45 protein-coding genes, 1 tRNA gene and 1 pseudogene are annotated in these 45,972 nt (G+C 66.5%); 28 read left to right on the forward strand and 19 right to left on the reverse strand.

The genetic code is table 11. The annotated features are described in order from the left end of the window. Positions 1-49 precede the first annotated feature (49 nt). Genes Q0627_RS20030 through Q0627_RS20045 form a run of 4 tightly spaced genes read left to right on the forward strand, consistent with a single transcriptional unit; the run spans position 50 to position 2,325 of the window. The gene (locus Q0627_RS20030) at positions 50-418 is read left to right on the forward strand and encodes a YbaB/EbfC family nucleoid-associated protein (protein WP_291020290.1); all 369 of its coding nucleotides are present in this window, start codon (positions 50-52) and stop codon (positions 416-418) included. Between the two features lie 6 nt (positions 419-424). Further along, positions 425-1,036: a recombination mediator RecR gene (gene recR, locus Q0627_RS20035; protein ID WP_291020288.1), complete on the forward strand. Its 612-nt coding sequence runs from the start codon at positions 425-427 to the stop codon at positions 1,034-1,036. Positions 1,037-1,041: 5 nt separating this feature from the next. Further along, on the forward strand, positions 1,042-1,590 hold the full coding sequence (locus Q0627_RS20040) for a uridine kinase (protein WP_291020309.1): 549 nt from the start codon (positions 1,042-1,044) through the stop codon (positions 1,588-1,590). An 18-nt stretch (positions 1,591-1,608) separates the two neighbouring features. Beyond that, entirely contained in the window at positions 1,609-2,325 is a 717-nt protein-coding gene (locus Q0627_RS20045) for a uracil-DNA glycosylase (RefSeq protein ID WP_291020286.1), read from the forward strand. A gap of 59 nt (positions 2,326-2,384) precedes the next feature. Here Q0627_RS20045 and Q0627_RS20050 read toward each other — a convergent pair whose 3' ends face one another. The 3 genes from Q0627_RS20050 to Q0627_RS20060 all read right to left on the reverse strand — a co-directional run bounded on the left by Q0627_RS20050 (position 2,385) and on the right by Q0627_RS20060 (position 5,377). Beyond that, positions 2,385-3,263, reverse strand: a complete 879-nt coding sequence (locus Q0627_RS20050; RefSeq protein ID WP_298812217.1) for an SGNH/GDSL hydrolase family protein — start codon at positions 3,261-3,263, stop codon at positions 2,385-2,387. Between the two features lie 117 nt (positions 3,264-3,380). Continuing rightward, entirely contained in the window at positions 3,381-4,103 is a 723-nt protein-coding gene (locus Q0627_RS20055) for a type 1 glutamine amidotransferase (RefSeq protein WP_291020282.1), read from the reverse strand. Continuing rightward, the gene (locus tag Q0627_RS20060) at positions 4,100-5,377 is read right to left on the reverse strand and encodes a MurT ligase domain-containing protein (protein WP_291020279.1); all 1,278 of its coding nucleotides are present in this window, start codon (positions 5,375-5,377) and stop codon (positions 4,100-4,102) included. Before Q0627_RS20060 ends, Q0627_RS20055 begins: the two co-directional genes overlap by 4 nt. Positions 5,378-5,482: 105 nt before the next feature. On the opposite strand from Q0627_RS20060, the gene Q0627_RS20065 reads away from it, so the two are divergent. Then, the gene (locus tag Q0627_RS20065; protein ID WP_291020278.1) at positions 5,483-6,535 is read left to right on the forward strand and encodes an alpha/beta hydrolase; all 1,053 of its coding nucleotides are present in this window, start codon (positions 5,483-5,485) and stop codon (positions 6,533-6,535) included. A gap of 256 nt (positions 6,536-6,791) precedes the next feature. Here the strand turns inward: Q0627_RS20065 and Q0627_RS20070 are convergent, their stop codons facing one another. Next, entirely contained in the window at positions 6,792-7,787 is a 996-nt protein-coding gene (locus Q0627_RS20070) for an EamA family transporter (protein ID WP_298812222.1), read from the reverse strand. 244 nt (positions 7,788-8,031) lie between these two features. Continuing rightward, a pseudogene (locus tag Q0627_RS20075) lies at positions 8,032-8,334 on the reverse strand (LLM class flavin-dependent oxidoreductase); the annotation flags it as partial. A gap of 211 nt (positions 8,335-8,545) precedes the next feature. Here Q0627_RS20075 and Q0627_RS20080 point away from each other — a divergent pair. The 3 genes from Q0627_RS20080 to Q0627_RS20090 are packed head-to-tail and all read left to right on the forward strand — an operon-like array spanning position 8,546 to position 11,023. After that, positions 8,546-9,262, forward strand: coding sequence for a FadR/GntR family transcriptional regulator (locus Q0627_RS20080; RefSeq protein WP_298812225.1), 717 nt, complete (start codon positions 8,546-8,548; stop codon positions 9,260-9,262). 7 nt (positions 9,263-9,269) lie between these two features. Further along, the gene (locus Q0627_RS20085; protein WP_298812229.1) at positions 9,270-10,121 is read left to right on the forward strand and encodes a sterol desaturase family protein; all 852 of its coding nucleotides are present in this window, start codon (positions 9,270-9,272) and stop codon (positions 10,119-10,121) included. Between the two features lie 20 nt (positions 10,122-10,141). Continuing rightward, positions 10,142-11,023, forward strand: coding sequence for a LysR family transcriptional regulator (locus Q0627_RS20090; RefSeq protein ID WP_298812231.1), 882 nt, complete (start codon positions 10,142-10,144; stop codon positions 11,021-11,023). Positions 11,024-11,226: 203 nt separating this feature from the next. On the opposite strand, the gene leuA is transcribed toward Q0627_RS20090, so the two are convergent. From leuA to Q0627_RS20115, 5 genes are all read right to left on the reverse strand, one after another. Continuing rightward, complete coding sequence (leuA, locus tag Q0627_RS20095) at positions 11,227-13,071, reverse strand: 2-isopropylmalate synthase (protein WP_298812234.1); 1,845 nt, start codon at positions 13,069-13,071, stop codon at positions 11,227-11,229. Positions 13,072-13,234: 163 nt separating this feature from the next. Then, the gene (locus Q0627_RS20100; RefSeq protein ID WP_298812237.1) at positions 13,235-14,689 is read right to left on the reverse strand and encodes an MFS transporter; all 1,455 of its coding nucleotides are present in this window, start codon (positions 14,687-14,689) and stop codon (positions 13,235-13,237) included. Positions 14,690-15,022: 333 nt separating this feature from the next. Continuing rightward, positions 15,023-16,312 carry a hypothetical protein gene (locus Q0627_RS20105; protein ID WP_298812240.1) on the reverse strand — a complete coding sequence of 430 codons (1,290 nt, stop codon included), beginning with the start codon at positions 16,310-16,312 and terminating at the stop codon, positions 15,023-15,025. Between the two features lie 103 nt (positions 16,313-16,415). Further along, positions 16,416-16,988 carry a nitroreductase family protein gene (locus Q0627_RS20110; protein ID WP_298812242.1) on the reverse strand — a complete coding sequence of 191 codons (573 nt, stop codon included), beginning with the start codon at positions 16,986-16,988 and terminating at the stop codon, positions 16,416-16,418. Positions 16,989-17,006: 18 nt separating this feature from the next. Beyond that, positions 17,007-18,545 carry an MFS transporter gene (locus tag Q0627_RS20115; RefSeq protein WP_298812245.1) on the reverse strand — a complete coding sequence of 513 codons (1,539 nt, stop codon included), beginning with the start codon at positions 18,543-18,545 and terminating at the stop codon, positions 17,007-17,009. A 127-nt stretch (positions 18,546-18,672) separates the two neighbouring features. On the opposite strand from Q0627_RS20115, the gene Q0627_RS20120 reads away from it, so the two are divergent. Next, the gene (locus Q0627_RS20120; protein ID WP_291014169.1) at positions 18,673-19,332 is read left to right on the forward strand and encodes a helix-turn-helix domain-containing protein; all 660 of its coding nucleotides are present in this window, start codon (positions 18,673-18,675) and stop codon (positions 19,330-19,332) included. An 89-nt stretch (positions 19,333-19,421) separates the two neighbouring features. Further along, positions 19,422-19,931, forward strand: a complete 510-nt coding sequence (locus Q0627_RS20125) for a hypothetical protein (RefSeq protein WP_291014172.1) — start codon at positions 19,422-19,424, stop codon at positions 19,929-19,931. Between the two features lie 188 nt (positions 19,932-20,119). Here the strand turns inward: Q0627_RS20125 and Q0627_RS20130 are convergent, their stop codons facing one another. Then, entirely contained in the window at positions 20,120-21,373 is a 1,254-nt protein-coding gene (locus tag Q0627_RS20130; protein ID WP_298812250.1) for a hypothetical protein, read from the reverse strand. Positions 21,374-21,476: 103 nt separating this feature from the next. Between Q0627_RS20130 and Q0627_RS20135 the strand changes: the two genes are divergently transcribed. The 10 genes from Q0627_RS20135 (at position 21,477) to Q0627_RS20180 (ending at position 31,741) form a co-directional block, all read left to right on the forward strand. After that, positions 21,477-22,742 carry an aspartate kinase gene (locus Q0627_RS20135; protein WP_291014177.1) on the forward strand — a complete coding sequence of 422 codons (1,266 nt, stop codon included), beginning with the start codon at positions 21,477-21,479 and terminating at the stop codon, positions 22,740-22,742. A 5-nt stretch (positions 22,743-22,747) separates the two neighbouring features. After that, positions 22,748-23,773, forward strand: a complete 1,026-nt coding sequence (locus Q0627_RS20140) for an aspartate-semialdehyde dehydrogenase (protein WP_298812252.1) — start codon at positions 22,748-22,750, stop codon at positions 23,771-23,773. A gap of 235 nt (positions 23,774-24,008) precedes the next feature. Continuing rightward, complete coding sequence (locus Q0627_RS20145; protein ID WP_298812275.1) at positions 24,009-25,226, forward strand: lipase family protein; 1,218 nt, start codon at positions 24,009-24,011, stop codon at positions 25,224-25,226. Between the two features lie 49 nt (positions 25,227-25,275). Next, positions 25,276-25,941: a hypothetical protein gene (locus Q0627_RS20150; RefSeq protein WP_291014183.1), complete on the forward strand. Its 666-nt coding sequence runs from the start codon at positions 25,276-25,278 to the stop codon at positions 25,939-25,941. Positions 25,942-26,046: 105 nt separating this feature from the next. Continuing rightward, positions 26,047-26,475 carry an organic hydroperoxide resistance protein gene (locus tag Q0627_RS20155; protein WP_291014184.1) on the forward strand — a complete coding sequence of 143 codons (429 nt, stop codon included), beginning with the start codon at positions 26,047-26,049 and terminating at the stop codon, positions 26,473-26,475. A gap of 115 nt (positions 26,476-26,590) precedes the next feature. Beyond that, the gene (locus tag Q0627_RS20160) at positions 26,591-27,040 is read left to right on the forward strand and encodes a hypothetical protein (protein ID WP_291014186.1); all 450 of its coding nucleotides are present in this window, start codon (positions 26,591-26,593) and stop codon (positions 27,038-27,040) included. Between the two features lie 101 nt (positions 27,041-27,141). Beyond that, positions 27,142-28,512, forward strand: coding sequence for a DUF2252 domain-containing protein (locus Q0627_RS20165; RefSeq protein WP_298812277.1), 1,371 nt, complete (start codon positions 27,142-27,144; stop codon positions 28,510-28,512). A gap of 17 nt (positions 28,513-28,529) precedes the next feature. Then, positions 28,530-29,900: a dipeptidase gene (locus Q0627_RS20170; RefSeq protein ID WP_298812258.1), complete on the forward strand. Its 1,371-nt coding sequence runs from the start codon at positions 28,530-28,532 to the stop codon at positions 29,898-29,900. A gap of 117 nt (positions 29,901-30,017) precedes the next feature. Next, positions 30,018-30,091: transfer RNA gene (locus tag Q0627_RS20175), tRNA-Pro, on the forward strand. 183 nt (positions 30,092-30,274) lie between these two features. After that, on the forward strand, positions 30,275-31,741 hold the full coding sequence (locus tag Q0627_RS20180; RefSeq protein WP_298812262.1) for an NAD(P)/FAD-dependent oxidoreductase: 1,467 nt from the start codon (positions 30,275-30,277) through the stop codon (positions 31,739-31,741). Between the two features lie 59 nt (positions 31,742-31,800). Here the strand turns inward: Q0627_RS20180 and Q0627_RS20185 are convergent, their stop codons facing one another. Together Q0627_RS20185 and Q0627_RS20190 are read right to left on the reverse strand one after the other, a co-directional pair. Continuing rightward, positions 31,801-32,481 (reverse strand): VIT1/CCC1 transporter family protein, encoded by a 681-nt coding sequence (locus tag Q0627_RS20185; RefSeq protein ID WP_291014194.1) that lies wholly within the window; start codon positions 32,479-32,481, stop codon positions 31,801-31,803. Positions 32,482-32,578: 97 nt separating this feature from the next. Continuing rightward, complete coding sequence (locus Q0627_RS20190; RefSeq protein WP_291014197.1) at positions 32,579-33,241, reverse strand: TetR/AcrR family transcriptional regulator; 663 nt, start codon at positions 33,239-33,241, stop codon at positions 32,579-32,581. Positions 33,242-33,332: 91 nt separating this feature from the next. Here Q0627_RS20190 and Q0627_RS20195 point away from each other — a divergent pair, with 91 nt between their 5' ends. Further along, positions 33,333-34,334 (forward strand): hypothetical protein, encoded by a 1,002-nt coding sequence (locus Q0627_RS20195; protein ID WP_298812267.1) that lies wholly within the window; start codon positions 33,333-33,335, stop codon positions 34,332-34,334. 243 nt (positions 34,335-34,577) lie between these two features. Here Q0627_RS20195 and Q0627_RS20200 read toward each other — a convergent pair whose 3' ends face one another. After that, positions 34,578-35,576, reverse strand: a complete 999-nt coding sequence (locus Q0627_RS20200) for a metallophosphoesterase (protein ID WP_291014201.1) — start codon at positions 35,574-35,576, stop codon at positions 34,578-34,580. 59 nt (positions 35,577-35,635) lie between these two features. Then, positions 35,636-38,119 carry a transglycosylase domain-containing protein gene (locus tag Q0627_RS20205; protein WP_291014203.1) on the reverse strand — a complete coding sequence of 828 codons (2,484 nt, stop codon included), beginning with the start codon at positions 38,117-38,119 and terminating at the stop codon, positions 35,636-35,638. A gap of 295 nt (positions 38,120-38,414) precedes the next feature. Between Q0627_RS20205 and Q0627_RS20210 the strand changes: the two genes are divergently transcribed. Next, positions 38,415-38,717, forward strand: coding sequence for a WhiB family transcriptional regulator (locus tag Q0627_RS20210; protein ID WP_291014205.1), 303 nt, complete (start codon positions 38,415-38,417; stop codon positions 38,715-38,717). Positions 38,718-38,799: 82 nt separating this feature from the next. Here the strand turns inward: Q0627_RS20210 and Q0627_RS20215 are convergent, their stop codons facing one another. Both Q0627_RS20215 and Q0627_RS20220 read right to left on the reverse strand, forming a co-directional pair. Next, positions 38,800-39,894 (reverse strand): ArsA family ATPase, encoded by a 1,095-nt coding sequence (locus Q0627_RS20215; RefSeq protein ID WP_291014208.1) that lies wholly within the window; start codon positions 39,892-39,894, stop codon positions 38,800-38,802. Next, positions 39,895-40,926: an ArsA-related P-loop ATPase gene (locus tag Q0627_RS20220; RefSeq protein ID WP_291014211.1), complete on the reverse strand. Its 1,032-nt coding sequence runs from the start codon at positions 40,924-40,926 to the stop codon at positions 39,895-39,897. 44 nt (positions 40,927-40,970) lie between these two features. On the opposite strand from Q0627_RS20220, the gene Q0627_RS20225 reads away from it, so the two are divergent. The 5 genes from Q0627_RS20225 (at position 40,971) to Q0627_RS20245 (ending at position 43,691) form a co-directional block, all read left to right on the forward strand. Continuing rightward, positions 40,971-41,135 (forward strand): DUF4177 domain-containing protein, encoded by a 165-nt coding sequence (locus Q0627_RS20225; RefSeq protein WP_291014213.1) that lies wholly within the window; start codon positions 40,971-40,973, stop codon positions 41,133-41,135. A gap of 6 nt (positions 41,136-41,141) precedes the next feature. Further along, on the forward strand, positions 41,142-41,609 hold the full coding sequence (locus Q0627_RS20230) for a RidA family protein (RefSeq protein ID WP_291014216.1): 468 nt from the start codon (positions 41,142-41,144) through the stop codon (positions 41,607-41,609). Between the two features lie 95 nt (positions 41,610-41,704). Beyond that, a complete protein-coding gene (locus Q0627_RS20235) occupies positions 41,705-42,487 on the forward strand; it encodes an SDR family NAD(P)-dependent oxidoreductase (RefSeq protein ID WP_291014219.1) in 783 nt (260 codons plus the stop codon). Between the two features lie 119 nt (positions 42,488-42,606). Further along, positions 42,607-42,867 carry a hypothetical protein gene (locus tag Q0627_RS20240; RefSeq protein WP_291014222.1) on the forward strand — a complete coding sequence of 87 codons (261 nt, stop codon included), beginning with the start codon at positions 42,607-42,609 and terminating at the stop codon, positions 42,865-42,867. Between the two features lie 11 nt (positions 42,868-42,878). Further along, entirely contained in the window at positions 42,879-43,691 is an 813-nt protein-coding gene (locus Q0627_RS20245) for an MBL fold metallo-hydrolase (RefSeq protein ID WP_291014223.1), read from the forward strand. Positions 43,692-43,740: 49 nt separating this feature from the next. On the opposite strand, the gene Q0627_RS20250 is transcribed toward Q0627_RS20245, so the two are convergent. Both Q0627_RS20250 and Q0627_RS20255 read right to left on the reverse strand, forming a co-directional pair. After that, entirely contained in the window at positions 43,741-44,415 is a 675-nt protein-coding gene (locus Q0627_RS20250; protein ID WP_005185087.1) for a Crp/Fnr family transcriptional regulator, read from the reverse strand. Between the two features lie 198 nt (positions 44,416-44,613). Further along, the gene (locus Q0627_RS20255) at positions 44,614-44,892 is read right to left on the reverse strand and encodes a hypothetical protein (protein WP_291014225.1); all 279 of its coding nucleotides are present in this window, start codon (positions 44,890-44,892) and stop codon (positions 44,614-44,616) included. Between the two features lie 306 nt (positions 44,893-45,198). On the opposite strand from Q0627_RS20255, the gene nth reads away from it, so the two are divergent. Then, positions 45,199-45,900 carry an endonuclease III gene (nth, locus tag Q0627_RS20260; RefSeq protein ID WP_291014237.1) on the forward strand — a complete coding sequence of 234 codons (702 nt, stop codon included), beginning with the start codon at positions 45,199-45,201 and terminating at the stop codon, positions 45,898-45,900. The last annotated feature ends 72 nt before the right edge of the window (positions 45,901-45,972 follow it).

A 45,972-nucleotide genomic window follows, 5' to 3' on the forward strand; every position in this document is an offset into this window, starting at 1 on the left:
CGCATGTCGGGCGGCTGCTGGCGGGGGTGCCTCGTCTACCCTGGTCGGTGTGAGTGAACCTTTCGATCCCAGCGCGATCTTCGGCGGCGGTGCAGGTGGCGACAACCCGATGGCCGGGCTGCTCGCGCAGGCCCAGCAGATGCAGGCGCAGCTGCTGGCCGCCCAGAACGAGATCGCCGCGACCCAGATCACCGGTACCGCCGGAAACGGGCTGGTCACGGTGACCGGTACCGGCACCGGTGAGATCACCGCCGTCACCATCGACCCCAAGGTCGTCGACCCCGACGATGTCGACACCCTGCAGGACCTGGTCCTCGGCGCGCTCGACGACCTCGCCGCCAAACGCGATCAACTCGCCCAGGAGGCGATGGGTCCCCTGGCCGGCGGACTCGGCGGCGGATTCCCCGGACTGGGCTGAGCGCCGGTGTATGAGGGCCCGATTCAGGACCTGATCGACGAACTGGCCAAACAACCCGGCCTCGGACCCAAAGGTGCCCAGCGCATCGCTTTTCATCTCCTGGCCGGGGAGAACGCCGACATCGACCGCCTCATCGGCGCCCTGGCCCGGGTCCGCGACGACGTCACCTTCTGCGACTACTGCGGCAACGTGTCGGCCGAGAAGCTGTGCCGCATCTGCGCCGATTCCCGGCGCGATGCCACCAAGATCTGCGTCGTCGAAGAGCCCAAAGACGTGCACGCCATCGAACGCACCAAAGAGTTCCACGGTCGGTACCACGTGCTCGGCGGGGCGCTCGACCCGCTGTCGGGGATCGGGCCCGATCAGCTGCGTATCCGGGAACTGCTGCGCCGCCTGGCCAACCAGCCCGACGGCGTCGACGTCACCGAGGTGATCGTCGCCACCGACCCCAACACCGAAGGCGAAGCCACCGCCACCTATCTGCTGCGGATGCTCAAGGATTTCCCAGGGCTGTCGGTCACCCGTCTCGCCTCGGGTCTGCCGATGGGCGGCGACCTCGAATTCGCCGACGAACTCACGCTGGGCCGGGCATTGTCGGGCAGAAGAATCCTGGTGTGATCGGAATGGTTCTGGCACCGGACGTGGAGCGGCATCTCGACGAGTTGGCCGCCGAACTGTCCTCCGGCGTTGTCGCCATCGACGGACCGTCGGGTGCCGGTAAATCGATGATCGCCGATGCGTTGATGTCCAAGCTCGCCGACCGCGGCACGGGTGCGGTGCTGATCCGCACCGACGACTTCGCCACCTGGGACAATCCGGTGGCGTGGTGGCACGAGCTGGAGGACGACATTCTGCGGCCGTTCTTCCGGTGTCGCGACTACGTGTACCGGCCACGGGTGTGGCACGACGGGGTGCCGACGATAGGCCGGCCGGTGTGGGTGCGGTGGCAACCGCTGCTGATCATCGAGGGGGTGTCGTCGGCACGCACGTCGATAGCGGCCCGGCTGACGCGCGCCCTGTGGGTCGACGGCGGCACCGACGAACAGCGGCTGGCGCGCGCCATCGCTCGCGACGGGGAAGTCGAGCGGGAGCATCTGACGCGGTGGCAGCAATTCGAGCGCGGCTGGTTCGGCGTCGACCGGACCCGCGATCGGTGCCGGATCCTGGATTGACCGGCGTACCTTGATCGTGTGCGCTACCGGACGCTGGACCAGCTCGACGACGCGCTGGTGAAATGCCGCGCGTGTGCGCGGTTGGTGCGCTGGCGCGAACAGGTGGCTCGGGACAAGCGTGCCGCGTTCGCCGACCAAGAGTATTGGGGCAGACCGGTACCCGGGTTCGGCCCGGATGATGCGGCGATGCTGATCGTCGGGCTTGCACCCGCCGCGCACGGAGCCAACCGGACGGGCCGGATGTTCACGGGCGACCAGAGCGGGGACGTGCTGTTCCGCGGCCTTTACGAGGTGGGGTTGGCCAGTCAGCCCACCGCGACGTCGGCCGACGACGGGATGGAGTTGTTCGGGGTGCGGATGGTGGCGCCGGTACATTGCGCGCCGCCGCAGAACAAGCCGACGACCACCGAACGTGACAACTGCGCCAAGTGGTTTCGCGCCGAACTTGAATTACTGTTTCCCACAGCGCGATCCGTCGTCGTGCTGGGTGGTTTCGGCTGGCAGGTGGCGTTGCGGGAGCTAGGAGAGTTCGGCTGGGAAGTGCCCAGGCCGAGGCCGAAATTCGGTCACGGAGTACAGGTTTGCCTGCACCGCGGCGACGAGACGATCACGTTGTTCGGCTGCTATCACGTCAGCCAGCACAATACGTTCACCGGTCGCCTCACGCCCGCCATGCTGGGCGAGGTCCTGGCCGCAGCGGCCGACCACGCCGGGATCGACCGGCGCACACCCTGAGAGGGCGAATCCACCCCGCCGGGATGCGGGGTGGATTCACGGGAACAGGTCGGCTTGGTTCAGTTTTCGAGCGTCTTGAGGACGGTGGCGGCCATCGTCCGCTGACCGGCCGCGTTCGGGTGCAGCGGGGTCAGCGACTGGGTGTCGGTGGGCAATACACCCACCATCTGTGATTGGCTGCCGGAGCAGGCCTCGTGCTTCTTCGTGGGGGTCTCGATATCGACGTACTCGGCGCCGTTCGCCTCGGCCCGCACCTTCATCACCCGGTTGAGTTGGCTGATCTTGTCCTGAATGTAGGTCGCATCCGGTCCGCCCATCGGCTGCCTGCCGGGACAGCCGCCCGGACGGATCCCGTACGGATAGCCGACCAGCAGGATGCGGGCCTTCGGGGAGCGTTCGCGGACACCGGCGATCACCTTGTCGTACTTCGGGCCGAACGCGTTGATGGTGGCGCCGACCTTGTCCCTGCCGCCCGGACGTGGAGCGCACTGGCGGCTGGTCGCGGTGGCGGCCGGATTGATGCAGCTCGCGGTGAGCTCGACCAGGTGGATGTCGTTGCCACCGATCCCGACGGTCACCAGCTCGGTGTTCTTGCGCAGGGCGGCGAACTGCGGAGGAGCGGGTGACGGGAACCCCTGTCTGCCGGTGAAGTCGGCGACCTTCGCACCGCCGCACGTCACGTCCGTGAAGTTCTTGATGCGCAGCTTCTTGGCGACGAGGCTCGGATAGTTGATCGCCGACGTCCCGCACTCGCCCTTACCCGACATCGGCAGGATGGCTGTGCCCGCCGCGTACGAATCACCAAGCGCCACATAGTTGGTGATGGTCTTGGCGGGACGGCCGCCTTTGGCCGGCTCGCCCGGCAACACCCGCCGGACAGCGCCCGCCGCAACTGCGAAACGCCGTCCCCACATCTGAATACCTACAGTCGCACGCACTCGAGCCCCTCCCTCGTCTCGGCCGCACAGATGGTTACCGGCCGGTAACTGAGATTGCCAACATATATGATGTTTTGTCAACCGACTGGGTGCTAACCGCGGCGGGCAGTCACACGCCTAACCGCGGCGGGCGGCGGCGAGGCGTTCGGTGCGCAGGCGGTCGACCTGGGGGAGGTCGAGGGGGGTGAGGGTCTCGACGCCGAGGGCCTGTTTGAGCAGGTGGTCGGCGAGGTGGGGGTTGCGGGCCAGGGCGGGACCGTGCATGTAGGTGCCGAGAACCGAACCCTGCACGACGCCTTCGGTGCCGTCGCCCACCCCGTTGCCGACGCCGTGCCGGACCCGGCCGAGCGGCTTCGCGTCGGAGCCGAGAGTGGTTCCGCCTCGGTGGTTCTCGAATCCGCTGAGCGGATCGGTGAGGCCGTCGAGGACCGGATCGGTGACGAGTTCGCCGATGCTGCGCGTCTCCTGCGGAGCGGTGGTGAGGTCGAACAGTGAAATCCCTTCCACCCGTTCGCCTGCCGACGTCTCGTACCAGTGGCCGAGGACCTGGATGGCGGCGCAGATCGCCAGCACCGGACGGCCCGCGGCGGCGGCCCGCTGGAGGCCCGGGTAGCGGGTCAGATGCCGGGTCGCCAGGCGTTGTGCGTAGTCTTCGGCGCCGCCGAGGGTGTACACGTCGAGGGAATCGGGCACCTCGTCGTCCAGTGTGATGTGGATGATCTCGGCGTCGATGCCGCGCATCCGGGCCCGTTGACGCAGGATCAGCGCATTGCCGCCGTCGCCGTAGGTGCCCATCACGTCGGGCAGCACCAGGCCGATGCGCAGAGTCGATTCGCTCACTTCCGGCCGCCTTCCGCGCGTTCGAGAGCCACACCCAGATCACGGAATGCGGTGTAATTCGCGAGCACTTCGACCCGGCCCGGTGGACACGAGGCGATGGCTTTCATCGGGTCGTCGATCGTGATGTGCTGCGCGCCCGCGTACAGCAGGCGTACCGACAGATCCGCCGCACGTTCGCCCGCCGCAACGACTTTCATCGTCTCGAACGCCTCGAACCGCACGTCCCACAGCCACGACAGGTCCTCGCCGTCGGGGACCTGGCCGTTGACGGCGATCACCAGACCGTCGGCGTCCTGGTCGATCATCGACAGCGCCTCCTGCCAGCCGGCCGGATTCTTCGCGAGAAGCGTTCGTACCGAATGGTTGCCGACCTGATGGATGCCGTAGCGTCCGGCTACCTCCCCGACGGTACCCACCGCCGCAACGGCTTTCGCGGGATCGGTGCCCATCGCGACGGCTGCGGCGACGGCCTGGGCGGCATTGCCACGGTTCGCTTTGCCCGGCACCGACAGGGTCAGCTCGGCCTCGAAACCATCGGGGCCGTAGATCTTTTCGTCGTCGACCCACCAGTCGGGGGTGGGGCGGCGGAACGATTCGTCGCCGCTCGAATACCAGCCGTCGTCGTCGCCGCGGATGATGGGTTCGCCGGTGCGCGGGCAGCTCACCGAGTCTCCCACCCAGCCCGCGCCCGCGGCCACCCACACCACTCGTGGGGCGTTGAACGCGGTGGAGGTGATCAGCACGTCGTCGCAGTTGGCCACCAGGACGGTATCGGGATGTCGCGAAATGCCTTCGCGCAGACGGCGTTCGATCATGTTGATCTCGCCGACCCGGTCGAGCTGGTCGCGGGAGAGATTGAGCAGCACCAGAACCGCCGGGTCGACGGCGTCGCTGACGTGCGGGACGTGCAGCTCGTCCACCTCGAGCGCGCAGACCGGAGCCGAACGCTGCAGCGACAAGGTGGCGATGATGCCGGCGTCCATGTTGGCGCCGTCGGCCTGCGTGGCCACCTCGCCGAGTTCGGCGAGTGCGGCGGCGACCATCCGGGTGGTCGTGGACTTGCCATTGGTGCCGGTGATCAGCGCGGTGCGTTTCCCGGCGGCGAGCCGGGACATGATCTGCGGGTCGATCTTCTCGGCGATCAGGCCGCCGATCATCGACCCCTTACCGCGTCCGGCGGTACGGGAGGCCCAGCGGGCCGCTCCGGCGGCTGTCAGGGCGATCGTCGTGCGCGCCGGCAGCCGGGCTGAGTTGTGGTGTTCACGCGCGGGCATGGGGAGAGTCTGTCACAGGTACGCGGTTGCCGAACGGGACGGCAGGGGATGTACCAATAGGGGTTGTCATGGTGTGTCGGCGGCCACAGCGGTAGGCTCTGCGCCGTGAGTCGAGCCACCACGCCCGCGCTGTCGCGGGTCGCCAAGGTCAAACGGGCTGTCGTATTACCTCTTGGGAGGCTTCCCGACGCCCTCGTGGCGCGGCTGAGCCGCCGGAGCCCGGTCAACGCGGACGGGGACCGACTCGATCCGCCGATGGCAGCGATCGCGTGGGCGGCCGATCACGTGCCGGGGATGGCATTGGTCAGCGGCACCGTCGCACAGGCTCGTGAACGGATGGAGGAGTCGGCGGGGATGATCGCCGAGACTTTTCCCCCGCTGGCCGTCGTCGAGGATTTTCGTATCAACGATGACCTGTCGGCCACCCGATACCGGGCCGGCGAATCGTCGACGGGCATCGTCCTGTACTTCCACGGCGGCGGGTTCTCGCTGGGCAGCCGCGCCAGCCACGATGCGGTGGCCAGGCGGCTGGCGATCGGAACCGGCGCCGACGTGGTGTCGGTGGAGTACCGGCTGGCCCCGGAGCACACGTTCCCCACGGCCTCCGACGACGCGCTGGACGCGTGGCGACACGTCGTCGACGCCGCCCCGCACTGGGGTGTGCGCGCCGACAAGATCGTGGTCGCCGGCGACAGTGCCGGGGCCAACCTCGCGGCTGTGCTGGCCCTGGATGTGCGCGGCGAGGCCGTGCAGCCCGCCCTGCAACTGCTGATCTACCCGGTGACAGACTGCTCCGAATCGGTCGGCACGGCGTCTCGGCGCGAGTTCGCCGAGGGCTACTACCTGAGCATCGAACGCATCGATTGGTTCACCGACGCCTACGTGCCGAACGTCCCCGACCGTTCGCATCCCCGTGCGTCGCCGCTCTTGGCCGACGATCTGTCGGGTCTGCCGCCCGCCTACGTGCTGGTCGCCGGTTTCGATCCGCTCCGCGACGAGGGCATCGCCTACGCCGACCGCCTCCGCGCCGCCGGTGTCCCGGTCACCCTCGACCGCGCCGGCGGCCTGATCCACGGCTTCGTCAACATGACCGCCCTCTCGGCACAGGCCCGCGCCGCCTCCGACCGCCTCTCCGCCGCCGTCCGCGCCACGCTCTAACCAAACCTTCTTGATCTCTGAGGCCGAAGTGACGAGGGAGTGATCACGCATCTTGATCCCTGAGGCCGAAGCGACGAAGGAGCGATTACGCATCTTGATCGCTGTGGCTGAAGCGATGAGGGAGCGGTCACGCATCTTGATCGCTGTGGCTGAAGCGATGAGGGAGCGGTCACGCATCTTGATCGCTGTGGCTGAAGCGATGAGGGAGCGGTCACGCATCTTGAACCCTGAGGCCGAAGCGACGAAGGAGCGAGGGTCACGAAGGGTCCGGCGAGACGAGCGCATGACGTCGCCACCCCGAAACTCCTGACACCGCAACGCGGTCGGCGGTCGGCCGTGGTGATCTTCCGGTGCCCATCACGCCGAGCGCGCAGCCGGCGATGACGACGGCGGCACCGAGAAGCTCGGCGATGCCGGGGGTTTCGCCGAAGAACAACCACGCCGCGGTGAGGCCGACGACCGGCACCAGCAGCGACATCGGCGCGACACGACTCGCCGGATGTCGCGACATGAGGCTCGCCCACAGCCCCGATCCGGCGACGGTCCCGAGCAACACCGTGTAGGTCAGCCCCGCGATCGCGAGCAGCCCGCTGTGGCTGCCGATGGTGGTGAGCGCATCGAATCCCGCTGTGGGACCGTCGAACACGAGACTCATCGCCAGGAACGGCAACGGTGGGATCACCGACATCCACAGCACCAGACGCAGGGCGTCGCCGGGCTGGGCTGAGCCGGGTTCGCGGTGGGTGGCGGTGAGCCGGTTGCCGATATTGCCGAACGCCCAGCCGAGACCGCCGAGAACCGTGAGGGCGATGGGCCCGACGGCACCCCACCCGAGGTCTGTCTCGGTGGCGCGGGCGAAGCCGATGATCGCGATCCCGATGACTGCCAACAGGATTCCGCACACCTGCCGCCCGGTCATCCGTTCGCCCAGGAACAGCACCCCGAGCACGACGGTGAACGGCGCCGACGTCTGCAACACCAGCGACGCCAGACCCGTCGGCATCCCCAGATGCATCGCCAGGAACAGGAACAGGAACTGGGCGATGCCGAATCCGCAGGCGTACAACAGGAACCAGCGCACCGGAACCCTAGGGAACTTCACGAACAGCAGCACCGGCACGGCCATAACCGCGAACCGCAGCGAGGCGAGGAAGAACGGCGGAAAGTGGTCGAGGCTGTAGCGGATGGCGATGAAATTCAGCCCCCACAGCAGCACGACGGTCAGTGCGATACCGCGGTCACGAGTGGTCATGTATCCATCGTGCGGGCGATGTCAGTTCAGGACAATCGAATAAAGTTGCATCCAATATGTAGTGTTGGTTAACAGTTGAGTAAGGTGCTTGCAGATTTGTTCAGGGCAGAGTCGGTTCTGGTGGCATTCAGTGGAGGCGGCCCGGTACGCACCGGCGCCACTGACTCGGTGGGGGTTTCAGGGACGCCGGGTGAGTTTGCGGGCGAGCCCGGAAAGCGGGATCGCCGGCAAACTCACCTCTGTTTCAGCGCCAGCCGAGGGCCGGGGCGACGTGGGTGAGGATCGACTCGATGACGTGGGCGTTGTAGTCGACGCCCAACTGGTTGGGGACCGTCAGCAGAAGGGTGTCGGCGGCGGCGATCGCCTCGTCCTCGAGGAGTTGTTCGATGAGTTTGTCGGGTTCGTCGGCGTAGCTGCGGCCGAAGCGGGCGGTGGTGTTGTCGATGATGCCGACCTGATCCTGGTCGTTGCCGCGCATGCCGAAGTAGGCGCGGTCGGTGTCGTTGGTGAGGGCGAAGATGCTGCGGCTCACCGAGACTCGTGGTTCACCGACGATGCCTTCGGCTTTCTCCGTTTTATTCCGGACGACTCCCGAAACCGGACGAACCCCGGAACCATGCGTGACGACGATGTCGTCGGCCTGGTTCCGGGGTTCGTCGTGCGGGGTTGAGCCTCAGCGACGAGCTGTGGCCCGCAGTAAACATAGCACTGGTCCAACCAGTTGACCAGAGATACGGGGATGGTCCATGATCATCGGCATGGAGATTCAGCCGATCGAGCGTGCAGCGGTGTCCGACGAGGTGCTCGGGCAGCTTGTCGCTGAGATCCTGTCCGGCCGGCTCGCGCCTGGAGAGCCGCTTCCCGCAGAGCGCGAGCTGGCACTGCGGTTCGGCGTCAACCGGCACGCGATCCGCGAAGCCCTCAAAGGCGTTCGTCAGGCCGGACTCGTGCGCATCTCGCAGGGCGATAAGACCCGCGTGCTCGACTGGCGCGAGAACGCGGGTCTCGACGTCCTCACCGCGCTGGCCACCACCGGCGCCGTACCGTCTGTCGAACTGATGCGCGACGTGTTCGAGATGCGCCGCTCCATCGCCGCCGACGCCGCCCGGCTGTGCGCGCAGCGTGCCGACGACGCGCAGATCGCCGCGGTCCTCGACGCCGCGGCCTCCTATCCCGAACGTGCCGACGACACCTCGCCCGAAGCGATCGTCGCCGCCGACGTCGCCTTCTGGATCGCCGTCATCAACGGATCGGGCAACATCGCCTACCGGTTGGCGATGAACACGATGCTGTCCGGGCTCGAGACCATCGGCATCCCGGCCATGCAGAAGCTCGGGCTGCTCGACGAATACGCCGACCGCGACTCCCATATCCGCCTGGCCCGGCACATCGCCGATCACGACGTCGAGGCCACCACCCGACTCGCCACCACCCTGCTCAGTCGCGTCCTCGACGTGATCGCCACAACGAAGTGAGCCCGACATGTTCGACCTGATTCTTTACGCCATCCCGTTCTTCACGGTGACGCTGTTCCTGGAGATGGCCTCGTTCTACTTCCTTCCCGACGACGACGAACGAGGCTACGAACTACGCGACAGCACAACGAGTCTCGCGATGGGGCTGGGCAATGTCGCGGTCAATGCCGGCTGGAAGCTGGTGGTGCTGTTCGTTTATGCGGCCGTATACGAGCTGAGTCCGCTGAGCCTGCCCGCCGACAATCCGTGGACCTGGGTGGCATTGTTCTTCGCCGACGACTTCATCTACTACTGGTATCACCGCACCCACCACACGATCCGGATCTTCTGGGCCAGCCACGTGGTGCATCACTCCAGCGAGCACTACAACCTGTCGACGGCGCTGCGTCAGCCCTGGACCCCGTTCAGCTCGATGCCGTATTGGATTCCCCTTGCCGCGCTGGGATTCTCACCGTGGATGATCATGCTGCAGCAATCCATCAGCCTGGTGTACCAGTTCTTCATCCACACCGAGCGCGTCGGAAAGCTGTGGAAGCCCATCGAATTCGTGATGAACACCCCCTCGCATCACCGGGTTCACCACGGCTCCAACCAGAATTATCTCGACCGCAACTACGGTGGCATCCTCATCATCTGGGACCGAATCTTCTCCACGTTCGAGGCCGAGGACGAGAAGGTCCGCTTCGGCCTCACCAAGAACATCAACACTTTCAACCCGTTGCGCGTGGCGACCCACGAGTTCACCGCCATCGGCCGTGACGTGTGGCACGCCGAGCGCTGGCGCGACCGCTGGGGCTATGTCGCCAAAGGTCCGGGCTGGCAGCCGGAGCCGGTGAAGGCCGAGCCACAGAAGGTCTGAATCGGCGGTAACGTTTGCGCATGGAAGTGCGCAGGCTGCGGCTGCTGCGGGAGTTCGCCGACCGGGGGTCGGTGGGTGCCGTGGCGGCCGCGCTGCACATGACGCCGTCGGCGGTGTCGCAGCAACTCAAGGTGCTTGCCGATGAGGCGGGCGTTGAACTGCTCGAACCCGACGGCCGCGGGATCCGGCTCACCGACGCCGGGCATGCGCTGGTGCTGCGGGCCGACGACGTCATCGCCGCCGTCGACCGGGCAGCCGAAGAGATGCTGGCGTACCGGTCGGGAAACGCCACCGTCCGGCTCGGCATGTTTCCGTCGGGGTCGACGCTGCTGCTGCCCGAACTGCTGTACCGGGCGGCCGACGCCGGGATCGATGTGCGGGCCAGTCATTTCGACGTGGCCTACGGCGACGCCCCGCCCGGGCTTACCGTCTACGACATCGTCGTCACCCATCGGGACGAACGCACCGCGTCCATCGCCTCGCCACGGGTCGCCGTGACGGAGCTGATGCGGGAACCGCTTGACGTAATCGTCGCGGGCATATCGCCTTTCGCGCGCCGCGCCGCAGTGGACGTGGCCGATCTGGCCGACAGCGACTGGATCAGCGTCGACGGCGGCTTTCCCGTCGACGATGTGCTGCTGTCGATTTCGGCGGTCACCGGTGTCGTGCCGAGGGTCACCCAGCGGATGCTCGACTTCACCACCATCGAGGCGCTGGTGGCGGCCGGGCACGGGATCGCGCTGATGCCCCGCCACGCCGTGCGGCACCCGGGAGTGAAAGCGCTGAGTCTCAAAGGCGTTCGCGCGGCCCGCGTGTACGAGGCACTGACCCGGCCCAACCCGCGCGGGTCCGTCGCCAAGGTCGTCGGGTTACTGCGCGAGGTGGCGGCGGCGGTCAGGTGAGGATTCTCGGGTCGCCGGACCCCTCGTGACCCTCGCTCCTTCGTCGCTTCGGCCTCGGGGATCAAGGGGGTGGCTCGCTCCTTGTCGCTTCGGCCTCGGCGGTCAGGAGCGCTTCTTGATCCCTGAGGAGCCGGAGCGCTAGCGGAGGCGTCTCGAAGGGTCCGGCGACCCAAGGCTCTCAACAGTCTTGAGGATCGAGCCGACTACGGAGCCCAGGTGCGAGGAGCGGTCCCGGCGTCGGCCGGGGCGGCCGCGCGGTGGGCACGGTTCACCGCGGAGACGACGGCGCGCAGGCTGGCGGTGGTGATCGACGGGGCGATACCCACACCCCATACCGTCTCGCCGTTGGCCTCCACCTCGACGTAGCAGACGGCGCTGGCGTCGTCGCCGGAGGTCAGGGCGTGCTCGGCGTAGTCGAGGACTCGGACGTCGAAACCGACTGTGCCGATGGCGTTCACGAACGCGGCGAGCGGGCCGTTGCCCACACCCTCGATCTCGCGTTCGACGCCGTCGACCTTGACGATCGCCGTGATCTGATCCTCACCGCCGTCGACCTCGGATGCGTTGACGCGCTGGCGCATCCGCTCCAGCGGGACGATCGGCATCAGGTATTCCTCGCTGAAGACGTCCCACATCTCCTTGGGACTGACCTCGCCACCCTCACCGTCGGTGAGCTTCTGGATCTCCCGGCTGAACTCGATCTGCAGCCGCCGTGGCAGGTTCATACCGTGGTCGGCCTTCATGATGTAGGCGACGCCGCCCTTGCCGGACTGGCTGTTCACCCGGATCACGGCCTCGTAGTTGCGGCCCACGTCCTTGGGGTCGATCGGCAGGTACGGGACCGCCCAGATGATGTCGTCGACGTCCGAATCCTGTTCGTCGGCATCGATTTTCATCTGATCCAGGCCCTTGTTGATGGCATCCTGGTGGCTGCCGGAGAAGGCCGTGTACACCAGGTCGCCGCCGTAGGGATGGCGCTCGGGGACGTTGAGCTGGTTGCAGTACTCGACGGTGCGGCGGATCTCGTCGATGTCGGAGAAGCTGATCTGCGGGTCGACGCCGCGGCTGAACAGGTTCATGCCCAGGGTCACCAGGCACACATTGCCGGTGCGTTCACCGTTGCCGAACAGGCAGCCCTCGATGCGGTCGGCGCCGGCCTGATAACCCAGTTCGGCGGCGGCGACGGCCGTACCGCGGTCGTTGTGCGGGTGCAGGCTCAGGATGATCGAGTCACGACGGGCCAGGTTGCGGCTCATCCACTCGATCGAATCGGCGTACACATTCGGGGTGGCCATCTCGACCGTCGCCGGCAGGTTGATGATCAGCGGCTTGTCGGGGGTGGGCGCGATGATCTCGGAGACCGCGTCGCAGACCTCCTTGGCGAAGGACAGTTCGGTGCCGGTGTACGACTCCGGGGAGTACTCGTACCGCCAGTTGGTGTCGGGGTACTTCTTCTCCTCCTCCAGCACCAGATGCGCGGCGTCGGTGGCGATCTTGACGATCGCGGGCTTGTCGGCGCGGAACACCACCCGTCGCTGCAACACCGACGTCGAATTGTAGAAGTGCACAATCACATTGGCCGCGCCCTCGCAGGCCTCGAAGGTGCGCTGGATCAGTTCGGTGCGGCACTGGGTGAGCACCTGGATGGTGACGTCGCCCGGGATCGCGTCGTCCTCGATGATCTCGCGGACGAAGTCGAAATCGGTCTGGCTCGCCGACGGGAAACCGACCTCGATCTCCTTGTAGCCCATGCGAACCAGCAGATCGAACATGCGGCGCTTGCGGGCCGGGCTCATCGGGTCGATCAGCGCCTGGTTGCCGTCACGCAGGTCGACCGCGCACCACAGCGGGGCCTTGGTGGTGACCTTGTCGGGCCAGGTACGGTCGGGGACCGATACCTTCTCCACCTCGTCGGCGAACTGAAGATAACGGTGGACGGGCATCGCCGAGGAACGCTGCGGATTCCATGCGGGCTGGTCGGCGGGGATGGGGCCGGAGGGCTCAACGATACGGCTGGCTCCGGAAGTGAAACTGTCTGCTGCGGCCATAATGGGTCATTCTCCAGGTCAAGAAAGAAGGGGGAGTGACCGGCACGTCTGATCCCCGCGGCGGAGAGCCGGTCGAATCAGACCCCGCCGCGGCAACCGAGAAGGAGCGCACGCTGCATGCCGAACACTGTACTCCTGCGGATTCACCCCGCCAAATGGCACCTCAGCCTGCGGAAACAGCGGTGGTGACCTTCGGCATGGTCTGGGCGAGTACGGCACCGGTGCCGACGATCGCCATCATCGTCAGGAAGGCGACGTGGTAACCGGATTGCAGGCCGTGGGACTCGCCGACCGTCGTGTACGCGGTGCCGATCACCGCCGCGCCGACGGCCACAGCCAGCGCCTGCACGGTGTTGAACACGCCCGATGCCGCACCGGCGAGGGCGACCGGAACATCGTTGAGGACAAGCAGTCCCGCCGATCCGACGATCGCTCCGAAGCCGAGTCCGGCGATCACCAGGGCGACCGGGAACCACAGTCCGGGATTCGACGATCCTTCTGCCAGGTACATCGCGGCCATGCCGGTGATGAGGATCGCCGCGCCGATCTGCAGGATGCGGCGGCCCAGCCTCGGCGCGAGAACTGTCGCAGCCAGACCCGCCGATACCGGCACCGCGAGCGAGAACGGGATCCACATGAAGCCGGTGTGCAGCACCGACCAGCCGAGCGCCATCTGTACGTGCAGCGACTGGACCAGGAAGTAGCCGCCGGTGGGGATGGTCAGCGCGGCGAAGGTGATCAAACCCGTTGTGAATGAACGGGTCCGGAACAGGGTGGGCGGAACCATCGGGGTGACACCTGCTTCGGCGGTGGTCACCTGGCGGCGTGCGAAGATCGCCAGGCCGGCGACGCCGATGGTGATCGTCGCGAAACCCCATGCGGGCCAGTTATTGTCGGGTCCTAGGGTGATGGGCAGCATGATCGCGGCCAGCGATGCGCCGAGCAGGCCCGCCGATCCGGCGGTGATCGGGGCGGGATTGTCGTCACGGGTCTCGGGGATGAACGACAGCGCCGCCGCGACCGCGATCGCGGCGAGCGGCACGTTGATCAGGAAGATCGGCCGCCACGACATGCCGAACCAATCGCCGTCGGTGATGACCGCACCCAGGATCGGTCCGGTGACCGCGGCCAGGCCGATCACCGAGGTGAACATGCCCATCGCCTTGCCGCGTTCGTCCGGCCGGTACAGCACCTGGATGTTGGTGAGCACCTGCGGCACCATCAGCGCCGCCGCCGCGCCCTGCAGCACTCGGAACGCGACGAGTTGTCCCGGCCCGGCGGCGAGTCCGCAGGCCAGCGACATCACGCCGAACGCGGCCAGGCCCGCCACGAACAGGAGCCGGCGGCCGTAGCGGTCACCGAGCCGGGCGCTGACGATCAGGCCGACGGCGTAGGCGAGCGGATAGCCGGCCACCACCCACTGCAGCGCCGTCGACGACGCGCCGAGGTCGGTTTCCATCGTCCGCAGGGCGACGTTGACGACGGTGCCGTCCATCAGTTCCATGAAGGCCGCGGATAGTAGGCAGATGAGTGCGATGGTGCGGGCGCGGCCGGAAATTATTGGTGCCGAGACTGTTTCGGACTCCGCCAAGGGTGGGTAGTCGGGTGTGGTGGTCATCGTGCGCTCCTCGTTGTCGGTGTGAGGATCACGCTATGAGCCAATGCGGACAGCTTCGGTCCGCGTGGGATTCGGTCGTTGTTACGAGGTGGTTGGGTCAGGCGTCTACGTCGCCGGACCCTTCGTGACCCTCGCTCCTACGTCGCTTCGGCCTCAGGGATCAAGATGACGGTTGTGTTGGCGTGGTGGGTTTGGTGTTTCGGTCTCGGGGATCAAGGTGATTGGCCGCGTCGGTGCGGTAGTCATCTTGATCCCTGAGGGCTGTCGCGCGAGTCTGCGAGCCGACCGCGTCTCGAAGGGCCCGGTGAGATAAGGCTCCCAACGGGTTTCGAGTCAGGTTGTGGTGTCGGTGTAGCGGCGCAGGCGTTCGGAGAGTGAACAGACCAGGGCGTCGACGGTGGCGTTGGCGGTGGTGGTGTCGGGATAGCGGATGCGCAGGTCGAGGCCGTCGTGGTGGCGGGAGAACCACATCTGCAGGCTGTCGGTGGTGGTGCTGTTCGAGATGTGCCGGGCGCCGGGAAGCGGATCGCCGAGGCGGCGGTAGTCGAGGTAGGACACCATGAAGATGTCGGCGGTGGTCATCGCCGGTTGGCAGCGTCGCAGCACGTGATCGAGCGGGACCGACGCCAGACCGAGCGCTGATTTCAGGGCGCGCTCGGCCCCGCCGACGTCGCCGGCACGCACCCGCACGGGCGCGTTGGTGACCAGCCAGCCGGCCGTCCGGTGCCACGGCGACGACGACCGGCCGCGGGTGTGCACCGGAATCACCGTCGAGAGTGTTTGCGGCCCACCCTGTTCGGCGATCGACGCGGCGAGCTGCGCGAGGATCTTGGCGAACGCGCGCCGGCCCAGTGCCTGCGCGGCGTCGTCATCGAGAAGCTCCACCACCCGCGTGCATTGCGGGGCGCCGCTTGCCGGAATCTCGCCGAGCGGCAGCGGGAAGGTGGGGATGGCGTTCCCGTTGGCGGCGAAGAACCTTCGCCAGGCGGGTAATCGGGGATGCTCGCCCGCCGCGGCGGCCAGCTTCTCGCTGAGGATACCGTCGAGTTCGGAACGATCGAAGAACCGCTGACCGGGGCTGCGCTGGGTGTCGGGGTCCAGGTAGAGCTCCCGGACCCGGCGCAATGCCAGGTCGACGGTCAGTGCGTCGCAGTGTGCGTGGTCGAAGCCGACGACGAGCGTCGCATCGAGGAGTCCGAACAGCACTCCCGGGACGTCGCCGCTGCGGCAGCGTTCTCCCAAAAGTATTGCCAGATCATCGGATCCGACATCACCTCGGGACTCGACGGTCACCTGCACCTGATCGGGGCCGAACACATCGGCATACGGCATGCAGGTTTGTGGATCGAACCGGAAACGGGCCCGCAACGCCTCGTGTTCGGACAGAAACCGCGCCACGGCGTGTGCGGCCCGTCCCGCGTCAACCGGTTGGGGATCGGTGCCGAGGTCGACGGTACCGGCGATCCATACTCCCTGTGATGTCGGATCAGCCAGTCCCAGAAGATGATTGGCCTGGTTGAAGGTGACCGCGAGCTGTCGGCGGGCGGGCTCACCGGTCCAGTGGGTGCACAGTTCGGTGAGCGACCCCGAGAGCATCACCAGATCGATCGTCGTCACGTGCATGGACGCCACCTCCGGCCTTGAAGTCGACTGCGCCGCCGGTCAGCCTATCGCGGACCGTGCTGCGGCATCGTCGGCGCGCGCGTGACCCGCTGTCGTGACAGCCTCACGCGCCGGTGGTGAACGCCTGGCCCCAGGAACCGGCGAAGGAGATCTCGTCGAGCGGAAGTCGTCGGCGCGGCAATGAATCTCGTTCTCGCACTTCGGGGCTGAGTGTTGACGGATCGTCGGCAAGGCGGCCGACCGCCAGAACCACCATCGCACGCTTGTCGTCGGGGATCGCGAACCGTACCCGCGCGCCTTCTGCGTCGAAACCGGCCATCGGGTGCGCGTTGAACCCGAGCGCCACCGCCTGAATGCTCATCTGCGCGACCGCCAGTCCCAGGTCGACGGCGCCGTAGTCGTGCGCCTTGGCGTCGTCGGGATCGTCGGTGGTGCACACCATGACCAGCGCCGATGCCGCCGGCGCCCACGGCTTGTTGCCTCGGGTCAGCAGTTCGGTCATCGCCGTGAACGTGGTGTCGCCGCGTATACCGACGACGAACCGGACCGGCTGCACCTTGCCCCAGGTGGCGGCCCAGCGGCCGGCCTCCAGGATCTCGGTGAGGTCGTCGGCGGAAATGGTGGCTGTGGGGTCGTAGCCGCGGGCGCTCCAGCGGCTTTCGATCAGTTCATGCACCCTGACGACGGTAGGCCATCATGACGCGACGGGCTCCTCGACCGCCGCTCGCGCGCCGGGACGCATCACGAAAGTGAGTACCACTGCGACCGCCGTCAGCATCAGAGCGGCGGTCAGCGCCGACACGTGCATGCCGTCGACGAATGCCTGCTTGGCGGCCGTCGCGAGAGCCTCGCCGGATGAACCCAGCCCGTCCGCGGTGCGCAACGTGTCGCCGAGGGTGTCGCCGAACTCATGGCCACCGGAGCCGGCTCGGAAAGTGAGCGTCGCCAGCGAACCGAGCAGTGCCAGCCCGAGGGCGGTGCCGAGTTCGAAGCAGGTTTCGGAAATGCTGGAGGCCGCACCGGACCGCTCCGGCGGCACCGAACCGACGACGACCTCCGACACCAGACTGAACTGGGTACCGAAGCCGACACCGGCGATGCTGGTGAACACCAGGTAGATCCACAGGGGACTGCCGACGCCGAGCGCGAGGACGCCCGCCATGCCGACTGCGGTGAGCACCACCGAACCGACGAACGCGTTGCGCGTGCCGATCACCGCGGCCACCTTCGCGGCGCCGACGGAGAAGACCGCCACCGCACACGCCATCGGCAGTCCGGCGATCGCGGCCGCCAGCACATCCTTATCCAGCACGGACTGCAGGTAGACGCCGGTCAGATACGACATGCCGCCCAGGGCCATCATGCCGGTGAGGGCGACTGCGACCGACCCGCTGAACATCGGATTGGTGAACAGTGATAGGTCCAGCAGCGGATGCGGGGTGCGCTTCTGGTGCAGCAGGAACGAGACCAGCAGGGCCAGGCCGGTGAGCCCGATCAGTGCGGTGCCGGCGGAGAACCCGTGCGAGGCCATCGTCTTGATCGCGTACATCATCGGCAGGATGCCCGCCATCGACAACACGACGCCCAGGATGTCGAACGGCCCGCTCGCGCCGGCCCGGAACTCGGGGACCAGGCGCGGCCCGACGAGCAGCAGCACGATGGTCACGGGCACGTTGATGAGGAACACCGAGCCCCACCAGAAGTGGTGCATGAGAATGCCGCCGACGACCGGCCCGACGGCGCTGCCGCCGGCGAACACCGCGGTCCAGATGCCGATGGCCAGGCCCCGGTCGCGGACGTGGACGAACATGTTCGCGATCAGCGACAGGCTCGACGGCAGTAGAGTCGCTCCGCCCAGCCCCATCAGGGCCCGGGCCGCGATGAGCACGCCCGCGCTCGGTGCGAACGCGGCCATCGTCGAGGCCACGCCGAACACCACCGCACCGGCGAGGAGGATCTTGCGGCGACCGATGCGATCGCCGACATTGCCCATCGTGATGAGCAGACCGGCCAGCAGGAAGCCGTAGATGTCAAGAATCCACAACTGTTCCGACGCGGACGGGTCGAGTGCGGAGGTGATGGACGGGATGGCGAGGTAGAGGACGGACACATCCATCGACACGAGCATCACCGGCAGCGTGAGCACGGCCAGGCCGAGCCAGGTGCGGCGGTCGGCGCGGGGGGCGGAAGCCGCCGCGATGCGCTGCTCGCTGCTCTGGTGATCGATGGCCATGGTCGGCTGCTTTCTGCTCAGGTGTCGGGAGTTGGTGCGTACGGCGTACGCGTGCAACGGTACGTAGCTGAGTACGCTGTACGCAAGCCAGTTATTCCCCCGTTCGAATGAGGAGGCACGAAGTCCCGTGGCCGCCGAGCACCCCAAGCTCACCGTCGCGGTGATCGTCGACGCCGCGATCGCCGTCGCCGACCGCGACGGGATGGGAGCACTCTCGATGCGGCGCATCGCCGACGAACTCGGCGTCGGCGCGATGTCGCTGTACCGGCACGTCGCAGGGAAAGACACCCTCATCGAGGAGATGACCGTCGAGGTGGGGCGGCGGTTTCCCTATCCGATCGACACCGAACCCGCGCTCGGCTGGCGCGAGCGAGTGGCCGCGGCAACCGCCGTCGACTGGGAGCTGTACCAGCATCACCCGTGGGTGGTTCAGGCCTACACCTCACCCCGCTACGGGTTCAGTATCGAATCGCTGCGCTGCCTGGACTGGCTGGTCGGCGGCTTCATGGACGGGCTCGGCGTCGACGTCGAGGTGGCCACCGGGATGTCGCTGACAGTGTGGAGCTATGTCAACGGCGTCGCACTCGCCGCGCTGCCCGGCTTGACACTTGACGCCGACTACGACGGTCCGGGCGGTCTCGCCGACCTCATCGAGGGCCGGGTCACCGACCCGCCGCCGCACCTGGCCGGTCTCGCCGGCAGTGCCCGGGCCCGCGAACTTACCGATCCCCGCGCCCGCATCGACCGCGGCATCGCCTGGCTCTGCTCCGGATTCGCCGCCGGGTAGTTGCGGTGGGGAGTTCTCCCCATCGGAAACCGTCCGGTGGGGGAGTTCTCCCCATCGCCTGTGCGGATGCTGTGAGTCATCGTGGAGACATGACACAGAACGCAGCCTCCCGCATGATTCGTCGCTCGGCCGCCGTCGCAGCCGGAATCGTTGCCGTGGCCGCTCCCCTGGCCGTTGTCGCCCCCACCGCGTCGGCGATCCCCGGGGAGTGGCCGAAGGTCAATCCCGTCGCCTACAAGGTCGGCGGCAGCTACTATTTCACCTCCCCGTCGCGCGGCTGGAAGTGCGCCATCCGTCTCGACCGGGGTGCCCCGTGGGCGGGTTGTCAGGGCAAGATCCCGGCCCGGGCGCCCAGGGTAACCGGCGGCGGAGTCTCCTCGATCCACCCGAACGGCGTCTCGATGACCACTGCGACGCGCGCCCGGTTCGTCTTCTTCAGCGACACCACCGTGCAGGTGCGCAATCAGCGCGTACTGCCCTACGGCAAGCTCCTGCAGGTCCGCGGCATCACCTGCTCCACCGGCCCCGAGTACGGGGTCAACTGCGCCGGCGGCGGGCACCACTTCACCATCTCGACCGACGACTACTGGATGGGATGAACCGATGACCCAGCACCCTGATGACGAAGGCCGCCGGCATTCCGGCGAGTACCGCGTGCCGCCTGCCGGTATCCGGCGGTGTGTGCCGACCTCATCGCGCAGTGGTTCCGCGCGTTGGCGATTCGCGCCGATCATGTGCCCCAATCGCCCGGCCTGACGTGCGTGCCCGCGAAACCGGGCGTGAGCAACTACATGGCATGTGGATACACAGTGAGCATGTGGGCGCCGAACCACGCACTGCCCGCGACGACCGGTAGCAGCGTGGCCACGATCACCGGCGGTCGCCACCGCGCCATGATCACCGCGAACGGGATCAGCAGCACGAACGCCGGCAGCAGTAGCCGGGCGCGGCTCATCATCAGCCCGCTCGAGGCCATGATCGAGGCCACGACCAGCATCGCGTACAGCAGTACCGGCCACGGCAGCCGCGACCACACCGCCACCGCGATGAGCAGCGGCGTCGACAACATGATCGCGGCCGTCGCCACCGGTGCCACCTCACCGGAATGGGTGAGTGAGTCGTTGACGAACCGTACGGCGGCCACCCCGAAGTCGAAGCGGGTGTCCCAGCCGTCGGTCTGAATGGTGAACCAGCCCAGCGGGTGCCCGGTGCGCGCCCACACCACTCCGAGAAACCCCAGGTAGCCGATGGGGCTCAGCGTGATCGCCGTCAGGATCCGGGCCGACTCGCTCCTGCCTGGCCGCCGGCGCAGCGTCGTCAGGCCGACGACGACGACAGTGGCGATCACCACGACCCCCGTCGGCCTCGTCGCACCGGCCAGCAGCGCGCACACGCCGGCGAGCAGCCAGCGTTCCTCGAGCACTCCGATGAGTGCCCACACCGCGACCGCGCAGAACAGGGCCTCGGTATAGGCCATGTTCAGCACGATCGACATCGGGGTGGCGGCGAACAGCGCGACGGTGATGAGGCCGACCGTGTACGGGTCGGGGTGCGACGCCGGCTCGGGCCGTGGTCCGGGGTCCGGGACGAATCGGGACAGGGAGCCGGGCATGGCAGCTCGCAGGCGGTCCCAGGGCAGGGGCGTTGCCGTCGCCATCCGTTGCGCGCACAGCGCGCCGAGTCTGGCCACCCCCGCCGCGGCGAACACGCACAGGACGACGTTCACCGCGATCGCCGCCCCGTACGTCGTGACCAGCGGAAGTCGTGCCACCACCGACACCAGGTAGGGGTATCCGGGGAAGAACGCGTACGCGGTGTCGGCGGAGTGGACGCCCCACGCGTCGGTGAGATCGACCGGCACGTTGTCGTATCCGTGTTCGGCGATGGCCAGCATCCATTTGCCGTCCCACGCGGCCAGACGATCGCCCAGCGATTTACCGTTCAGCCGTGCCAGGTCCGCGAGCACCAGGATTCCGACGGCCCGGATCGCGAAGAACACGACGACCGGTGTCAGCCACTGTCGGAGGAACCGCTCTGTCACCCGGTCGATGGTAGGCGAGGCCGCGTGATCGCCCCGGCATGGCCGAAACGCGCAACGCCGGTAAGGTTGACGCGGACTACCCGCATGACAGAAGGGAATCGGCGTGGCACTCGTCGTGCAGAAATACGGAGGATCCTCGGTCGCGACGGCCGAGCGGATCCGTCGTGTCGCCGAGCGCATCGTCGAGACGAAGAAGCAGGGCAACGACGTCGTCGTCGTGGTGTCGGCGATGGGCGACACCACCGACGAACTCCTCGACCTGGCCCAGCAGGTCAACCCGGCACCGCCGGCCCGCGAGATGGACATGCTGCTCACCTCGGGTGAACGTATTTCCAACGCGCTCGTCGCGATGGCGATCGCCTCGCTCGGTGCGCAGGCCCAGTCGTTCACCGGCTCACAGGCCGGTGTCATCACCACCAGCAGCCACGGCAAGGCCAAGATCATCGACGTCACGCCCGGCCGCGTCCGCAACGCGCTCGACGAGGGCAAGATCGTGCTGGTCGCGGGCTTTCAGGGCGTCTCGCAGGACACCAAGGACATCACCACCCTCGGCCGCGGCGGTTCGGACACCACCGCCGTCGCGCTCGCCGCGGCGCTGCGGGCCGATGTGTGCGAGATCTACACCGACGTCGACGGCATCTACACCGCCGACCCGCGCATAGTGCCCGACGCCCGTCGCCTGGAGACGGTGTCGTTCGAAGAGATGCTCGAGATGGCGGCCTGTGGTGCCAAGGTGCTGATGCTGCGCTGCGTCGAGTACGCGCGCCGCTACAACGTTCCCGTTCACGTGCGCTCGTCGTACTCGACCAAGCCCGGCACCATCGTGACCGGCTCAATGGAGGACATTCCCGTGGAAGAAGCCATTCTCACCGGCGTCGCACACGACCGCAGCGAGGCCAAGATCACCGTCACCGGCCTCGACGACAAGCCCGGTTCGGCGGCCAAGGTGTTCCGCGCCGTCGCCGACGCCGAGATCAACATCGACATGGTGCTGCAGAACATCTCGAAGGTCGAGACCGGCAAGACCGACATCACCTTCACCCTGCCGCGTGAGCTGGGCCCGCTCGGCGTCGAGAAGTTGACCTCGCTCAAGGACGAGATCGGTTTCACCGAACTGCTCTACGACGACCACATCGGCAAGGTCTCGCTGGTGGGTGCGGGCATGAAGTCGCATCCGGGTGTCACGGCCACGTTCTGCGAGGCCCTGGCCGATGTCGGCATCAACATCGAACTGATCTCCACCTCGGAGATCCGGATCTCGGTGCTGTGCCGGGACACTGAACTCGACGACGCCGTGCGTGCCCTGCACGAGGCGTTCGACCTCGGCGGCGACGAAGAGGCCGTCGTCTACGCCGGAACCGGAAGGTAGATCACATGGCTTTGCGTATTGGTGTCGTCGGTGCGACCGGCCAGGTCGGCGGCGTGATGCGGGCACTGCTGGCCGAGCGTAAGTTCCCGGCCGACGAGGTGCGGTTCTTCGCGTCGGCGCGGTCAGCGGGCAAGAAGCTGCCGTGGGGCGACGGCGAGATCGTCGTCGAGGACGCGTCGACGGCCGACCCGTCGGGTCTGGACATCGCGCTGTTCTCCGCGGGCGCGACGATGTCGCGGGAGCAGGCGCCGCGGTTCGCCGCCGCGGGCGTGACCGTCATCGACAACTCGTCGGCATGGCGCAAGGACCCCGACGTGCCGCTGATCGTGTCCGAGGTGAACGGTGAACTGGCCAAGAACCCGCCCAAGGGCATCATCGCCAACCCCAACTGCACCACGATGGCGGCGATGCCGGTGCTCAAACCGCTGCACGACGCGGCCGGGCTGCAGCGGCTGATCGTGTCGTCGTATCAGGCGGTGTCCGGCAGCGGGCTGGCCGGTGTGGAGGAACTCGCCGGGCAGGTGCGCGCGGTGGCCCCGGAGGCGGAGAAGCTGGTCTACGACGGATCGTCGGTGGCCTTCCCGGACCCGGTCAAGTATGTGGCGCCGATCGCGTTCAACGTCGTCGCTCTCGCCGGTGCGCTGGTTGACGACGGGTCGGGCGAGACCGACGAGGATCAGAAGCTGCGCAACGAGTCGCGCAAGATCCTCGGCCTGCCCGACCTGCTGGTGAGCGGTACCTGCGTGCGGGTTCCGGTGTTCACCGGGCACTCATTGTCGATCAATGCCGAGTTCGCCGAGCCGATCTCGCCGGAGCGGGCGCGGGAGATCCTGGGATCGGCTGCCGGAGTGGAGCTTTCCGACGTACCCACGCCGCTTGATGCGGCGGGTAAGGATGCCTCGCTGGTCGGGCGGATCCGGCAGGACCCGGGCGTGCCCGACGGTCGCGGTCTGGCGTTGTTCGTCGCGGGTGACAATCTGCGAAAGGGCGCCGCGCTCAACACTATTCAGATCGCGGAGTTGCTCGCCTGAGTTCGGGGGTGGTCCGGTGAGGCTTTCGTCTCGCCGGACCCGACGCGTACCTCGCGCCTTCGTCGCTTCGGCCTCAGGGATCGAGAGGGTGATCGCGTCATCTCCATTCGGTGAGGTGCGGGACACTTGACCCGGTTACTGTGGGGTAACCTACCGATCTATGGGAATTCTCAGGGGAGATACGGCAAGCCGTAAGGGTTCGCGGATTCGGGGTGCACGGGCTGCGGCCGTGCTGATGGCAGGGGCGATGACCGCGACGATGGCCTCGGTGGCCGCGCCGGAGGCGTCGGCGGCGGACTTCTACATGCCGCCGGCCAACATCGCAGATACGCCGGGAGCGGTCCTCAAGACGCAGTCGATTCCGCTCGTGATGCAGATTCCGGGGATCAAGAACCAGTGGCCGGGTAACGCGAAGAAGGTGATGTACACCTCTCGCGACATTCACGACAAGCCGGTCGCCGTCACCGGAACAGTCGTCGAGCCCACCGCACCGTGGACCGGCAAGGGTCCGCGTCCGACCGTCGTCGTCGGGTCCGGCACCATCGGCCAGGGTGATCAGTGTGCGCCGTCCAAGCAGATGTCGTTCCCGATGTCGATCGACGTCACCAAACCGTCGATCGCGTTCAACTACACCGCGCCCGAGATGTACATCTTCCTGCTCAACGGTGTCCGGGTGTTCGTCACCGACTACATCGGCCTCGGCACCCCGGGCATCCACACCTACGTCAACCGCGCCGAGACCGGGCACGCGATGCTCGACGGCGCCCGCGCGGCCATCAACGCCAGCGGTGCGTCGAAGGATTCACCGGTCGGTTTCGTCGGCTACTCGCAGGGTGGTGGTGCGGCGGCGTCGGCCGCTGAGCTGGCCCAGACGTACGCACCCGAGCTGAAGGTGAAGGCCACCTACGCCGGCGCCCCGCCTGCCGACCTGCGCAAGGTGCTCGCCGCTGTCGACGGCACCACCATCTCGGCGGCCATCGGCTACACCATCAACGGCATGACCGATCGCTACCCGGCCCTGCGCGAACTGGTGAACAAGGAGGCCAGCCCGAGCGGCCTGGCCAAACTCAAGCAGATCTCCACCCAGTGCATCGGTGACAGCATCCTGAGCACGGCGTTCCAGCGCACCAGCGGCTGGACCAAATCGGGCAAGACGCTCAGCCAGCTCGTCGATATGTACCCGGAGGCGATCGCGGTTCTCGAGGAGAACCGGATCGGCAAGCTCAAGCCCAATGCGCCGGTCTACCTGCAGGGCGGCCTGCACGACGACGTGATCCCGTATGGTCAGGTCAGGGATCTGTACAGAAACTGGACCGCCCAGGGTGCCAAAGTCACCTTCCACACCGACAGCACTCCGCCGATCTTGACCAAGGTGATCGTCAATCACGTGGTGCCGATGCTGGCAACCCTGTTGCCCGGCACCGACTTCGTGCTCGATCATCTCCGGAAGTGACGCGTCTTCGTCTGAGGCGAGAGGGTCCGAACGAGAGGATGGGCCGACGATGACAGAGCGTGGCGACGGGGATTTCCACGATCAGGACATTCCGAGCCAGGCCGAACTCGACGCCGAGGACATGGCCGAACTGGCGAAACGCTCGTCGCACGACCGGGACCGGGCGGGTCTGTATCCGGTGCGCAACACCAATCCGGGACCCGTCCCGGTGCCACTGGCCAAACACGCCGTCGCCTGCTTCTGGGCGGCGGCGTCGGCCGGGGCGATCTGCCTGATCTACGGGTTCCTCAATCTCGGCACCATCCAGGATCTGCTGTACGCACGGCTGCTCGACGGTGTGCGCAACGACCCCGGTAACGCCGCCCCCGAAGACAAGATCTCCGGGATGTCATCGACGTTCCCGCCGGTGATGCTGGTGCTGATCGCAGTGTTCCTCGCGGTGGAGTATCTGCTGCTGGTGAATACCGCCAAACACAACAGCCGCGGCATGCGCAATGTGTACCTGTCGGTGGTCGTGGTGAACATGATGTGCATCCCGATCGGTATCGACCTGCTGTTCGCCTACCAGCGGCTGTCGGTGGTGATAGTCGTGATCGGCTGGGCGCAGCTGGTGCTGCTGGCCTTCTCCGCGCTGTGCACGCTGCGAAAAGAGGTCAACGACTGGTTGCCCGCGCCCAACAAGGTCCGGCCCGGATCGGGCTTCGGTAGACGCTGAGGAGCGGGCTTCGGCCGACGTTGCCGTGCGGACTTCCCGCACGGGGCGTCTGGTCGGGGGCACAATGGGGAACGTCAGTGAAAGACATCACCCCAGGAGAAATCAATGGCAGTCGACGCCGTGTACCACGTTTCATCAACAGCGGCCGGTGGCGGCCGTGACGGCGAGGTCGTCTCGGAGACCGGCAGGATCGATCTCGAACTCCGCCCGCCCGTGGAGATGGGTGGCAGCGGTGAGGGCAGCAACCCTGAAGAACTGTTCTCCGCCGGCTACGCCGCGTGCTACCTCGGTGCGTTGCGTGCGGTCGCGGGTCAGCAGGGAGTGAGCGTCCCCGAGGGCACGACGGTGAAGGTGACCGTCGGTATCGGCAAGGACAGCGAGGGCGGGTTCGGGCTGACCGCCGCCATCGAAACCTACCTGCCCGGGCTGGACGAGGCGCAGGCCCAGGCGCTGGCCGACGGCGCCCATGCCTTCTGCCCGTACTCGAAGGCGACCCGGGGCAACATCGAACACACGGTGACCGCCCGGGTCTGACCCTGGTCCCGGCCCGCCCGAAAATTTCTGGCTACATAGCGGCAGAAATTTTCGAGCGGGCCTTCGTGTGAGCTGACGCACGGCGTCAGGGCGGGTCCGGGTAGCGTGTGACCTCGTGGATACAGGGTGGGCTGGACTGGGATTGATCGCCGCGGCCGTCGCCGTCGTCGCGTACGTGCACTACCGGGACCGGGAGACGGCGAGGCTGGGTACGGGGGCAGAACTCGCGCGGGAACTGCGGTCGCTGTCGGGCGGTGATCCGGTGCGCATCGCGGCCGTCGAGGAGTACGAGACGACGATCTACCAGCGGCTGTTCTACGCCTCGGTGATCGGCCCCCGAGTGCGTGCCGCCGCGTGGGCACTGCTCGGTGCCGCGCTCGCGGCGTTCGGTGCGCTCGTCACCGATCCCGTCGACTCCGCGTTCGCCACCGTGGTGACCATTGCGCTGATCGTCGTGGCCGCGGTGTTCGGGCTGGCCGCTCTGGTGCTGGCGGCGATCGCCGGGTATCAGGCGGCCACCACGCCGCGGGTCTCGTTCGCCGACTCGTACGCCGAGGGGCCCTAGGGCGTCGGCGAATCGGCCTGCCGCGCCGTTGGTGCGGTGCGACAATCGTCCTATGTCCGCCCGACACAGGACCGTTGGGTGATCAGCTCCAGGAGGAAGAAATCAGCGCAGCGACGATAGCTCAACTTGCCGAGGTACCCGGGGCGTCCGGTCGGCGCGATCCGGTGTCGGTGGTGGAGGAACAGGCACTGACCAGGGACCAGGACCTGATCCCGGTCCGGCATGCACGGATGTCGGCCACTCCGTTCACGTTCTACCGGGGCGCGGCGGCGGTGATGACCGCGGATCTCGCGGCCACCCCGGACAGCGGCATTCATACACAGCTGTGCGGTGATGCCCATCTGAGCAATTTCGGGGTGTTCTACACCAGGGAACGCCGGATGATCTTCGACATCAACGACTTCGACGAAACCCACCCCGGACCGTTCGAGTGGGACGTCAAGCGGCTCGCGGCCAGCGTGGTGATCGCGGGCAGGAACAACGGATTCAAGAAGAAGCAAACAGCCAAACACGCCAGGGCGGTGGCCCGGTACTACCGGAACTATCTGCTCGCCAGCGTCGAACTGTCGACGTTGGACTGCTGGTACGCGAGGATCGACGTCGACAACCGGCTGCCGGAACTGCGCAAGAGACTCGACAGCTCGACTGCCGAGAGCACCCAGAAGATGCTGAAGAAGGCGCGGCACCGCGACAGCATGCAGGCCGTCAGCAAACTGTGCTGGGTCGATGATGCGGGCCGCGCGCACATTCGCAGCGATCCGCCGCTGCTGGTGCCGCTGACGGAACTGGCGACCGACCGGATGTTCCCCGGCGGCGGCGTGCGGACGGCGGGCGAAGTCGCCGCCAACGGCAGGGCGCTCATGGGTCTGTACCGGGCGAGCCTGCCCGAACACATCGGTGCGCTCTACGACCAGTTCGACATCGTCGATGTGGCACGCAAGGTCGTCGGCGTGGGCAGCGTCGGCTTGCAGGCATGGGTGATCCTGATGTGGGGCAAGGGCGAGAACGATCCGCTGATGTTGCAGGTCAAGCAGGCCCAGCGGTCGGTGCTCGCGGATTATGTCCCGGGCCACGAGTATGCGGGTCAGGGGTGGCGGGTGATCGAGGGGCAGCAGGTCATGCAGGCCGGCAGCGATCAGTTCCTCGGCGCCATCACCGGCCGTGACATCGACAATCATCTGCACGACTACTACGTGCGGCAGCTGCGCGACGGCAAAGGCTCGGTGGTGGTCGAGGCGCTGGGGCCCAAGGGTATGAAAACCTATGCGGCGCTGTGTGGCCGGACACTCGGCCGCGCTCACGCCCGCACTGCGAGCCGGCACGCGATCGCCGCCTACCTCGACGGCAATGAGGATTTCGACGAGGCCATCACCGAGTTCGCGCTGAGCTACGCAGCCATCAACGACAGTGATCACGCGGCGATGATCGAGGCGATCGCCTCGGGCCGGATCGAAGCGGCCGAACTCGTCTGACGAGCGGAGGAATCCTGATGGGTCCGACGAACAGCGTTCTGCGGGAACAGGTCCGCGATCTCATGCCACGGGCCAGGGCGGATCTGGCCGAGATGGTGGCGTTCCGGTCCGTGTTCGACGCCGAACAGTTTCCGGTCACCGAATGCGACGGCATGGTCGACTGGCTGCTGGCGGCGTTCGGCGAACTCGGATTCGCCGATGCCGCAGCACATGTCACCGCCGACGGCAGCAAGGCCGTCACCGGCAGTATCGCCGGTGCGGACGGTGCTCCGACGGTGCTGCTGTATTTCCACCACGATGTGCAGCCGCCGCTCGGAGAGGATGAATGGGCTTCTCCCGTATGGGAACTCACCGAACGGGATGGTCGCTGGTACGGGCGGGGTGCGGCCGACTGCAAGGGTAATATCGCCGTGCACCTCACCGCACTCCGGGCCCTCGCCGGTGGTGCCCCGATCGCACCCGGGCAACTGCCGGTCACCGTCAAGATCCTCGGTGAGGGTTCGGAGGAACAGGGCGGCGGTGGCATCGAGGACTTCGTGGTGTCCCGGCCCGAGTTCGCCGCGGCCGACGTCATCCTGATCTGCGACTCCGGCAACGTCGCGGCCGGCAGGCCCACGCTCACCACGAGCCTGCGCGGTGTAGCCAATGTCGTTGTGTCCGTGGAGGCTTTGGGTTCGGCGATGCATTCGGGCATGTACGGTGGCGCCGCCCCCGATGCCTTGGCAGCGTTGATCGCGATGCTCGCCACCCTGCGAAACGCGGCCGGCGACACCACGATCGACGGTCTGGACGCCGATCAGAGCTGGTCCGGCGTCGAGTATCCGGAGGAGGCGTTCCGCGCCGACGCACAGGTTCTCGACGGTGTCGAACTCATCGGCTCGGGGTCGGTGGCCGAGATGTTATGGGCCCGCCCGGCGGTCACCGTCCTCGGCATCGACTGCCCGGCCGTCGTCGGGTCGTCGGCGTCGGTGGTGCCCCGCACCCGGGCCCGCATCAACCTGCGCGTGCCGCCCGGTGTCGACGCGATGCGTGCCCAGGACCTGCTCGTCGACCACCTGACCGCGGCCGCACCGTGGGGTGTGCGCGTATCGGTGGAGCGCGAGGCCGTCGGGTCACCGTTCTCCGCGGCCACGGCCGGGCCCGGCCACGACACCCTCGTCGACGCGCTGTCTGCGTCGTACGGGGTGCCGGTGGCCCGGCAGGGGCAGGGTGGTTCGATCCCGCTGTGCAGCGTCCTCGCCGAGACTTTTCCCGACGCCGAGATCATGCTGCTGGGTGTGGAGGAACCGGCGTGCCTGATCCACGCGCCCAACGAGTCGGTGGATCCGTCGGAGATCGAGCACCTGGCGCTGGCCGAGGCCATATTCCTCACCGAGTACCGCGCCTGATAGCCGGAGAACCCGACCTGTCCGGAGAACCACCCGCCCCACTATCCTGGATTCACCCCCTGACCAGGCGATTTCCGTACGTCACCGGTCGTGATGTAACCTTTCTGAGGTTGCACACGGGGTGTGGCGCAGCTTGGTAGCGCGCTTCGTTCGGGACGAAGAGGTCGTGGGTTCGAATCCCGCCACCCCGACGCTAGGTTGAGATAGCAGGAGAGGCCCTGACCAGGGGAAACCCGGTCAGGGCTTCCTCGTTCTCCACGGGTCTGTGCAACAGCTCATGCAACATCGTGCATAAACCCCACCGCTGAGGATCGGCATCGACATAATTGACGTGCCGCCGGCTATCGGTGGGGTTTGGGACGGCGAGGAGCTCGATGGTGAGTAGCGCAACCGACTGTGATGTCCTGATCATCGGGGCGGGGATCTCCGGCATCGACGCCGCCTACCGTGTTCAGGAGCAGTGCCCGGAGCTGAGCTATCGGATCGTCGAGGCGCGGGAGCGGATCGGCGGGACGTGGGACCTGTTCCGGTACCCGGGTGTCCGATCCGATTCGGACTTCTTCACCCTCGCATTCCCGTTTCATCCGTGGCGGGGGGAGAACTCGATCGTCGATGGGGATGAGATCCTCGATTACCTCGACGAGGTGCTCACCACCTACGGGATCGACAAGCACATCAGTTACCTCACGCGTGTCGTCGGCGCCGACTGGTCCGGCGGCGATGCCCGATGGACAGTCAAGACTGTTATCGACGGCGGTGAACAGCAGATCCGGGCGCGGTTCGTCATCGTGTGCACCGGCTACTACGACTACGAGCAGCCCTACGACGCACAGATCCCGGGTCGGGAGCGGTTCACCGGGCAGATCATCCACCCGCAGTTCTGGCCGCAGGACTTCGAACCGGACGGCAAGCGGATCGCGGTGATCGGGTCCGGTGCCACCGCGGTGACGCTGGTGCCGAGCCTGGTGAAGCTCGGTGCGCGGGTGACGATGGTACAGCGCACACCGAGTTTCATCTTGGCCGAGCCCCGTAAGGATCCGGTCGCCGGACTGCTGCGCAGCAAACTGGCGCCTGCACGGGCACATCAGATCATGCGGGTGAAAAACACCGCGCTGCAATGGGGGCTGTACCAGGCGTGCCGGCGGGCGCCCAAGACGATGCGCAAATTGCTGCGGTCCGGCGCGATCAGCGGCACCGGGTCGGAAACGTTGGTGGATACCCACTTCAACCCGCCCTACAATCCGTGGGATCAGCGGCTGTGCATCGCGCCGGGCGGAGACCTGTTCAAGGCGCTGAAAGACGGTGGTGCGCAGATCGTTACCGGCAATATTCGCACCATCACCGAGGGCGGCATCGAACTTGCCGACGGCACAACGGTTTCCGCGGACGTCATCGTGACCGCGACGGGTCTGTCGATCAGCCTGCTCGGCAAGATCGCCCTGACCGTCGACGGTGAGCCCGTCAACGGCGCCGACACCGTGGTGTTCCGTGGTGCGATGCTCAGCGGCGTACCGAACTTCGCGTTCTGCGTCGGCTACATCAACCTGTCGTTCACTGTCCGCGCCGACATGACTGCGCGGCTCGTCACCCGGATCCTCAAGCGTCTGTCCGGTCACGACCGCAGCGTCGTCGTACCCGTATACACCGGGCCGCACCCGGACCGGCCGTTCCTCGACATGCAGTCGGGCTACTTGCGGCGTGGTGCCGCACTCATGCCGCGATCAGCCGACGATTACCCGTGGACCATGGCGCAGAACGTCGTTCGCGACTCCTGGCACACCAACCGCGCCGATCTCGATGACGGTCTGGTGTGGACGAAGCCGCGGGTCACATCGGGATGAGCTGCACGGCAAGGTAATTCAGATCCCTGGCGTGAAAGTCGTTGACGGATTGCGTCCGGTCAGATCAGCCAGTCGCCGAGGAAATGGGACGCCGCGAGCGTACCGGCGCCCATGATCACCGAACGGGCCACGGTCTTGCCGATGTTGGATCCGCCGGTGCTGGCCAGAACGAACGAGGTGACGATCAACGAGGTGATGGCCGCGATGATCGTCCACTCCTCCCGCCATCCGAACGGAATGAGGTATGCGATGGCGACAGGGGCAAGCGCACCGATCAGGAAGCCGATGCCCGCCGAAAAACCTTCGGCCCAGGCATCGCGGGTGCTGGTCAGTTCCCGGATGCCGTACTCGATCTCGAGCTGCGCGGAAAGGGCATCGGCATCCGAGAGTTCCTCGGCCACCTTCCTGGAGGTCTCCGTGGAAACACCCTTGGCCTCGAACCACTCGACGAGTTCCTCGATCTCCTCCTCGGGTTCGAGTTCGAGGAGGCGCTGTTCCTCGGCGACCGTCGCCAACTCGGCCTCGCGCTGGGCGAAACCCTCGCCGAGCTCGGCGCCGAACACCGACAGCGCACCCACCACCGCGCTGATCGTGATGACGGCGTACGCGGTGGTCCGGCTGACCTCAGCACCTGCCAGACCCAGACTCATACCGGCGACGGCCATGATGCCGTCGTTGACGTCGGTGATGCGGGAACGGGCGGTATCGGGGGAAATCCGGGCAAGCGGAGACCCGCTCACGAGAGCTCCGAGAGATGGCACGAGAAAACAGTAGCCGATGATCGGGCCGGCCGTGCGGATCGATACCGGTGGTCGCCGGGCAGCCGGCTCCGCTGATCTACCGGTGATCGGAATCCGGTGCGACTCCCCAGACCGACGCCAGCCAGATCGCCGAGATCACGTCGGCGAGGCGTTGGTGGGGATCGCTTTCCCCGGGATCGTCGGGCCAGGTGCTGTTGACCAGCGACCACACCGTCATCCCGAACAGTGCTTCGACGAGAGCGGGCAGGTCGTCGGAAACGGGCCGGATGTGGCCGGCAGCGCGCAGGAGTTCCAGGACGCTACGGATCTGCTCGCGGTTCTGCTCCAGAAGTCCGTCCCACAACCGGGCCAGTTGTTCGTCGGACGATCGTGCTTCCAGGACAGCCGCGATCAACCGGTGGTGTCTGCTCCACACCTGCACCGCGCTGTCGGTGAGCCGCCGGGTCACCTCTGCCGGGGTGAGCTGCGGGTCCACCGCGGCGATCGGGAATCGCGCGGTCTTGAACTGTTTCCACACGTTGTCGACGGCGGCGGCGAGAACGGCGTACTTGGATTCGAAGTACACGTAGAAGGTCGGCCGGGTGATGCCCGCCTGTTTGGCTATCCGCATCACCGACACCTCGGCGATCGGATGGGTGTCGAGCAGTTCTACGAGGGCGTCGATGATGCGAGCGCGTTGCGCGTCCCCCTTGGTCGGGGTGCGACGTTCGCCGACGGCGCGGGCTGCGGGCTCACTCACGTGCGTCACGATACCGGCCCTCGGGTGATCTTGACAGGCCGTATCGTAAAAGCTGACACTGTGTAAAAGTATCGATCGGAAGGTACCGCACATGTCCTCATTCGACGTCGCAAACGCCGATATCATCGCCGACGTATCGCTCGTGGACGCGTCCACCCAAGACCACTCCACCGGCGACCCACAGTTTCCCGGCCTGCACAACGACCTGTCATTCCTGTGGGCCATGGTCGACACCGAAGACGGCAAACGCTACGAGATCGTCCGCAGCCTCTCGCAAAGCTGCGCCTACGACTTCACCGTCCACGAATGTCCCGCCGATATCTGGGAAAAGCCACGTGGCGTACGTATCCCCGGTGAAACCGACCTCTACTGGGGACCCGCCGTCTGGCTCGGCCGCGGCGAACGCCGCCGCATCATGCCCGCCAACCTCGACATGATGATCAAACACCCCATGAACATCACCCTGTCGCCGACCAAATACATCTGGCAGGAAGAGGACGTCGTCGACATCGAACTGACCCCGCTGACCGGAAACGTCACCCGTATCGACGTCCCCGGCGACCCCGATCCCGTCGGCTACACCAGCTCCGGCTGCTCCGTCGCCGGCACCGTCGACGGAAAGAAGATCACCGGCGGATACGGTGGTATAGATCGCATGTACTGCATCCCCGGTCTTAGCGCCCAACTGTCCAAAATCGCTTGGCTGGAACACTATTGGTTCGTGTGGGGCGCCATCCACGAAGACGGCACCTGGGAAACCGGCAACGCCATGCTCGGCGCCGGCGGGTACGCCACCGCGACCTGGCCTCGTCAAGGCTTCGACCCCATCATCGCCACCAACGCCGACGTCGAATCGAAAGTGGTGTGGGAAGACCGCGAGAACGGTGAATCACAGCCGGTCTCGGCGTCGCTGACTTTCGGTGGTCGCACCTTCGACTTCACCACCACTCACAACGCCGCCGCGCAGGCCGCGTCGCTGGGTATCAAGTGGGTCCATGGCCGCGTTCAGGAAAAGGGCGGACCGGTACCGGTGCGGACCTGGTCGACGATGGAGGTCATCGTCCGTGGAGCCGAAACCGCCACGCCGCGCTAGCTTCTTGCGTCCTTCTGGATCCCTGAGGAGTGGTGGGTTCGATGTGGTCACCACGTGTGGGCACGTCACCGGACCCTTCGAGACGCTCGCTCCTTCGTCGCATCGCCCTCAGGGATCAAGACGGTGGGCCGAACGGCTGGCGTTTCCTTCGTTGTCTCGCCCGCAGGGGTCAAGAAGGTGGGCTGGACGGCTGGCGTTTCCTTCGTTGTCTCGCCCTCAGGATCGAGACGGTGCGTTGGACGACTAGCGTTTGGCGGGCTCCTTGCCGACCGTCGCAGGCGGCAAGGAGTACGCTTCGTCGAAATCGGCGTCGCCGTGTGAGACCGGGGTCAGTGTCAACAAGCTTGCCTCCGGACGGCAACAGAACCGGGCCGGAGCATACGGCGACGTCCCGATTCCAGCACTCACATGCAACTTCATCGTCGAACCCCAATTCGACGGACCCTTCACGCGCGACCGATCGATATGGCAATTGGTGACCAGCGCACCGTAAAACGGCAAACACAACTGGCCGCCATGTGTATGTCCGGCCAGCACCAGGTCGTAGCCGTCGTCGGCGAAACTGTCCAGCACCCGCGGCTCCGGTGAATGCGTCAAACCCAAACGCAGATGCGCCAACGGATTCGGCCGACCCGCCACCGTCTCGTACCGGTCCCGCTCGATGTGCGGATCATCGACACCCGCCGCGGCGATCCGTACGCCGGCCACCTCAAGCTCACGGATCGTGTGCGTGGCGTCCAGCCAGCCACGTTCGACAAATGCGGCCCGCAGATCCTGCCACGGCAACGGATCGCCATGCGTGCGCTTGTGATTCTTCTTGAAATACTTGAACGGATTCTTCGGCTTCGGACCGAAATAATCGTTCGACCCGAACACGAACAACCCCGGACGCGACAACAAGCCGCCCAACGACTGCACCACGGCGGGAACCGCGGCCGGATGAGACAGGTTGTCGCCCGTATTCACCACCAGATCCGGTTCCAGAGCATCGAGCTCCGACAACCACGCCTGCTTCAGATGCTGGCGCGGCATCATGTGCAGATCACTGATATGCAGTACCCGCAGCGGCGTCGCACCCGGCTCCAGCACCGCCATTGTCGTGTGCCGCAGCGTGAACGCATTGCGCTCGATCACCGTCGAATAGAACAACCCGCCGGCCGCGAGACCCGCCAACCCGGCAACAGCACGCGCAGCAGCCTCACCGGAAACGGGCACCCGGAAGTTCGTGTCAAACGCAACCATCGTCACAGACTACCGGTATTTGGGGGCCCGCTCGCCTCGCTCGCGGATCGTGGTGTCATTCAGCCGCCGGGGAGTTCGATCTCTACCGGGCCTACGCCGGGGACGTTGACCGTGGTGGTGGTGCTGGTGGTGCCACGGTTGCGGCTCGTCCGCTGGCGGCCGTTGGACACCGAGATCGTGATCGTGCTGCCCGGCATCGCCGAACCCGACGGAACGGTGGTCACCACCGTGCCCTGTGGCCGGGAACTGTCGACCTCGACCTCGGCGACCTTGAAACCTGCCGACTGCAGCCGGGACTTGGCCGAACTCGCGGGCAACCCGGCAACCTGAGGCACCCGGCCCTTGTCGTTACCGGCCATGAACTGCGGATCCGGCGTGGCCAACCGGACCGGACCGAACTTGGTCGCGATCGGGCCCATCGCCCGGAACCAGGTGCGGGCCGGTTCCATGCCGCCATACAGGTCGCCGTCATAACACTGCCGCAGGGGGCTGGTGCAGATGCCCGACGGATTGGGACCGTCGTTGTACACGTACGCCGCGCCGGCGAGCTGATTGGTGAAACCGAGGAACGCCGACGATCGATGCGCCTCGGTGGTGCCCGTCTTACCGGACATCGGCAGTCCCCAGCCCTGGCTGTTCGCCGCTGCGGCCGCGGTGCCGCCGATGTGGTCCTGACCCATCACGAACGCCAGAGTGTTCGCGAGCCCCTCTTCGACGACCTGCTCGCACTTGGGCGGGGTGAACGGAACCGGAACCCGCGCCGGGTTGCCCTTGGCGTCGAGCATCGGGTTACCGTACTTGTCCCGCTTGATGCTGCTGATCGAGGCGATCGGATTGGGCGGGCACCACACGCCGCCAGAGGCGAGCGTCGCCGCCACATTCGACAACTCGAGCGTGTTGACCGCGGTCGGGCCGAGTGTGAACGAACCGAGGTTGCCGTCCTTGACGACCGCCGCGATCGACTTGTCGCCGATACCGGAAGTACCCGGACTGTTGTAGGACCGCAGCCCCAGCCGCACCGCCATATCGACTGTCGGCTTCACTCCAACCTGCTGCAACAGGTTCACGAACGCCGTGTTCGGGGACATGGCCAGTGCCTGCGAGATCGTCATCGTCGCCGGGTACGCGCCGTCGTTGCGGACGCAGTACATGCCGGCCGGGCACCCGTTGGCGCCGTCCGACGAACCCATGCCCTCGACCGCGATCGACCCCGGTACGGAGATCGCCGCACCCGCGCCCAGGCCCTTCTCCATGGCCGCGGCCACCGTGAAGATCTTGAAGATCGACCCGGCGCCGTCGCCGACCATCGAGAACGGCTGCGGCTGCACCGTGTGCTCGGCCTTGCTGTTGAGTCCGTAGAACCGGCTCGACGCCATCGCCAGCACATCGTGCGACTTCTTGCCCGGCCGGATCACGTTCATCACATCGGCGATCCCCTCGGCGCTCGGGCTGGCCTGGGATTGCGTCGCCGCGTTGGTGACCTGCTGAACCGACGGGTCGAGCGTCGTGCGGATCGTGTAACCACCCCGCAGTACCGTGTTGCGCGAGAGGCCGTTCTCCGCCAGGAACTGCAACGCGTAGTCGCAGAAGAAGCCGTCGTCGCCGGCCGAGATGCAGCCCTGCTGCGGAGTGCGGGGCCTACGCAGCACGCCCAGCGGCTCGGCCTGCGCCTTCTCGATATCGGCGCGCAGCTCCGGGAAGTTGGTGAGCATCGTGTCGAGCACGGTGTTGCGGCGCACCCGGGCGCCCTCGGGGTTGCGGTACGGGTTCAGCGCCTCACTGGACTGCACGGTACCCGCGAGCAGTGCCGACTCGGCCAGGGTCAAGTCCTTGGCCTTCTTGCCGAAGTAGGTCTGCGCGGCAGCCTCGATGCCGTAGGAGTTGTTGCCGAACGGCACCACGTTCAGGTAGCGGGTGACGATCTGCTTCTTGGCCTCCTGCTTGGCGGCGACGTCGCTCAGGCCCTTCTCCCGCTTGGCCTGATCGCGCAGCGTCTGCTCCATCGTCAGCGCCATCCGCACCTCGCGTAGCTTACGGGCGGGGGTGGTCTCCACCGCGGACTCGCGCTCGGCCTCGGTCCGGGCCAGCACCAGCAGCTGGTAGTTCTTGATGTACTGCTGGTCGAGCGTGGACGCGCCCTGCTGCACCTCACCCGACGACGAGTTCTTCAGCGCGGCTCGGAGCGTGCCCTTCCAGTCGACGCCGTCATGCTCGAGGAACCGGCGATCCTCGATGGAGATGATCGCGCGGATCATGTTGGGTGAGATGTCGTTGTAGCCGACCTGGGTGCGGTACTGGTCGTAGAGAATCGCGATCGGCTTGCCGTTGACGTCGGTCATCGTCGTGACCTCGGGCATCGCTCCGTCGACCAACTCCGAGGACACGTTCTCGACCGCCGACGCCGCCCGGTTGGACACGACTCCCAGCCCGCTGGCCGCGGGGTACAGCAGACCCGCGACGAGGACTCCGGCGAGGAGGCACGCCCAGGTCAGAGGCCAGAACTTCTTCATCAGCGACACGTCGACAGGATACGTGCCGATCATGTGAAGCTGCTAAACCACCACCCGCGTCCGGTGCCGCCGCAACCACCTGCCGCGGAGGCTTCCCGGGTGCCTGTCACCCGTTTGGACGGTGGTCCCATTTTTTGTCTCCTCAGGACTTGCGTACGCAAACGGGGAACCCTAGATTAAGGATCGAATGTGACTCAAGTAACATTCGATTTCCAGAGTGGCGTAGTCCTCGTTGTGAATGCGGCTCCGGTGGTGCTCACACACCCGGCAAGCAGGTCACACGTGAACCGCGCCGACGCTGAGACAGGGCGAAGGAAGGGGTCGGCGGATGGCAACAGCGGCGGTTTTCATGGGAGAAGATCGGCAATTGTGGGTTTCCCAGGCCAGATGTCGTGGCGGAGACCCCGACGAACTGTTTGTCCGCGGCGCAGCCCAGCGCAAGGCCGCCACCATCTGCCGGCACTGCCCCGTCCAACTCGAATGCGGAGCCGATGCCCTCGACAACCGCGTCGAATTCGGCGTCTGGGGCGGCATGACCGAACGTCAGCGTCGCGCGCTCCTGCGCCAGCACCCCGAAGTCAACTCCTGGGCCGAGTTCTTCGACGCCCAAAAACGCCGCCAGGCCGTATAGAAAGAACTGCGCCCGCTCGCGATCAGCGAGCGGGCGCCAATGATTCAGCGCGGATTCAGGATTTCAGCGCGGATTCAGGATTTCAGCCGCGGCTGACGATCTGTTCCGCCACCGCCTGAAGGGCGGCCTTGTCGGCCACCTCGAACGGCAGGGCGGGAACACCGACGATCGGGACCGCCGGATGGGACGCGGTGAACCGCTGCAACAGGTGCAGTTCGCGCTTGGCAGTCGCGGCGCGATCGGCGTGAATGTTGAGCACGCCCCGCGTCAGCTCGTCGGTCACCCGATCCAGAGCCACCTGCACCGATGAATCGGTGACCGACGTCAGATTCGGGTGCGTGCGGTTGAGGATCAACCCGGCCAGCGGCATCGACTCCTCCGACAACCGGTCCACGAAGAACGCGGCCTCGCGCAGGGCGTCGGCCTCGGCGGCGGCGACCACCACGAACCGGGTGCCGGGCCGCTTGAGCAGCTCATAGGTCTGCAGCGCCCGCTCCTGGAAACCGCCGAACATCGAATCGAGCGACTGTACGAACATCGCGACGTCGCGCAGCATCTCACCGCCGATAATCGTCGAGATGCCGCGCATCGCCATGCTCATCGCGCCCGTCACCATGCGGCCCACTCCGCGGCCACCGCCGACCAGCACCTTCATCAGGCGCCCCGACAGGAACGACCCCAGGCGTTTCGGTGCGTCTAGAAAATCGAGCGCATTCCGGGACGGGGGTGTGTCCACGACGATCAGATCCCAGCGATTCTCCGCGAGCAGCTTGCCCAGCTTCTCCATCGCCATGTACTCCTGCGTCCCCGAGAACGACGACGCCACCGTCTGATAGAAGGAATTCTCCAGAATCGCGGCGGCCCGATCGGGTGCCGAATGCTCGATCACCATGTCGTCGAACGTGCGGCGCATGTCGAGCATCATCGCGTCCAGCGAACCCGCACAGTCCAGATCCACCGGCTGCGGATCGTTGGTGAGCGCCGTGACCCCGAGCGACTGCGCGAGTCTGCGCGCCGGATCGATCGTGAGCACCGCGACCCGTCGACCCTGCTCGGCGGCATACACCGCCATCGCCGCGGCCGTCGTCGTCTTGCCGACACCACCGGCGCCACAGCAGAGGACCACCCGTGTATCCGGATCCTTGAGGATCGACGCCATCTTCAGATCGACAGCCATCTAAGCACCAGCCTTCCGCAGCACAGCCGCCAACTCATACACCGCACCCAGATCGATCCCGTCGCCGATCTCCGGAAGATCGAGCACCGGCAGGTCGACGTTGTCGAGCTGGCCCCGGGCGATCTGCTGCGCCTGATGCCGGCGCGCGTAATCGATGGTCTCCGTCAGGAGCCCCGCCACATCAGCATCCGACGCGTGGAACCCGGCCTCGGCCAGATGCTCCTTGATCCGGCCGGCGTCGATGCGGCCGTCGGCGATGTCATCGATCTCGGCCTCCGGAAGCAGCGGCGTGCGTACCCGGTTGACCAGCACGGTTCCGATCGTCAGGTCTTTGCCGTGCAACTCGTCGATCGCCTCGATCGTCTCCTGGACCGGCATCGCCTCCAGCAGCGACACCAGATGCACGACAGTCTGCTCCGAATGCAGGAGCCTTACCACGCCCTCGCTCTGATTGCGGATCGGCCCCGACTTGGCCAAGTCGGCCATCGCCTTGGTCACATCCAGGAAGCTGCCGATCCGGCCGGTGGGCGGTGAATCGACCACCACGGCGTCGTACACGTGTCTGCCCTGCGTGTCGACGGCGATGATGCGTTCCTTGATCTTGCCTGTGATGATCACATCACGCAGGCCGGGAGCCACCGTCGTTACGAAGTCGATGGCACCGATCCGCTTGATCGCCCGGCCCGCGAAACCCAGGTTGTAGAACATGTCCAGGTATTCCAGGAGCGCGTGCTCGATGTCGATGGCCAGCGCCGACACCTGCCCGCCGCCCTCGGCGGTGGCGATACGGGTGTCCGTCGGCGGTAGCGGCGGAATGTCGAAGAGCTGCGCGATGCCCTGGCGGCCCTCGACCTCCACCAGCAAGACCTTCTTGCCGTCGGCGGCGAGTGCCAGCGCCAGCGCGGCGGCGACCGTCGTCTTACCGGTTCCGCCCTTACCGGACACGAAATGAAGCCGTGCGCGCTCGGCTTTGGCGGGCCAGACGTCGGTCGGTGATGACGCGTCGGGCGTTAGGGGTACCTCATTGACCACACCGAACACCTTAATGGGAAGACCCCTCCGGTTAGGGTAGGTCCATGAGTGAACTCACTGTGTGGGAGTACGTGACCGTGCCGCTGCTGACCCACGCCACCAAGCAGATCCTCGATCAGTGGGGTGCCGACGGCTGGGAACTGGTCAGCGTGCTGCCCGGCCCGACCGGCGAACAGCACGTCGCCTACCTCAAGCGCCCGAAGAGCTGACCGCCTGTGAGCTGGACGCAGCGACTGGCCGAACTTGGCATCACACTGCCGCCCGTCGCCAAACCTGTCGCCGCCTACGTGCCCGCCGTCCGGACCGGGAGCCTCGTCTACACGTCGGGACAACTGCCGATCGTCGACGGCGCGCTGCCCGTCACCGGCAAGGTCGGTGAAACCGCCGAAGGGGTGGTCAGCCCGGACCAGGCGTACGCGGGCGCCCGACAGTGCGCGCTCAACGCGCTGGCCGCCGTCGACGCCCTCGTCGGCCTCGATGCGATCGTCCGGGTCGTCAAGGTGGTCGGTTTCGTGGCCTCAGCCCCCGGATTCACCGGGCAGCCGAAGGTCATCAACGGAGCATCGGAAGTGCTCGGTGAAATCTTCGGCGATGCCGGTGTGCACGCCCGATCGGCCGTCGGTGTCGCCGAACTGCCGCTGGGCGCGCCCGTCGAGGTGGAGCTGATCGTCGAGGTCGGCTGAACTTCCTGTCCTAAACCCCACCGCTCAGCCGAGGCATCACAATTATTGCGATGCCGAGGCTGAGCGGTGGGGTTTAGGACAACAGGAGGGTGAGCATGGGTCAATTCTCGGGGAAGACCGCGGTGGTGACGGGTGCCGCATCGGGAATCGGCTTGGCTGTGTCCCGCAAGCTGATCGACGCCGGCGCCAACGTGCTGGGCATCGATATCTCCGCCGACAACCTGACGAAAACCGCTGCGGAACTGGGGGATCGGTTCAAACCGGCGACGGTCGACGTGCGCGACGGTGCTCAGATCGAGGCGGCGGTCGCCGGCGCGGTCACGCGATTCGGCTCGCTGAACTACGGATTCAACGTTGCCGGCACCACCATGGTCGGTGCGATCGTCGACATCTCCGAACAGGACTGGTCGTTCACGCTCGACGTCGTACTCAAGGGAACGTTCCTGACGACCAAGCACATTGCGCGGCAGCTGATCGCCGGTGGCAACGGCGGTGCGATCGTCAACGTCTCCTCCCTCAACGCGCACGTGCCGATGGACCTCGGCAGCGGCTACACCACCGCCAAGGCTGCGGTCGAGATGTTCAGCAAGAACTCCGCACTCGAGCTGGCCAAGCACGGAATCCGCGTCAACGCAGTGCTTCCCGGGCTCATCGACACACCGTTGACAGCCCCGATCCTCGGTATCGAACCCGTCCGGCAGGACTTTCTCGACCGCATCCCCGCCGGCCGGCCCGGAACAGCCGACGAGGTCGCCGACGTCTGCCTGTTCCTCGCGAGCGACGCGGCGTCGTACGTGAACGGGACCAGCCTCGTGGTCGACGGTGGTTGGGAGATCACCAACTATCCCTCGCTCAGCAAGCATTTCGGCGCGATGTGAGCGATCGGAGACGGACCCGGCTAGCGGGTGGCCGGCTTGAAGTTCTCGCGATAGGTATTGGGAGACAGCGACATTCGGCTCCGGGATTGGGCGCGTAGCGCGGTGGGATGGTGGGTGCGATGTCGCTGACTCCGGTGCATCTGGCGCACGGCGGCGCGAGCCTGAACATCATCGGCGTGCCCGACGACGCGCGGCTGGGTGCGCAGGGCCTGGCCGACTCGTCGATGGGGCTGGCCGCTGCCGGTGCGGGAGCGCTCGCCGGCGTGGTGGTAGGCGTGTCCGGGTACGGCGTGCTGATGGTCGTCGTCGGGGCCGGGGTATTGACGACCGCCGGCTATCTGCTGCTGGACCGGACGGGGAGACGGGCGGTCACGGCGTAGTGTTTGCGGACATGACCGAAGACGCTCTCGTCCACCCCGCGTACGGCGTGCTGCGGCCGGTGACACCGTTCGCGTCGGTACTGCTGTGCCACAACCCGGGGATGATGGAACTCGACGGCACCAACACCTATGTGCTGCGCGCACCCGGACACCCCGAATGCGTGATCGTCGACCCGGGGCCGCCCGGGCACGGCAAGCACGTCAAACGGATCGCGCGGCAGCCCGGTATCGTGCTGACGCTGATCACGCACCGGCACTTCGATCACGTCGGTGCGATCCCGAAGCTGTACAAGCGCACCAAAGTGCCCACCCGGGCCAGGCTCGACGAACACTGCCGCGACGCGCCGCCGCTACGGGACCGGGAGGTCATCGAGGCGGCCGGGCTCAAGATCACCGTGCTGTTCACGCCGGGCCACTCCGGCGACTCGGTGAGCTTCCTCGTCGAACACGGCGACGACAGGGCGATGCTCACCGGAGACACCATCCTCGGCAGCGGTACCACCGTCCTAGACCCCAGCGACGGTGGTCTGCGTGACTATTTGAACTCACTCAACCGGCTCATCGTCGAAGGGGAGCAGTGTCATCTGCTGCCCGCGCACGGGCCCGACCATCCGGCGCTCATCCCCGTCGCGCGGTACTACAAGGCTCATCGGGAGGAGCGGATCGACCAGATCGTCGCCGCGCTCGATGCGATGGGGAAGTCGCCGCGCAAGGCGAAGCCGATGAAGGTGGTCAAGCGCGTGTACGCGGACGTCGACAAGAAGCTGTGGCCGGCGGCGAAGATGTCGGTCAAGGCGCAGCTGGAGTACCTGCGGGAGGAGTGAGGATGCCCGCCACCGTGAGGTGACGGGCATCATCGCGTGACGCCGGGAGTCAGCGGGCGCGGCGGGCCAGGCGCTCGGAATCGGCGATCAGTACGCTCTTGCCTTCCAGTCGCAGCCAGCCGCGCTGGGCGAAGTCGGCCAGGGCCTTGTTGACGGTTTCGCGGGAGGCGCCGACCAGCTGGGCGATCTCCTCCTGCGTGAGGTCGTGTGTGACGCGTAGCGCGCCCGCCTCCTGGGTGCCGAACCGCTGTGCGAGCTGCAGGAGTTGCTTGGCGACGCGACCGGGGACGTCGGTGAAGATGAGGTCGGCCAGATTGTTGTTGGTGCGGCGCAGACGTCGGGCCAGCACGCGCAGCAGCTGCTCGGCGATCTCCGGACGATCCTGGATCCACTTGCGCAGGGCGTCGCGGTCCATCGACACCGCGCGCACCTCGGTGACGGTCGTCGCCGACGACGTACGCGGGCCCGGGTCGAAGATCGACAGCTCACCGAACATGTCCGACGGACCCATGATGGTCAGCAGGTTCTCTCGACCATCGGCCGAACGGCGGCCGACCTTGACCTTCCCCGAGAGGATGATGTAGAGGCGGTCACCCGGCTCACCCTCGTGGAAGATCACATGTCCACGCGGAAAATCGACCGGTTGAAGCTCTTTGGTGAGCGCTGCGACGGCGGAGGGCTCGACCCCCTGAAATATGCCCGCCCGCGCCAGTACTTCCTCCACTAGGAACCTTTCTCGTTCGATCACCCAACTCAGGGTGACAGGCTACTCCGGCCCCAAGCATAAGTGTTGAATGGGTCACTTGTGCGTCAATGTGGTGTTCGGGTCTCGATCGCCGGTGTTGGGCAATAGCCGTAACAACGTGGGGCAACAATTCGGCCCACCCCGATCGTGATCGGAGTGGGCCGGAAATCAGGAAAATCAGCTGGCTCGGAAAGCCCGAGTGATGGTCAGGTCGGTTTCGCTTGATTCGGTCAGGTGATCGTCACGCCCGGCGCGGCGGTCGCGGAGTTCATCGAGTGCGGCCGGGAAGCCGGCTTTTGCGAGATTGTTGACGTCCTCCTCGTCGGCATCCGCCAGGAATTCATCGACGTGCGCCGGAGACACCGACAGTTTGTCGAGGCGGCACTGCACCCTGTCCATCGCTACGGCGAACAGCATGAGTACGGCGGGGACGAGCAACGCGGCGAGCCCTTGCATACGGACAGTAAACACAATCGTCCCCACGAGGGCGAAACCCAGAGCCGTGCTGTCACCGACTTGTTATCAACCGACCGGACGACATGCGGTGACCCAGCACGCACCGACCTCGAAGTATGGTGCGCGCCATTATTGTGCAGGTCGCAGGCGGCGCCGACGGTGAAAGGCGCCACGGTACTCGGTGACGGCAAGCCGGCACGGGACACTAGTCTGAACACGGTGAGCCCTCGAACGACGACACCGGTGCGGTCGGCGGCCCGCCGCCGCGACGAGACTCGGCTGGGTCTGGTGCGTCGTGCGCGGCGGATGAACCGCACGTTGCAGATCGCGTTCCCCCACGTCTACTGCGAGCTCGACTTCACCACCCCGCTCGAACTGTCGGTGGCCACCATTCTGTCGGCGCAATGCACCGACGTGCGCGTCAACCAGGTCACGCCTGCACTGTTCGCCGCCTATCCCGACGCCCGCGCCTACGCAGAGGCCGACCGTACCGAACTCGAGGAGATGATCCGGTCCACCGGCTTCTACCGGAACAAGGCCAACTCGATCATCGGCCTCGGTCAGGCGCTCGTCGGCCGGTTCGGCGGCGAGGTGCCCGACAACCTCGCCGATCTGGTTACCTTGCCCGGGTTCGGCCGCAAGACCGCCAACGTCGTCCTCGGCAACGCCTTCGGCGTCCCCGGCATCACCGTCGACACCCATTTCGGACGGCTAGTGCGGCGCTGGCAGTGGACAGCGGAGACCGACCCAGTCAAGGTCGAACGGGTCGTCGGCGAGCTCATCGAACGCAAGGAATGGACCGACCTGTCCCATCGGGTGATCTTCCACGGCCGGCGCGTCTGTCACGCCCGCAAACCCGCGTGTGGGGTGTGCATTCTGGCCAAGGACTGCCCGTCGTACGGCGAAGGGCCCGTCGACAAACTCGCGGCCGCCGCGCTGGTGAAGGGGCCCGAAACCCCGCACCTGCTCGCGCTGGCCGGGATCGGTGACGCGGTTACCGAACCATGACAGAAGACTCAGGCACTCCGTCACCCGCCGCGCCGTCGCACGTCCCACCCGCCGCGCCGTCGCACGTCCCAC

This window comes from uncultured Gordonia sp. (assembly GCF_937858515.1).
GTDB lineage: Bacteria > Actinomycetota > Actinomycetes > Mycobacteriales > Mycobacteriaceae > Gordonia.

What these genes read in the sequence shown, in the direction of transcription:
- Q0627_RS20040 (WP_291020309.1), top strand. Translation starts at nt 1,042, where the DNA reads ATGGTTCTGGCACCGGACGTGGAGCGGCATCTCGACGAGTTGGCCGCC.
- Q0627_RS20060 (WP_291020279.1), bottom strand. Translation starts at nt 5,377, where the DNA reads ATGCCCGCGCGTGAACACCACAACTCAGCCCGGCTGCCGGCGCGCACG.
- Q0627_RS20070 (WP_298812222.1), bottom strand. Translation starts at nt 7,787, where the DNA reads ATGACCACTCGTGACCGCGGTATCGCACTGACCGTCGTGCTGCTGTGG.
- Q0627_RS20080 (WP_298812225.1), top strand. Translation starts at nt 8,546, where the DNA reads ATGGAGATTCAGCCGATCGAGCGTGCAGCGGTGTCCGACGAGGTGCTC.
- Q0627_RS20085 (WP_298812229.1), top strand. Translation starts at nt 9,270, where the DNA reads ATGTTCGACCTGATTCTTTACGCCATCCCGTTCTTCACGGTGACGCTG.
- Q0627_RS20090 (WP_298812231.1), top strand. Translation starts at nt 10,142, where the DNA reads ATGGAAGTGCGCAGGCTGCGGCTGCTGCGGGAGTTCGCCGACCGGGGG.
- leuA (WP_298812234.1), bottom strand. Translation starts at nt 13,071, where the DNA reads ATGGCCGCAGCAGACAGTTTCACTTCCGGAGCCAGCCGTATCGTTGAG.
- Q0627_RS20100 (WP_298812237.1), bottom strand. Translation starts at nt 14,689, where the DNA reads ATGACCACCACACCCGACTACCCACCCTTGGCGGAGTCCGAAACAGTC.
- Q0627_RS20105 (WP_298812240.1), bottom strand. Translation starts at nt 16,312, where the DNA reads ATGCACGTGACGACGATCGATCTGGTGATGCTCTCGGGGTCGCTCACC.
- Q0627_RS20115 (WP_298812245.1), bottom strand. Translation starts at nt 18,545, where the DNA reads ATGGCCATCGATCACCAGAGCAGCGAGCAGCGCATCGCGGCGGCTTCC.
- Q0627_RS20125 (WP_291014172.1), top strand. Translation starts at nt 19,422, where the DNA reads ATGACACAGAACGCAGCCTCCCGCATGATTCGTCGCTCGGCCGCCGTC.
- Q0627_RS20140 (WP_298812252.1), top strand. Translation starts at nt 22,748, where the DNA reads ATGGCTTTGCGTATTGGTGTCGTCGGTGCGACCGGCCAGGTCGGCGGC.
- Q0627_RS20145 (WP_298812275.1), top strand. Translation starts at nt 24,009, where the DNA reads ATGGCAGGGGCGATGACCGCGACGATGGCCTCGGTGGCCGCGCCGGAG.
- Q0627_RS20150 (WP_291014183.1), top strand. Translation starts at nt 25,276, where the DNA reads ATGACAGAGCGTGGCGACGGGGATTTCCACGATCAGGACATTCCGAGC.
- Q0627_RS20155 (WP_291014184.1), top strand. Translation starts at nt 26,047, where the DNA reads ATGGCAGTCGACGCCGTGTACCACGTTTCATCAACAGCGGCCGGTGGC.
- Q0627_RS20170 (WP_298812258.1), top strand. Translation starts at nt 28,530, where the DNA reads ATGGGTCCGACGAACAGCGTTCTGCGGGAACAGGTCCGCGATCTCATG.
- Q0627_RS20180 (WP_298812262.1), top strand. Translation starts at nt 30,275, where the DNA reads ATGGTGAGTAGCGCAACCGACTGTGATGTCCTGATCATCGGGGCGGGG.
- Q0627_RS20195 (WP_298812267.1), top strand. Translation starts at nt 33,333, where the DNA reads ATGTCCTCATTCGACGTCGCAAACGCCGATATCATCGCCGACGTATCG.
- Q0627_RS20200 (WP_291014201.1), bottom strand. Translation starts at nt 35,576, where the DNA reads ATGGTTGCGTTTGACACGAACTTCCGGGTGCCCGTTTCCGGTGAGGCT.
- Q0627_RS20205 (WP_291014203.1), bottom strand. Translation starts at nt 38,119, where the DNA reads ATGATCGGCACGTATCCTGTCGACGTGTCGCTGATGAAGAAGTTCTGG.
- Q0627_RS20210 (WP_291014205.1), top strand. Translation starts at nt 38,415, where the DNA reads ATGGCAACAGCGGCGGTTTTCATGGGAGAAGATCGGCAATTGTGGGTT.
- Q0627_RS20215 (WP_291014208.1), bottom strand. Translation starts at nt 39,894, where the DNA reads ATGGCTGTCGATCTGAAGATGGCGTCGATCCTCAAGGATCCGGATACA.
- Q0627_RS20225 (WP_291014213.1), top strand. Translation starts at nt 40,971, where the DNA reads ATGAGTGAACTCACTGTGTGGGAGTACGTGACCGTGCCGCTGCTGACC.
- Q0627_RS20235 (WP_291014219.1), top strand. Translation starts at nt 41,705, where the DNA reads ATGGGTCAATTCTCGGGGAAGACCGCGGTGGTGACGGGTGCCGCATCG.
- Q0627_RS20240 (WP_291014222.1), top strand. Translation starts at nt 42,607, where the DNA reads ATGTCGCTGACTCCGGTGCATCTGGCGCACGGCGGCGCGAGCCTGAAC.
- Q0627_RS20245 (WP_291014223.1), top strand. Translation starts at nt 42,879, where the DNA reads ATGACCGAAGACGCTCTCGTCCACCCCGCGTACGGCGTGCTGCGGCCG.
- Q0627_RS20255 (WP_291014225.1), bottom strand. Translation starts at nt 44,892, where the DNA reads ATGCAAGGGCTCGCCGCGTTGCTCGTCCCCGCCGTACTCATGCTGTTC.
- nth (WP_291014237.1), top strand. Translation starts at nt 45,199, where the DNA reads ATGAACCGCACGTTGCAGATCGCGTTCCCCCACGTCTACTGCGAGCTC.